Here is a 57,671-nt window from a genome sequence, read left to right on the forward strand (position 1 = left end):
AGTCCGTTCGGATCGTAGGTGGCGATCAGCTCCCCGTTCACCCACACATTCGTGTGCTCCCACACCACATTCCCGTTGCCGTCCACGCCCGCCTCCGTCAGCTCGCCTGATGCCGGTGACGACCGCCGGGGGATAACCCAGTGTGAAGGTCTCCTCGTTGTTGGTCCCGAAGCTGTTGGCCATGGTCAAGATCTGCGCTCCGGGCGAGGCAGTCGACGGAACGGAATAATTCACCGTCGCCTGGGTTCCCGAATCCGACGCGATCGACTAGGTCACATTGCCCGTGATCGAGACGGCAAGCTAAAAGCCAGACCGGCAGACCGCAGAATGTTTTTTGACGTATGCTCCGGCATCAAAATTCCGATCGCGGACAGGGCATTTTAATGACGACTTCCACGCCTGATTATGCGAATTCTTTCTGACCAGAAAAGAATCGAACCGTTCTCCATGTTCCTTCCCGGAATCCCATCCGCGGAGGGAGACGACACTAACCTTTTGGAAGAATGGTAATTGTTAATTTATTCGATTCGACCATCAATTTGCTTATGGGGTCGCGCTTCTGCACCTGAAGAGTGTATTCTCGCGGCTTGCTCAGATCGAACCATTTTGCGACATTTATAGATTCCGTGACGCTCTTGCTGGGTGGAATGGCTGAACCGATCCCGCTCCACCTTGACCCCGGCTTTACCCTTGCTGCTTCGATTGGCTCCAGTGCATTGCCGTCACTGTCCCATACACAAATTCCTGCTCCCCCTGGACCGGTACGCAGCCCTTCGACGAGTATCAGGGTGGGAGTCCGATTACTGAGGGTAATGTCAACCCGTATTAAAGATCCGCTGGACACGGTTGTTTTTGGCGCACTGATCGAGGCAGTAAAAGACGGCTTCGAGTCCTGAGCACCGAGTCCCGGCACGGCGAATGACAGAGCCAATAGGAGCACAACTGATCGACGAGCTAATATATGAACCATGCGTAACATAATGCTCCCTTTTCATTGCAGCGGAGGCGAACAGGCATATCCCTTTTGAATGGGTACAAAAGGGGGGAGGATAGTCTTCCACTGCGGGAAGGAACTGCCCGCTGTAAAACTCGCAGCATCTCCACTTTCAGAGCCGCAGGCTTCGGAATATGTTGTGCCGTTTTGCTGCGTGGAAAGGGTATTGATGGCATCTCCAGACCACGACCAGTTCACAATTCCAAGGGGAATCGGAATCGATGTACATGTTCCCGGGAAGTCTCCGGCCGTTGCACACCCACTGGGTAGAGCCGGATCCCACATCAGATATGTTTCAAATCGCCGACTGGTTCGAGAACACCCACGACTGGCTCTGAATGCTGTACCCGCTCGGCGTGGGCACGGACAGCGCAATCTTCTGCCCGGCCACAACCGTCTGCGTAGTTCCTGATATGTTCTGGCCGTTGAACATAATCTGCGGTGGCGGGGCTACCGGCTGGATAGTTGCTGTATCCGTGCCATCCGGGGACTGCCCCTGGCAGTTGCAGGTAAAGCTGCTTCCGGTGTAACCCGGCGCGACCTGCACCGTAACACTCTGCGCCGGGGCAGTCAGAGACACCGTGGTCGTAGCCTGGATCGTCGTGCCGTCCGCGCTGGCGCTGTTGAGCGTGAGGGGAACGTTCTATCTACGGTTTTATGGTGATAGTAAGGACATTCGACGTTACCCATGGATACTGAGGCGTCCATGCGTCCCTTTCCTTCGCCTGGATTGTGTACTTCCCGGGATGAGTCAGATCATATTCCTGACTGAGATGTATGACATAGTGATAGGACTTACCGGGTGGAATAACAGTTCGCGCACTGAACACGCTGCCACCATTGGGGTGGATATGTGGTTCCGTACCGTGCACCTTATGGCCCAATGGCGTTTCTGTTACAGGGCTTCCTTTGCTGTCGTGTACAATTGTAGATATTGACCTACGCGCATATATATTTCCTGCACCCATTGCAATCGCAACATGATATATGCCGTGGTCTGATATATTTTTTTGTGTTATGTCCACATCGATGTCAGTTCCAGTGGTGAAGGTGTTTTTAGCAGTGCTGATCGTGAGCGTAAAAGATGGCGTTGCGGGTGCAGGACTTTGAGCGAGTCCCAATCCGCAAAGCCCGGAAAGCAGCAGTAATAACGTACCTTGCAGAATTTTCTTCATCGATTTACCTTCATTGGGCGTTGCCATCTGTCGTGCTCCATTGCGGAAATTCAGTTGCCGGCTCGACGGTGGGAGTTGTAGGCTGAAGCACGCCGCAATTCAACAACCATGTTGTACTCGTGCTCGTTTGTGTAGTCAGAGTGTTGATGGCACAGCCGCTATATCCCCATGTCACCTTTGCCAATGGAACCGGAATGGATCCTGTGCACGTGCTGGCGCTCGATACGGGGTCGGGGTTGGTTCCTTGGATGGTCTGGGCCGGAGTACAATCGCTTGGCAAAGCCGGGTCCCACATCAGATACATCGTTGCGCTGAATTTATCTGCCCCCTCTCCTATCGGGATAGGGTTGTTGTGGGTATCATGAGCGGTCAGTTCAATGCCTGGATTGTCGTTTGTACTGTTCGGAATTCCCTGAGCGGCGACATAAGGGTACCAATTGTCAAGGCCGGGACTTAGTGAACGATTGAGCGTCGGAGGGGATGTTAGGTATTGATTTGTCCTAGTGTTAATCAACTGTATCCATTGGAAGCCAGCATGAGAACCACTGCCTGGAATGCTGTTAAGCGCCTCCGCAGTCACGGAGAATGTCATACCGTTAACAGTCAGGGCATTCCCTAACTCAAGCCATGGGTTTGTTGCGTGTCCGCCGTTTGCAGTACTTGCAGGCCATACGTTCACAGTTCCAGGGGTTGCAGTGAAGAAAGTGCTTGCTGTCGGCCCGCCGATATTGAAGGTGGCTGTAGCGCTGGCGGACGCTCCATTGGTGAGGTTGTAAGTATAGGTGACGGTTTCTCCGTTATCGCTCGGGTTAACCCAGTAGAAGGTCAGCGCGTTCTGGTTCAGGGGCGGATCGGCCGCTTCCGATCCACCGGCGGATGCCGATGGCTGAGTTCCGGGCGTTCCGGCGCCATTCACAAAGCTCCCCGTGATCGCCGACTGGTTCGAGAACACCCACGACCGGCTCTGAATGCTGTACCCGCTCGGCGTGGGCACGGACAGCGCAATCTTCTGCCCGGCCACAACCGTCTGCGTAGTTCCTGATATGTTCTGGCCGTTGAACATAATCTGCGGTGGCGGGGCTATGGGCTGGATGGTTGCCGTGTCCGTCCCATCGGGCGGCTGCCCCTGACAGTTGCAGGTAAAGCTGCTTCCGGTGTAACCCGGAGCGACCTGCACCGTAACGCTCTGCGCCGGGGCAGTCTGAGACACCGTGGCCGTAGCCTGGATCGTCGTGCCGTCAGCGTTATCTGCCCCAATCCACTACGGGAAATCGGTTGACGGCGAAGTCGGGGCAGTGACTGACTACCGCGTGACCGTCAGCGATACTGAGTTAGATCGTCTTGTGCTCTGACGGCCAGCGCGATGATCGACTACGGTCACCGAATAGACTCCAGGAGCCTTGATATCGTAAAGACGCCCCACTTCAATTCGGAAAATTCTGCTTTCGCCTGGTCTGAGAGGTACGCATCCACCGCTCCTGTTCAAAGGAGTCTCCTTCGTCAAATATTTCGGGTCATGGAGACCTTTCATCGCAAGGCTGAAGTGTCCTTCGGGGCGCAGGGTACCGCTTTGGTCACGCACCTCGATTGGAAAAGCGAGACCGCCCGGATCGGCGGTATTTTCGATCCAAACGTTGACTGTAACGTTCGAAATGTTCGTTTCCTTTAGTATCACGTAGGCCTTCTCGCCGCTCCGCACTTCACTGGCGGGAACTGACAATTGATAAGAAAGTTGACCCTTAAGATTTTCATCGCAGAGCGAGATTTGAGCGTTGGCAACTTTGCCAGTCATGATTACTGCGAGAATTAGTAAGGCCATTCTGGAATACATCGCATACCTCCCACAAGATTTGCCAGAATCAATGTTGGCGCCTAGGGATTATCCGTGGCACTCCATGTTGGGAACGACGAATTTACATTGAATTCATCCTGAACAAGTGCGCTGCAGCTTTCCGCCCAGAGCACGTAGTTGATTGACGATGGCGGTGGGGAGATCTCTGGAGCCAGCGTATTGATTGCACATCCGCTCCATCCCCAGGTCACCGAACCGAGCGGTATTGGGATCGACGAGCAGGTGCTCGGACCACCAGAACTGGCTGGCGTGCAGTCGCTCGGAAGCGCCGGATCCCACATCAGATACATCGTGGCATGGAAAGAATCGCTCAATTCGCAACCACGTCATTTACAAGTCAGAGCGACGATGCAGACATTCACATCGGATATCCAATCGACGCGGCTGAAAAAAACAGCCCAGCTTACTGAAGGGTGATGCTATTGGAGCGAATAGGAGCTAACTTTGTATAATTGTACTCTTGATAGTGAGTCAGGTACTGATCGCGAAATGGTGGCGGCGCGTCTATAACGCTCGTTGGGGCTTCTACCAGAACAAAATCTTTCGCGATCACGTCAATCAAGTAAGAGTGACTACTATCCAGCTTGAATTCCCTGCCGATGTCAAAGTCAAATGCATTAGTCGTGCCGGGCATTACGACTAATGCGGACATCGTGACAAAACCACTCCCGTGAACGTCGGGGCCGCACTTTCCAGACCGATGACGTCGGCAGCCAAAATCAGTCTCCAGTGGCACGGTTCTGTCCGCCTCGCGTATCTCGATCTGTACCGGATCGATCTGAATGGGACCACTATGAACCAAGATGCGCTGCGTACCGTTAGTAATAGAGATACGGATCTTAAAACTCGATGCCGCTTGGGGCAGACCTGCGACAGGTGCCACCGCAACGGCAACACCGAAGGCCGGGCTCGCTACAACACCGTCCTGTGCGGCTTGTGTCTTGGCATTGCCCCAGCCGCTCGTGATATAAAGCACACTTATTAGTAGGAATACACTCTTTTTATGTCGCATGACAGGCCTTCCTTAGCCTCTTTTAATTATCCACATGAACATAAGTCCACGCCGGACCTGTACTGATGGATTCTGCATCACTGTATACGGGCACGAGGGGATTATCCACATTGACATTGCATTGAAGTATCCATGTGGTTCCGTTGCTCTGTGTCATTAGTGTGTTGATCGCGCCGCCACAATAGCCCCACGTAATTGACGCAAGCGGGGTGGGAATGGAACCGGTGCAGGTGCTAAGCTTAGGTGTCCCCGGCAACCCTTGGTCATTGATGGTTTCCGTCGCTGCGCAGCCTGGCGTGCTCACGCCGCTTGCATTCAACGATGGGTCCCAAAGGAGGTACATCGTAGCCCCAAAGGCGTCGCTCACCTCGCCCTGGCTCGGATCGTCACCTCCCGCGCAGCTAGAAGCCAATGGGATACCTGGTTCGTCGGTGGCGAATCCATCGGTCGAAGGGAATGGATAGGTGTTGTCCAGTCCGGCACTTCCCGGACAAGTAGCCTGACCGTTAGAGTCGAGAAAGATATCTAGGCGCGGGCTTAAAATCTGGATGAATTGATAAGCGCCAGCATTCCCTGTCGGCGCGGTTGCGTTATTAGAAAATTGGCTCCCACCAAAGTCTAGATAGTCAGTACCTAGGCGGGGTTCGATGACTTCGGTCTCGGCAGTATTGGCACAAAGCAGGTAGGATCCTTCACACACAGTCTGCCATCCCTGGGGAGGAGTCGATATGGCATAGCCATTTGCAACCGGTCCGCCAACTACATAAGTCACTGATGCAGGTACGGAGGTAGCACCATTACTCAATGTATAGGTAAAAGTGAACGTATACGAACCCTGCGTGACAAAATAGAGACCTGCTGCATTTGGGCTAGTTCCGTAATCGCAGTAAGACAGGCCACTGTTGCAAGTGGTCGTTTCAACGACTGGCTGATAGGGGGCTGACGAATTAGTGGATGACAGCACCGGGTTGAAGCCGGCGGTCGCATGGTCCCCAAAGCTACCATCGTTTACGCTCCATGAGCTCGATTCCACGGCCGATGCAATCGAGGACGGTACACACGCTGTGAATTGAACGAGCTGCCCAACTACAATGTTTTGATTATTATCGCCACCAGTCGGATTTGCTATGGAAGTTCCCTGGCATTGGTTGCCCGCGTACAGGCCATCAAGGATAGCCGCCGCTGGTGGAGAGGCATTGATCGTGATTTCGGCCGTGTCCGTACCGAATCCGTTATTCACAGTGATCGTTTGCGTTCCAGCAGGAGCAGAACTCGCAACTGAGTAGCTGACAGTAATGGTACCGGTAGCATAGTCAAAAGCCTGCACAGAGAAGGTTCTAAATACCTGCGCCTGATCTGTTACCGTTACGATCGGGGTATTCAGAAATGGACTGATCAGTCCTTCTCCGTCGATTATTATCGTGCCACTCTCACCTCCCGATAGAGTGGAAGGAGTGACAGATGCGATATCCGGAAAAAATATCTGCACTTCCGCAGGATCTGATCGCATCGAGCCAACGGTTTCATAGCAGTCATCCGGATCGCTGCATGAAACATCATAAGCTCCCATGGTCGTGACGCCATACCATTGGTATAAAGCTCCATTTCCTGAATTCAATAGCACGCTTGGACTGTGTTCACAGGAGTTTCCAGTAGGATAATAACTATAACAACCGAGATTATTTTCAAAAACTCCGTTGACATAGAATTCTCCTTGTATTTCCAGGTAGTCAAAAGCGACATTTATCCATGTGGCATACATGGCAGCATAGGGTTCTACCTGTCCGGACCCTACATATGATAACTGAGAATCTGCACAGACAGTAAAGTACCCATCGTATTCGGCCGTATAGTATGTCTGGCATTCCTGGGAGCCTGTCACGGTTACAGCATCCGTGGTCGTATTATTTGTAACTGGAGCGCCAGAAGCCGCCATATTCCTGATTGCAGCCTTAGAGTTAAGCTGTGTGGAAGAAAGAGGAGTTGTAAAAGAGGAAGAAGAAGATGGAGATTGAGGCGACGATACTTGCATCTTCGCCGGTTGAGGGTATGCTCCCTGCTTAATATAGTCGTTGCGTAAATATGCTTCAAATGCTTCCGCCCTCTCGCTGCCCAATAGTTGACGCAGGTTAGTAATCTCCTCATGAAGGGCGGAGTCCCGCTGCTGAAAAAGGGCGTTTATCTGTTTTTCGTTTGCTGCTACTTCCCCAATCTCTTCCCCTATTTGCGCTTTTACATCTGCATCAACTGCGGCATAGTTGTGCGCTGCAGAAAGCACAATTGCGTATTCGTCGTCAGTCAGCCCCGAGGCCCTCTGCAAATGAAGTCGATAATCCGTTCGGTCAAGACCTGCCCTTTTATCGGCATTGGAACGGCTCTCTACGTGCGCAGCGTAGATGAAGAACATTGCGTAAAGTTCCTGAAGTGTTGCTTTTCTGGCCGTGACGGCCGACATGCCATTTCGTTGTTGCTGGCCATGGACCCGCGGAGAGACAACAAGTCCAAGCGAGGGGGTTAGCAGAAGGATGACGAACAGCCGACTGCTTAGGCCGGCTTTGCGATGATAATTTGCCGAGTCAGGAAAGTTCACGCGTGGCATGATGTGCCGTCTGGTGAAGAGCATGTACGTTCAGCCTTTCTAATTGCATCCAAATGGATCGTCGCCCACCATGTAGAGATTTCGAAAACGACATCATCGGGAATCGAACTCGCGGCTAAGCCGCTGATACCCCAGGAAATGCCAGTACAAATGAGACAGGGATACCGGCTGCGGCTGGATATATCCCTGCGACTGCAATAATTGCAGGGTCTGATTCTGCTCTGTCTGGGCATGCAGCATGCCAGGCAATGTAACCGGCAGTATCAGGCAGCCTGTGAATGCCGCTTTTAAGATGAACCGTAATGTCCTGACCATTTGCTCCTCTGTTGTTTGGTGGCGTGAAGTGCAGGCAGCACACTGAACAACATCAATTGCAGCCAAACGCGCCGGTCACCGTGAATGGAATTCCATTGCTGCCTGTTCCATTCACCGTTACGACAATATTGCCGCTGGTGGCTCCGGCGGGAACCTGCGCGGTAATAGAGTTCGCCCCCCACGAAACCAAAGGCATTTCCACTCCGTTCAGGGTGACGCTGCTCGCACTCGAGCCGAAGTTTGTGCCGGTGATCACAAGGCCCATCTGTACAGGCCCCTGAAACAATGACAGTCCGGTGATGAAGAGATTCGAAGAGCCGACGCCCGTCCAGCCAGATGCACCGAACAGCTCGAAAGAGCTTGTGGGCTGGCTGGTGGTTAACTGTCCGAAGGTGGCACTTCCCTGTAGCTGGAAAGTAATCGTGGAACCCACAGCATGGGCGCATAGTCCGGATGCCGCGTAATCATTCGAGAACTTTCCCGCAATGGCTGATGCGATGGAGGCAGGGCTGGAAAATTCTCCATAACCGATTGTTTCCACAAATCCATTGAAGGCAAGGTTGAGGCTGCCCTGATCCCATGCTCCGTTGATCTGCTGCTCGGAGCCACCCACCGTAATGGTTGCCGTCGTCGAAGCCCACGCAGGCACACTCAGCCCCGTCAGCAGGACCAATGAAAAAAACAGCCTATGTATTGAACGCCATCTCTGCAGCATCCCGTTCTCCTTACCCGCACTGCGGCTGCACCAAGCCGCCTATTGCAATGTGACGACGGTCTCGATCACACCCTTGCCCGAATCGAGATTGCCGAGAGCCTTGCCGATGACCGCGCCCAGCATCCGGCTGCGATCTGTGCCTTTCATGGCGTAGCCGATGGTCGAAGCGGTGACCAGCAGATCACCGGGATGGATCGCGCCGTTCTCCGCGCTCACCCGGGTGGGCACAATACCGATCATCGCCATGGGCACCTCGTCTGGATTTTTCGGTCCGGTTTGCCGGCGGCCGACGGTACCTGGCCTGGTCGAATAGACCCCCGTGACCGACGTTGAATAGGGCTCCGCGGATTTGAGGAATTTGCCGGGATGGCCGGGATCGATGACCAGCACGTCCCCCGGCCCATAGTGTTTGCGATCACCGGAGACATCCACAGACTCGGCGTAGTCTCCACCACAGGTCACGCCGGTATAGGCCGTGCTCTGCGTCGTACCATCTTGAAACGTGATCGACGCACCACTGTTGGCTGTGAGCTTTACGTTTCCGTCGACTTCGAGGGGCGCGCCTGGATTCGTCGTGCCGATGCCCACGTTACCGTTGCCCTCGATCCTCAATCCGGAAGTAGCACTATTCCACGGAGCGATCACAAACCCATCGCTCGTACTGTTAAAAGTGCCATTAGAAAAAATGATGGCCTGATCTCCGGCTTGAACGATACTGTTGAAATTTTCATTCACCAGACTTGGAAAAGTTAGGAAAAAATGACCATCGGTCCCGGATGCTCTGAGAGCCGCAGTTAGAGATTGAGACGTAATTCCTCCAATGTTGATCGATCCGTTTTCAACGTCCAGCGTTGCACCAGGGTTCGTCGTTCCGATCCCGACATTACTGCCCGATACTGAGATGGGCGAATTGCTCACCGTCGAGTTCCCGGTGAAGACCGGCACAGTTCCCGAGGTGCCGCTGCCTGTTATCGTTTGCGCCACGCCCGTTGTGCAGAGCATAAGGCTAACCCCAACTCCAGCAACTGTTCTCCACATCGCCATCGATTTCCTTCTCCTGAAGCCGTTGACAGTCTTTCGCTAACGATCAGTCATCGCGATTCGGCGCACGCCATTACTGCAGAGTAACGCCCACCTCAATCACACCAGTTCCTTTATCCAGGCGACCCAGAGCCTTGCCAATCACTGCACCCAGCATCCGTGATCGATCTGTGCCCTTCATCGCGTAACCAGGAAGAGCGGCAGTTACCAGAAGGTCGCCCGGGCGGATTGGGCCATTCTCTGCACTTACCTTTGCCGGAACAATACCCACCATCGCCATCGGCACAGCGTCTGTGTTCCTGGGAGCTCCCTGCCTTCTGCCGACAAGCCCTGGCTTCGTGGAGTAAATACCCAGCACTGAAGTGGAATAAGGCTGACCCGACTTAAGAAACTTGCCAGGATCGCCGGGATCGATGACGAGCACATCTCCAGGCTCATATTTTGTACGATTGCCTGCTACATCGACCAATTCGGCATAATCGCCACCACACACAGCTCCCGTCCAGGCCGTGCTCTGCGTCGTGCCGTCCGCAAAAGTGATCGAAGCGCCGCTGCCACTCGTCAATTTCACATTACCGTTGACTTCCAGCTTTGCGCCCGGAGAAACCGTGCCAATGCCAACGCTGCCACCATTAGCCAGAATCGTCATAGCAGTCGAATATGACAGGGCAACGTATGATGCAGCCGGTGATGCTACCTGGATTTGAAGCCCGTCAACGCTGGAGTCTGTATTAGCCTCAATTTTGACTCCATAAGAATTTGAAAGATTAACATGATTTATAAGCTCCAGAGCGTTATCGCCGTTGCCATATTGCCCTAAGTAAATGCCTTCAAAGTTGTAACCTCCGGGAATCGATATCTTCTGCATGCCACCGCCTCCATTACCTACCTGCAGGAGTGTCGCTGGCGCCGTTGTTCCGATCCCTACGCTCCCGCCCGAGACCGCGATCGGCGAATTGCCCACCGTCGAGCTGCCCGTGAAGACCGGCACAGTTCCCGAGGTGCCGCTGCCCGTTACCGTCTGGGCTGTCGCGCCCATGGCTATTAACAAGGCCCATCCCCCAAAAACAAACCCTCTGCGTTTATTCATCGAGCCCACATCTTTCCTTTCTGTCGCTGGTTGGCAATCATCGAAGACACGTGCACCCACTCGGGTTCCACACGACAATGTGGACGCGGTTCATCTCTGAACAGCCCGGTTAATAAGCAGCCTGGTTCATGGCTTTTAAAATCGCAAAGGAGAAGTCAGAGTAAGCTTAGAAGAGTTTTCAGGAATGGCAAAGTTACCTAAGTGATAAATTCTGCGCGCTGTAACTTAGGGTTAATAACAGGGCTCACTGCAGGGTGACGAGAACCTCAATGGTCCCTGTTCCCGAATCGAGACCGCCCAGCGCCTTTCCCACGACCGCACCCGTAAGTCGGCTGCGATCAGTGCCTTTCATGGCACGGCCAGGTATCGAGGACGCGACCAGCAGGTCGCCCGTCTGAATCGGACCATTTTCCGCGGTCACTTTGACAGGAACAATGCCCACCATGGCCAAAGGAACTTCGTCCGGGCTCTTTGCACCGCTCAGGCGCCTGCCGACGTATCCAGGCCTGGTGGAGTAGACTCCGGCAACGAGCGTGGAATACGGCTGCGCAGCCCGCAGGAACTTACCGGGGCTTTTCGGGTCGATCACCAGCAGATCGCCCGGTTCATAACTGTGGCGGTCGCCGGTCACATTCACCGACTCCGCGAAATCGCCGCCGCAGGCTACACCGGTATAAGCTGTGCTCTGCGTCGTGCCATCCTGAAAAGTGATGGACGCGCCACTGTTGGCGGTCAGCTTCACGTTGCCGTTGACTTCGAGAGCCGCGCCAGGGTTCGTCGTGCCGATGCCAACGCTGCCGTTGTAATGCAATGCCATCACTGGGGTAAACGCAGATGGGAATGATTGCCCCGTAGAATTTCCATTCCAGTTAATGCCATAAAAATCAATATTGCCGCTTCCGCCTCCCTCTTCGGACATAACCATTCCCTGGCCCCCCGAGTAAATCGGAGAAAAAGCATTCGTCCCATTCTGGGTATCCGAGGTCGTAAGGACCGCATTTATTCCGAAATATGCATCGGCATAATATGCAGTGCTTCCCAGTTCCCAGTAGCTACCCAGACGAATCCCTTTGCCGACCCCTTCATTCGCCCCGGCTCCGGTGAGATCGAGAAGCTCTTGAGGGTTTGCCGTTCGGATCCCGACATAGCCGCCGCTCGTTGCAGTAAGAGGAGAATTGCCCACCGACGAGCTTCCCGTAAAAACCGGCACTGTTCCCGAGGTCCCACTACCCGTTACGGTCTGGGCCGTTGCGCCTCCGGCCAGCAATGCCAGGACCAGCCAGGCCAAACTTCCATACTTATTCATCCTTCCAATCCTTTCGGGCTTCTCGTTAGGCGATATTTCATGCGCCAGTCCCCGCTTTAGCTTCATGCGCGCGTAGGCCATGGAGAAGACGGAGGATAATCGGCCCGCTCTGCCAGGTGAAAATCGTGGGGGCAGAACGCCGTATCATGCACGTGTGAAGTTACGAATGCTGATTTGCATGCAGTATAACTAACCCGTAATTTCAAGGTTACTTTTTGGTTGAGATCCGACACCCAGGATGATTTGAATCGCATCGCCGGCATATGCTTTATCCGCTCACTCGTCTCTACTCTCCACCCGAAACAGTGCGTCCCTATACTTCTGACGCCGCAGGCATCGTGATTGACGGCGCTGGTCGCAGACTCCTGTTTGGGATAGTTATTCTCTGACATCCTTTGGAAGAAGTGGTCACAGCAGCCAGCATGCCGCGCAGGCTCAAGGCGCCGAGCGTGAAATTCGTGTGGGTGCAAGGGCCTGCAACGTCTCGAATTTACTCGTAGCTCCCTTCGAGAACTCGCTTGCTTAACACGCGGCCTGAGGGCTAAACCGAACCAACCACCTTTTTCAACGCCACCATACACCACTCCTGGTTTCGTCAGAGCAAGTGGTTCGCCCGCTCTGCTCCTCCAGAGGGCATCGCGCTGCCCTGAATTAATCTGATTGTTTCCGTGCTGCGCTAAAATTCCACAGTGTGTAATCATGCTCAGCGACGATCAGCACATTGCGATACGCCGCCATCTCAGGAGAGTTCTTGCCAGTTCAGAATTCTCTCGATCTGGACGGGCGGCATCCTTCCTGGAATTTGTCGTCTTGAATGCCCTTGAGAACAATCGGGAGTCTCTCAAGGAGAGGGCTATCGGTATAGCCGTTTTTCAGCGGTCAGAGGATTGGGACCCGAAGCTCGATACAAGCGTCCGGACAGAAGCCCGCCGAGTCCGGAAGAAGCTCTCGGAATACTACTCCTCTCCAGCCGCAGACCCGGACGACGTGAATATTGATGTCCCGCTCGGATCATACTCACCCGTTTTTCGTTTCCCCGAACCGGAAGCCGAAATTCTTCCAGAGGGCGACACCAGTCCAGTTGCGGCTGTAGAGGAACCGTCTTCCGGGAGTCGCCAGGAAAGGTCGACAGGAACGTACCTGAGGCTCGGGCTGCTTGCGCTTTTTGTGGGCGCAATCGGTCTCGCTGCGCTACAGGCGTTCCGCATTCATCGGCACGGCTTGTTAAATGCGAATATCGGTTCCTCTTTCAAAACGTTGCCGATCACCGATGAATACGGTCATCAACTTAATCCGGCAATCTCTCCCGACGGCACCGAGATCGCCTATGCGTCCGACGCAGGCACAGGAACATTCCACATCATCCAACGCGCGATCGAAGGCGGAACGCCCCATCGGCTTACTTCAGGAATCGATCCAGAGTTGAGCCCAGCGTATTCTCCTGATGGGAAAGCGATCGCTTTCCTGCGGCTTCACGGCAGCACAACGGAAGTCGTGGTTCGGGAACTGTCATCCGGCAGCGAAACGCTCACCGGCTACATTGAGACTCAATTGGGCGACTGGACCGGAGATCCCGGCCCATTGATCGGCAACCTGGGCCCCGCGTGGACCCCCGATGGCACGAGGCTGGTAGTTTCGGACCATCCCCCTCATTCTTCTTCAGGCGGGCTTTTTATCCTCAATCTGGGGGATGGGTCGCGGCAGCAATTGACAACCGACGGCGGAAGTGAGCAAGACTTCCTGCCAAAAGTGGCCCCGGACGGGCAGCGGATCGCGTTCATCCGTGCATCGACACACGGCCATGCTGAGTTGTTCATACTTGATTTGAAGACGCGCGCTTTGAGACAAGTCACGAATGAAGACCATTCCATCAACGGCCTTGCATGGACGAAAGACCCGAACGAGCTGATCGTGTCTTCCAATCGGGAAGGCCCTTATCAGCTCTGGACTGTAAACGCGCTCAATGGGGCATTTCAAAAGGTCGATACCGATGCCGCCAATGCCATCGATCCACAGATGCCCGCAAATGCGTCGTGGCTTGCATACGTGACGCTGAATCAGGAATGGACTATTCAGAGGTTGACGATAGCCGGGCCTCCAGCGGCAAAGCCACTCGAACGATTCGTCGCTTCCGCGGGTCAGAACCATAGTGCCCATTTCTCTCCTGATGGCCGCTACGTCGCCTTTGTTTCTGATCGATCCGGCAGTTGGGAGATTTGGCTTTGTGGGGAGAGGTGTTCCGAACCTCAACGGTTGACCAATTTTCATGGTCCCTGGATCGGTGGACTGACCTGGTCGCCCGACTCGACCCGTCTCGCATTCGATGCAAGGCTTGGGCCGAAGTCTGCCATTTACATGATGTCAATCGTAGATCCCAGGCCGCAGCTCGTCGAAAGGAACAGCTTTGAAGAGAGGATGCCCTACTGGTCGCAGGATGGTGGTGCTCTCTACTTCAACTCCGACCGCGATGGGACGGTCGCAGTGTGGAAGAGAGACCTCCAATCGGGAGCCGTGAGCCGGATCGGAGTGGGATTTTCAATTCGGGAGTTTGGCCCGCGCCGAAACCTTCTCCTCGGACGGTCAGATGGCTTAATTTACGAACCGGAGAACATGCCAGGGGCATCCGGTAAGGCAATTCATCTGGCAACAGATCCGGTGCTGGCCTGGACGGTCCACGGGTCCTCTATTTATTACTGCGCGATTCAATCCGACGGCCATATTCATATATTGGTGTTTGAGGATGGGCGATCCAGGGAGATCGCAGACGAGGACATTCGCTTTCCTCGCACCGCTGCGTCCCTTGATGTGTCTCCAGACGGCCGGTATCTTCTCCTGACCGTGAGCGAACATTCGACGAGCAATATCTACCGTCGGATCACGCTCCATTAATCGTCCGTCTCCACTTTCCCAGACGACAACACGGCTGCGTCTTCCCCTTTGAATTTGAGGCGGGGTCAGTCGTTGCGCGGCCCGCGACGGCCCTGCCTGTCAATTCATGACATTTTCACGGTTCCTGGAGCGATGGGGATGCCCACCTGTAAGTCATTTTTAATGAGGGTCCTGCGAAAGAGGTGATACCTGGATTTCACCCCGCGAGCACGAAATTGCAGCAATGTGCCTTTTCCATCCAACTTTGGCGCGAGCGATGAGACGGGCAAAGTCTGTTTGAGCGACGACTAAAAAACAGATTTCCAACTCACAGGAGCGTCTCAACATGCAAGTCTTCCAGGTTTTCTTATACCTCCGATCTCGTCGGCCCGGCATATCCAGCCCGTCGAGCCCTCGGCGTTTGATGATGGTTACCTCTCTGATGCTCGCCCTGGGTATAACGGGCATCTGCCGAGCGCAAAACGCAACCCTCAATGGGGTCGTCGTCGATCCGTCCGGCGCCGCGATTCCAGGGGCAGCGCTGGCGGTCACCGAGACCGCGACGGGTCTTCAGCATCAGACAAAGACGTTGAAGGACGGCACCTACAGGGTTTCAGGTCTTCTCCCCGGTTACTATACGATCCGCGCGTCGCACTCAGGGTTCGAGAGCGGGGAGCGTCAGGGAGTCGAGCTATTCGTCGGCACACCGACGGAAATTGACCTGCAGTTGAAGGTAGGGCAATCGAGTGAAACGGTTGTGGTTCGCGCCGAGACTCCGTTGTTGCAATCCAATATTCCTGAGGCAGCGACCGAAGTGACACGTAAACAGTATGACGACCTGCCGCTGGTGCAGCAGGGCCGCATCCGCAGTCCGGCTGCGTTCATCTTTCTCGCTCCCTCCGTACAGGGCAACATCGCCGTCAGCGGTTTGGAAAATACTTCCGCTACCAATCAATTCGTAATCAACGGTAGCCAGATGCAGGTCAGCGAGTTTTACCTCGACGGCGTCGAGTTCGGTCAAATGCGCACCGTAGGCAGCCTGAACGAAAGCGCGCCTCCGGTGGACGCCGTCCGCGAGTTCAAGGTGACGACCACTCTTCTGCCTGCCGAATTCGGCCACTCTGGTCCTGCCGCCGGCCTTTTCAGCGTGCGCAGCGGCGAGAACCTTTATCACGGCTCCATCTATGAATACTTCCGCAATAATTATCTCGATGGCGAACCGTGGGGCACGGTGCAGCCTGTCTACACACGCCAGAACGAATTCGGCGCGACCATCGGCGGAGCGATCTTCGTGCCGAAACTGTACGACGGGCACAACCGATCCTTCTTCTTCTTCTCTTACGGCGGCTCACGCAAGTCCGGCGCGGACAGCATTCAAAACCTTCGCGTACCCAGTTTGGCAGAGCAGCAGGGTAACTTCAGCTCGTCGGCACTGTTTTCAGTCTATGACCCTTCAACCACCGCTCTCAACGCAGCGGGTACCGGCTATACGCGGGCGCAGTTCGATTACAACGGTCAGAAGAACGTCATTGATCCTGCCCGAATTGATCCGATTGCGGCGAACGTGGTGAAGCTCTTGCCAGCTCCCAATCTTCCGACCTCAGCGGGCACGAACGATTACCAGGCTTTAAAGGGAGAGCGCTTGCTGGACCCGGATGCCTTCACCTTTCGCATTGACCATCAGCTCTTTCCCAATCAACATCTCAGCGGGACCTTTGTTCACACCCACATCCCACGCGATAAGGTCGGTACCGGTCTACCCGGCGAACTGCAATCGGACAGTTATCAGCTCACGGCGGGAACCACCATCCGCGTGGGACATGAATGGACCCTGGGCGCCAATCGCCTCAACTCACTTTTCTTTGGCTTCAACCGCTTCGCCAACACTGAAACACCTCCAGACGGAAACTTCGGGTTGAGCGGGCTACCCAACAACGCACTTCCTTACTTCGCATTCACTCAAAGCTATCCCGACATCGCCAACAACGGACACTTCGCTGATTTCGAAAATAACTATCAGATCAAAGACGTATTTTCCTGGGCAATCGATCGTCACTATCTCCGCTTCGGCGGGGAGTTGCGCAAAATCCAGTTCAACGACACGAATCCTGATCCTGCCTTCACCACTATGAGCATCTCCGACCTGGAGACCCAGAATCCGGCCAGCCCCTCGAAGACCGGCGACGCGTTTGCGAGCTTCCTGCTGGGCCAGGTCAACAGCGCGACGACGGGAACACCCTACGAGATCGGAACGCGTTATAAGTACACCGGCTTCTTCGTGCAGGACGACTGGAAAGCCACCAAACGCCTCACATTGAATCTCGGCCTGCGGTGGGAGTTTCAAACCTTCCCCACCGAAGTTCAGAACCACACCAGCATTATCAGCCTGACCACGCCGAATCCCGGCGCCGGTAACCTGCCCGGAGCCCTGATTTTCGCCGGCACCGGAACAGGTCTTTCCGGCATGACGCAGTTCGAACCGAACAACTTCTCGGCGGCAGGCCCGCGCTTCGGCTTCTCGTTTGCAGCTACCCCCGGCACTATAGTCCGTGGCGGCTATGGAATCTACTATTCAGATACAGGAGTAGGCACCGCAGTCGCGCTCAACAGCGTCGGGTTTTCAGCGCAGGCCAACATTCTCAGTCCGGACAATGGCCTCCACCCAGCCTTTGTTCTAAATAACGGCTTCCCACAGGTCGCCAGCCTTCAGCCCGTGCTCTCACCGACGTTGCTCAACCCCAACGGCAGTACCGTGCAAAATGGTTATTACTTCGACGGCAACGCCGATGTCATGCCACGCATTCAGGAGTGGCAATTGGGAATTCAGCAGCAGCTGGGCAAACAGTGGCTGGTAGAACTCGACTATGTCGGCAACCACGGCACGCGCCTGTACGACCCAAATTTCGAGAACATCAATCAGGTGGCGCCGCAATATCTCTCGCTCGGTTCGTTGCTGACAGTGTCGGCATCCTCACCCCAGGCAGCCGCCGCCGGAATTAAGGTGCCGTATACCGGCTTCTCCGGGACCGTCGCGCAAGCTCTTCGTCCCTATCCGCAATACGGCACACTGACCTCGCTGGCGGGCAAGCCGGCATACAACTCCTACGACTCCTTCCAGGCTGTCGTCCGCAAGCAGTACAGCTATGGGTTGACCTTCAATGCAAACTTCACCTGGTCGAAGAATCTAGGCATCAGCAGTCCCGCCGCCTATGCTGCTGCACCTGACAACGTACTGGAGAATTCAGCCAACCCCGCCGCTGAGTACTCCTACTTGCCGATCGATATTCCATACGCCCTGGTGATGCACTACGTCTATGAACTGCCCTTCGGTGCAGGCAAGCCCTGGCTGGGCGGAGCGGGACGGCTCTCGCCGTTCGTAAGCGGATGGAAGTTTACCGCCGTCCAGCGTTATCAGTCCGGCTACCCAATTCAGATCCTGGCCAAGAACACGCTGAAGATCTTCAATCGTGTCTTGCGGCCCAATAAGGTCCCAGGAGTCGACGCATCCACCCACACATCCTCGAATGCTTTCACACCCTATAACGGTAAGAGGTTTCTGAACCTGGCAGCGTTCACCGATCCGGCTCCATTTACATTCGGAAACGCCGCACCCGCGTATGGGGACGCTCGTAATCCTCCCGTCTACGATGAGGACTTGTCTCTCGTCAAGAGCACGCATCTGTTCGAACGGCTCAACTGGACGCTATACCTTCAGGCATTCAATGCTCTGAATCGGCATCGCTGGACTTCGATTGACGGCAACATCGACGACGCGGGTTTTGGGCAGGGTACCGTCCCCAGTGAGCCGCGATACGTGCAGATTGGCACACGTTTCGAGTTCTAGAAGCTGCAGGCAGGCCGTCGTCCCGGACGACGCCTGCCATTGCACAGGATGGCCCGAAATTCCTTTAACCCGGAAATGGCAGGGAGAAGATCGTTGCGGAAATCAATACGAACTATCGTCGCGTGCATGTTCATCATCACTACCTTCAGGATGGCCCACGCCTCAACGCTGCTGCTCTGTGGCGGAGCGCAGGTTGTGGAGGATGAGGTTGTAACTCAGGACGGAAGGCCGCAGTTGAAAGAGGTTTGGCGCTGGCGGCCGGAGCAGAGCAAAGAGATGCCCGTTCCGATGATGCGCAAGTTCATTACGACGGACGACTGCAAGGCGGTCTCCGGGGGAAAAGAGGTCCTGATTACCTCGTCGGGAGATGCCGTCGCGCTGGTGTCTCATGTGACCGGCAAGACATTGTTCTATGCGACCGTGAAGAACGCACACTCGGCGGAGATTCTTCCCTCCGGGCTGATCGCAGTGGCATCGTCGAGCGCTGAATCGAACGATGGGGACAGGATCGTGCTCTTCGATCGCAATCGGCCCGACGCGCCGGTTGCCACCTTGCCGCTGTCCGCCGCGCACGGTGTGGTGTGGGACCGGAAACGTGAGGTGTTGTGGGCGCTGGGCGGCAAGGAGCTATTGCAGGTTCACGTGAGCGGAAACGCGACCCATCCGAGCCTGGTTGTGGAGCGCAGGGTCCCGATCCCACCCGGCGAAGGGCACGACCTGCAGATCGCTGGAGACGCAGCGTTGCTGTATGTAACCAACAGCAAGGCGGTCTTTGAGGTCGATCCGGAGACGCTGACCTTCCGGCGGTTTCAGACTTTCGCAGGGATGAAAAACATCAAGAGCCTGTCGATCAACCCAGGCTCCGGACAGTTAGTTTACACGCAGGCCGATCCCGGCGTGTGGTGGACATACACACTCCATTTTATGAATCCGGCCCAGGAAATTGTGCTGCCTTCGATGATTTACAAAGCGCGCTGGTTCCTGCCGTAGGAACAACGTTGTGCCTCCTCAGGTTTCAAATGGAAATGCGAATTGCCAGCCGATCGTCGAAAGAGGAGACTTATGAAGCCCCAAATCTCTCAAACTTGCTGTCGCGTGGTTCTTATTCGCTTGTTCCATACCTCTTGCGGCGCAGGCCTGATGTCCGGAGAAGAATCCCAACAAGCGTCCTGCTGGTGCTGAAGCGATGCAATCGTTCCTGCAGGGCTACGGAGCTATCTCGGTATTGATCGACCGAGTAAGATCATGGATCTTCTGGTGAACCGCACGGGCTGCCCTCCGAGCCCGACGGCAATTCTCGAAGGTATTTGTAGGCCGTTCGTTCTTCTGCACTCGAAACTGTCCAATGAACCGCTTTTCGAGTAACCGACACCGTGGTACAGGAGATACTGAGGCTGATGGCTCGGGGCGATGGATGCAGCTCGTCGTTATTGGCTGTTCATCGGCTGACCCGACGTTTCCCCCGATTCATGCTGCCGGCGGGCGGACAGGTAAGCCGGGAAACCCGAAGAAGCAAGCCTCTTACGGCACAGCTCAAGCCGTGTCCTTCCTAAAGCTATTCAACCGGCCCCACAACCGAAGTCCTCGCGGTGTATCAAGTTTTTACTGCCATCGTTATAATGCGCTGGTAGAACCCTGAGACTGGCTTCCAGCTCGGGCTTAAAAGGCAACACGTACGTGTTAAAAAAGCAGCAAAGCAACACAGACCTGTTTCAGGATGCTTCTATGTCTTCCGGCACACATACAAAGCTGTCTTCCGCGGCTTTGCGGTCGCAGCTGGTGGAAAAAATTCGAGAGGGCATTGTCACGCAGAAATACCGGTCCGGTGACAGACTGAATGAAACCAGTCTCGCGCGTGATTTCAACGTGAGCCGGATTCCTGTGCGTGAAGCGCTCATGCAGCTGCAGGAGCAGGGACTGGTGATGAATCATCCCCGCAGAGGTATGTTCGTCAACAGCATGAGTGAATCAGACACGCAGCAGATCAATGGAGTTCGTCTTGTTCTGGAGGCGGAGGCTCTGAAGCTGTGTCAGGCCCAGGCCACAGTGGAGATGATTCGGCAACTGGACGGCCTGGTGACAAAAATGGAGGACTGGCAGACCGGTTCTCAACTGGAAGCAGCAGCACTGGACCTGCAATTCCACAGAGCGGTCTGGAATTACAGCGGCAACAGTTATCTCGAAAAAACGCTGAATTCCCTGTCGCCTATTCTGTTTGCCCATCGCGCTCTGGACGGCATCAGCGATGAGCGGCTGCGCTGGATTCTCAACCACCATCGCTCGCTCCTTGATGTGATCGAAGGCAATTCCCAGACATCGCCGGAAGAAGCGATATTGACTCATCTGCGCGTGGGTTATACCGACCCGGAACGGTTTTCAAGCTTCAGCCATTCTTCCAGCCACGGGGAAGGTCCGGTTCAGTAAAACCCCGGCAGGTCTGGAACATGAACGCCCGCGGCTCTTCCTGCGCAGATGTTTTTCCTCTCCCGGAACCGAGTTGAGTTTTACCGAGCGGTCCAGCCTCCGTCGATCAGAATATCCGTCCCGGTGATGAAGCCCGCGGACTCGGAGCAAAGATAGCAGGCAAGGTCGCCGATCTCTTCCACTTTGCCCCAGCGGCCGACCGGCAGACTGGCAAGAAACTGAGCGTTCGCTTCGGGGTTGTTCATGACGGACGCATTCATCTCCGTTCCGAACGGGCCGGGGCTGATGCCGTTTACGGTAATTCCCTCGCCGGCGAGCTCCAGCGCCAGAGCGCGCGTCAGACCAAGAAGCGCCGTTTTGCCTGAAGAATAAGCGGTTCGGCCAGCCAGAGAAACATGGCTCATGATCGAGGTCATGTTGAGAATGCGGCCGTACCCGGAGCCTGTCATGCCGGGAATGAAGGCGCGGCACATCAGGAACGTCGAGATCAGACTCGAATCCAGGACGCTGCGAAACTCTTCCAGAGAAAATTCGACGAGCGGCTTGCGGATATTGATTCCGGCATTATTGATCAGTATCTGAGGAGGCCCGAACCGCTCTGTGACCGATCGGGCCAGAACAGCGACTTCGTCTTCCCTCGTCACATCGCAGACAAAAACGGCAGCCGTACCGCCCTGCTCAGCGATCGCCTCGCGCACAGCCTCCAGACGGCTCCGATCGCGCGCCACCAGGGCAATGCCTGCCCCTGCACTGGCGAGGGCCTTCGCCATCGCCTCGCCGAGACCACGGCTTCCGCCGGTGATGACGGCTGTTCTGCCATTCAGATCTATTTTCATATCCTCATTCCGTATTTATCCAAGTTCATATCTACAGCTATCATCATTTATTATCCGCGCCACTCATTCAGAGCGACGCGCCTTCCGCATCGATGCGAGCCTTCTCCCCGTCAGGATCGGCTCTGCGTCTGCGTCCGGCACTTTCCGGATCGAGATACAGCCAGGAAAGGGCCGAAATTATGGCGGCGCCCACCATCAGGTAGATCAGAGGGTTCCAGTCGCCGCCGGTTCGCTCCAGGATGAATCCGCCGAGAACGGGAGCGACAAAGCCCGCCAGGTTTCCCAGCATATTCATGGCGGCGGCGACCGTAGCCGTATACGGGCCGCCGATTTCCACACAGGCATCCCAGGAGATCGGCATGGTCAGATCGCTGCAGAAACTTGCCGCCCCCATGCACAGCATGGCGGGCATTACCCCGTGAATGCGGGTGAAGGCGAACAACAAAATCGCCGATCCCAGAAAACCGAAAAAAGCAATGACTCGCCGCGGAATTCTGGCAGCAACCAGGCCCGTGAGCAGCGATCCAAAACCGCCGAAGAGAAGCGGCAGAACGGCAAAGGCGGCTGCCCTTCCGGCCGACTGGCCGCGCGCCTCCCGCAGATAGGTGGGCAGCCAGGTAATGTAGAAGTACCACACGAAGGAGAAGCAGAAGTACTGCAGGACAAGAACAAAAATCTGAGGAGTCAGCAGCAGAGACAGCCAGCGATGCTGTGTCGTATCACCGTGAATGAAAGCGCGCGAGGTCTCCAGCATCTTCCGTTCGAGGTCGTTCACGGACCGGTGCTGCAGCGGGTCATCGCGGAACCAGAAGAGGAAAATGGCGCACCAGATCAGGCCCAGCGCTGCAAAGGAGACGAAAGCCCATCTCCAGCCCAGCAGCGTGATTGCGACCAGCGCGAGCGGCGGAGTCGCAGCGCCGCCCCAGCGTGTCGCAGCCCACATCAGCGACTGGGCCGTGACACGCTCTCGCTCGGGAAGCCAGACGCTCAGCATGCGCGTAAGGTTTGGAAAACATCCCGCCTCGCCGGCTCCAAACAGGAAGCGAATCACCCACAGAGAGAGGACATTCCATGCGGCTCCGGTGAGGGCGGTAAAAGCAGACCAGGCCAGCACGATCTGCGCCAGGACCCGCCGCACTCCCAGACGGTCTCCTAGCAGCCCCATGGGGAGCTCGAACAATGCATACGAAAGCCCGAACGCCCCGAAGACCAACCCCATCTGTTCTCGGCTGAGGTGCAGGTCCCGGGAGATCGGTCCTGCTGCCTCAGAGATCGCGACCCGCTGAACATAGGAAAGGACGGCGAGTCCAACCGCGAGTGCCACCACACCGTATCGGGCTCGGCTTGCCTTCATCCACGCACCCTGTACCAAAGGCTGGACCCCATCCCTGTGCCGAGGAAAGTTCGTCGCTCAGGAAGCGGCAGGAAGACGGCACCCGCTTTTCTGACAGAGAGCACAAACTGAACTGTATACTAAGTTCACTTGGGGACTCTGTCAATGCTTCACCACAGCGGAATTGCAGTATCATCACCAGACAAATGAGATTTTTTCATAAATAAATATGGAGCCCGCAACGACTGTGCATTTCCAGCCAAAACCCACCCATTCCGTACGGAGACCGCATGGCTGAACCGGCAACGCCTTCCACACTCAAGATCTATCTGCTCCAGAAGCTGCGCGAGACGATTCTCTCCGGCCGATACAAACCCGGCGACCGCCTGAATGAAAGTCTTATCGCGCGTGAATTCAAAATCAGCCGTATTCCGGTCAGAGAGGCCCTTCTTCAGCTTCAGGAAAGCGGGCTGGTGACCAACCGGAAGCGGAAGGGCATGTTTGTAACCCTGCTGTCGGAAGAGGACACACAGAAGATCAACAGCGTGCGCCTGGTTCTGGAAACGGAAGCGCTGAAGCTGGCGCGGCGACGCATGACGCCGGAGACCGCGGCGGCGCTTACAGCTCTGGTCGACAAAATGGAGGGATGGGACGGCACATTATCCGAGGCCGCCGCTCTGGATCTGGAATTTCACCGGACGATCTGGGAAGCCTCCGGAAACGCTTATCTGGCAAAGGTCCTGGATTCGCTGGTGGCTTCCTTATTTACCTACAAGACCCTGGAGCATATCAGCTATGATCTGCGCCGCTGGCGTCTGAACCATCACCGCGCGCTGCTCGATGTCGTGCTCGGTTCGGAGGAGCAGGATATTCAGGGTGCGCTGCTGATGCATCTGCGGATGGCCTACAAAGATCCGGAACGATATTCCAGCCTTGCCCGGTCGCAGTCCTGGCCCGCCCGCACCGGGAAAGACCCCGAAATCACCAGGCGATAGAGCGCCGGATCTTTCCTCGCGCCGCCTGCCGGGAGGAAACAGGAGAAATGTGACTCTGTTCACCGAGGAACATTCTGTGTTCTTCCTCCTCTCTGATAGTATTCAGTATACAGATATGACTTCAGGCAAGGCATTCCGTCATCGGGAAAACGTGTACAAAACTCTTTCCATCCGCGGATCGTTCCGGACAGACGGGACCCCGGCTTTGCGGAGCGGCGCATGAAAACCGGAAAAAGCCTTCGCTCGGCAGCATGGTTCGGTTCGGCTGACAAAGACGGCTTCATCCATCGGAGCTGGATGCGCGGCTATCCGGAAGACGTTTTCGACGGACGGCCGGTTATCGGAATCTGCAATACATGGTCGGAGCTGACTCCCTGCAACGCGCACTTCCGCGAGCTTGCGGAGCGGGTAAAGCGCGGCGTGTGGGAGGCGGGAGGGTTTCCCCTCGAGTTTCCCGTTATGTCTCTGGGAGAGACGAACATCAGGCCGACCGCCATGCTCTTTCGCAATCTGGTGAGCATGGATGTGGAGGAATCCATCCGCGCCAATCCGATCGATGGGGTGGTTCTGCTGTGCGGATGCGACAAGACCGTTCCCTCTCTCATCATGGGAGCCGCGAGCTGCGATCTGCCCACTCTGGTTGTCTCGGGCGGTCCCATGCTGAACGGCAAATTCCGGAATACCATGATCGGCTCGGGCACAGATGTGTGGCGCTTCAGCGAGGACGCGAGAGCAGGTATTCTCAGCCTGCCTGAGTTCCGGGAGGCCGAGGTGTGCATGTCCCGCTCCGCAGGCCACTGCATGTCGATGGGCACGGCGTCCTCGATGGCCTGCATGGTCGAGGCTCTGGGCCTGGGGCTTCCGCAGAATGCGGCTATCCCCGCCCCCGATTCGAGACGGCTTACGCTGGCTCATCTGGCCGGCCGCCGCATCGTGGAAATGGTTCACGAAGACCTTCGCATGTCCCGAATCCTGACGCGGCAGGCATTTGAGAATGCCATTCGTGTGAATGGCGCCATTGGCGGCTCGACGAATGTCGTTCTCCACTCTCTGGCTATTGCGGGAAGAATCGAGGTCGACCTGTCGCTGCATGACTGGGATGTTCTGGGCCGCGATGTCGCGACCGTCGTCGACCTGATGCCGTCCGGACGCTTCCTGATGGAAGACTTTTATTATGCGGGGGGACTTCCGGCCATTCTTCGTCTGCTCGGCGAGAACGGCCTGCTGCATCGCGACGCTCTCACCGTAAACGGGAAGACGATCTGGGAAAATGTGCAGCATGCAGCGAACTGGAACAGCGAAGTCATCCGCCCCGTCGACAATCCGGTGGCCGCTCACGGAGGCATTACCGTGCTGCGCGGCAACCTCGCGCCCGATGGAGCCGTGATCAAGCCCTCCGCCGCGTCGCCTCATCTGCTCCGCCACCGCGGCCGCGCCGTAGCATTCGACAGCATCGAGCATTATCGCCAGCGCATTGCCGATCCGGAGCTCGACGTGGACGAGAATTCCATTCTTGTGCTGAAGAACTGCGGTCCCTGCGGTTATCCCGGTATGCCCGAGGTCGGCAATATGGGCCTGCCTCCTGGCATACTGCGGCGGGGCATCAGGGATATGGTGCGCATCTCGGACGCGCGCATGAGCGGAACCGCGTATGGCACGGTGATCCTGCATGTGACGCCGGAAGCCGCTGTGGGCGGCCCTCTCGCGCTGGTTCGCGATGGCGACTGGATCGAGGTGGATGTGGAAGCGAGGAAGCTCCATCTCGACGTATCGGACGAAGAGCTGGCGGCGAGGCGCTCGGCGTGGAAAAAGCCGGAACAACGGATGAAGGGCGGCTATCAGGGGCTGTACGTCGACCGCGTGATGCAGGCAGACCGGGGAGCGGATTTCGATTTTCTGGTTGGCTGCCGCGGCGCAGATATTCCACGGGAATCTCATTAAGACGAGGACAAAAGTGAACACTATCGATCTGGAAGGCCGCCATGCGGTCATTACCGGCGGAGCGGAAGGAATCGGAAGAGCGATAGCCGAGAGACTGCTGGCATCCGGCGCCTCCGTCTCCCTGTGGGATATGGACCAGGACCGGCTCGGGACAACGGCCGCACAGCTGAACGCAGAAGGCCGTATCCAAACCCGAACCGTCAATGTAACGGAGCCGGACAGTGTACTGCTGGCGGCCGAGGAAACAGCCCGTAGCTTCGGAAAGATCGATATTCTCGTGGCCAATGCCGGCATCGCCGGCCCGAACTTTCCCTGCTGGGAGTATCCCGTCGATGCGTGGCAGCAGGTGATCCAGGTTGATCTGAACGGAGTCTTCCACTGCTGCCGGGCTGTTGTGCCTTTTATGCTGAAGCAGGGTTATGGACGCATCGTGAACGTGGCCTCGATCGCCGGCAAGGAAGGAAATCCCCAGGCATCGGCCTACAGCGCAGCCAAGGCTGGCGTCATCGCTCTGACGAAATCACTGGGAAAAGAGCTGGCGGAGCACAACATCGCGGTAAACTGCATTACGCCCGCCGCAGCGCGCACACGGATCTTCGATCAGATAACCCAGCAGCATATCGATTACATGCTGGCGAAGATTCCGCGGAGACGCTTCGCGGAGGTCAGTGAAATTGCGGGGATGGTCGCCTGGCTGGTCTCTGAAGAAAACTCCTTCACGACCGCCGCCGTCTTCGATCTGAGCGGCGGCCGGGCGACGTATTAGAGCCGTTCTCCTGATGCCATAGAGTGGCAGGAACCATGCCGTGTGGCCGTTCTTTGGCGGAACGGCCGCTCCGGAGTCTTCATTTCCCCCTCCACACCTTCAAAAGAGCGGCTCCGGAACGCCCCGGCGGCCAGGCACAGAGGAAGAACATCTTTACCGGAGCGTCAGTCGGGAAGCGCAAAGCTGTAAAGCGTATTTCCCGCGGAAATGGCTACGTACTGCCTTCCATCCACGGCGTAGCTGACCGGTGCGGAGGCGATTGTGCCTCCTGTCTGGAAGTGCCAGAGCGCTCTGCCCGATGCGGCATCGAGCGCAATCAGGTTTCCATCGGCCGTGGCCAGAAAGACCAGCCCACCGCCTGTGGCCAGGACGCCCGCCGTCATCGAGCCGCGAAAGGTCGAATACACCCATTTCGCCGCTCCGGTCCGGGTGTCGATCTCTTTCATTCCGCTTCGATGCTCTTCACCAGAAAGAAAAAAGGGACGTCCCCCCATATACTGGCGCCCCGCCTCATATTTCTGGGATACGCTTCGGTAGCCCAGAGCGCTGTCCGTCACCACCACATACAGCTTCGAATGAATGCGGTCGTAGGAGGGGTTTGCCCAGTCCGCGCCGCCGATGACGGTGGGCGAGACAATATTGCCGGTCGGCGTCGCCTTCCAGTTCGGCAGCAGAATCGGAGTGCCGTCCGGGTGAAAGCCGCCGTTCCAGGTCTGCCTGACATAGGGTTTGGCAAAGACAAACCTTCCGTTATCCCGGTCGAGCACATAAAACAGCCCGTTGCGGTCTGCCTGCAGCAGACGCCGGCGCGTCGTGCCTGCCACGGTCTGGTCCGCGAGCACCACATCTTCGTTCGCGTCCCAGTCATGCGTATCGCCGGGAGTGAACTGGTAATACCACCTGAGCTTTCCCGTATCCGGATCGAGCGCCAGAACGGAGCAGGTAAACAGGTTGGCGCCTTCGCGGACGTCCGCGTTCATATCCGGTCCGGGATTGCCCACCGTCCAGTAGAGCACGTCCCGCTCCGGATCATAGCTGCCGGTCATCCAGGTGGGCCCTCCGCCCTGCTTCCAGCTATCCCCGGTCCAGGTCTCGCTTCCGGGCTCGCCCGGCCTGGGCACGGTGTAAAACCGCCACAGCCGCCTTCCGGTTACGGCATCGTAAGCGTCAAGAAAGCCGCGAATCCCGAATTCTCCCCCCGCGACTCCGACGATGACTTCCTTTTTGATCGCCAGCGGGGCCTCGGTGATCGAATAACCCTGCAGGGTATCGGCCACCTGCGTCTCCCAGAGCAGGCGGCCCGTTCGCGCATCGAGGGCGACCATGGCGGCATCCAGCGTGCCGAAAAATACACGGCCGCCCAGCACCGCAACGCCGCGATTGAAGGGGTTGGACTGGTAGGGATTGATCGCCTTCTGCCGGCGCTCATATTTCCAGATCACGAGCCCGCTGCGAGCATCGATGGCATACACGCCGGCCGCATCGCTGGTCGTATAGGTGGTGTACATCACGCCGTCCACCACCAGCGGAGTCGCTTCGAGAAGCGGACCGGGCGGCATCTGCACCGCCCAGTGCGCCTGCAGCCGCCCAACATTGGCGGGATTGATCCGGGCCAGAGAGGAAAAGTGATCTCCCTGATAATTGCCCCAGTAGGTCAGCCAGTTCTGCGGCTCCTTCCGGGCGTTGCGCAGCCTTTCGAAGGTAAGGCCGGGCGGCAGAGTCGCCTGCACCGTTTTGCTGAGGTCGCGCGCTTTCAGCGTCTTCAGATAAGCCACCAGGTTCTGAATTTCGGCGGAGGAGAGCACCTGTCCGTAGTTGTCCGGCATCAGCGATTTCGTTTCCGAGTGCTCCTCGACAATCTCGCTTCGGTCGAGCCTGCGAAGCTTTCCGTTCAGGTCCATCAGAATCAGCGTGAAGTTGTCTTCCGCCCGCTTGATCCCCGTCATGACCTCGCCGTTTCGGGTGGTGACGCGAACGGCTTCCGGCCGAAGCTGGCGCCGCCCAGGCGAAGCAGGGGCGTTCGGATTCAGAATCACAGATCGCAGAGACTGCGCCGGGTTCTTCCCGACGGCGGAGAGATCCGGTCCCAAAACGGAGCCGCGCTCGTTGACCTCGTGACACCGCCCGCAGCCGCCCTTGCCCCAGAACGTCGCTTCTCCGGCCACAGGGTCGCCCGGCACCGTCTCTCCGGCACTGGCGCTGCCTGCGCTCAGGCTCCGCAGCCAGGTGATGATCTTCCATATATTGTCCGCAGGCAGAGCGGAAAAGGAGGGCATCTGCGTGCCCGGAATGCCGGTGCGGATGGTCCGGAAGAGATCGCTGTCTTCGCTTCCATGAGAGAAGCTGCCGGTTGCCAGCGACGGGCCGCGGCCTCCCTGGGCATCCCCGCCATGACACTCCTCGCACGTCTGCTGATACAGCGCTCTGCCGGCTGCCACGGCCGCGGCAGAGTCCGCAAACGGATTCGTTTGCGCATCCGGCCTGTCCGCCTGCTGCGCCGTCAGCGGCAGAGCGCCGGACAAAATCATCAGCAAAACAATCCGAACCGGGTATTTCAAACGTTTTTCTCCTCTGCTCGCATGGCTTCAGACCTGCGGGCCCTGTAATTTTCTTCGCCGGGGCAGACCGTTCACCGGGGCAGACTGTAGGCGTAGAGGCTGTCCCCGGCGCTGAAGAGAATCCACTGCCTGCCGTCCAGCATGTAGGTGATGATTCCGCCTGACTCGTTCGCCGCGACCTCCTGGTGCCAGAGGATTCGGCCTTTGTCGGCGCTGAAGATAATCAAATTCTTCTGGTCGTCGCCAGTGATGACCAGATTGCTCGCAGTGGTCAGAAGAGCGGGCCCTGTCGTGGGCGGCGCATTGTTCAGGTTCGGATACTCATGCGTCCAGACCGCGCGCCCGGTGAGTGGGTCGATCGCCTGCAGAATGCGCCGGGTGTGACCGATGCCCGCCCCGGTGCCGCCATATCCGGAGGGATGGTCGCTGTCGTCCACCAGGTAATAAATAGCCTTCCCTTCCACCGAGTTCACATAAAACAAGCCGGTTTTGGGACTGTAGGCGGGGGCAAACCAGTTGGTGGCGTTCACGATGTTGATCGAGCCGCCGACGGTGGGGTCTTTATCCGGAATCGGGATAGGTTCGCCCTGCGGCGACAGGCCCGAGGAATAATCGAGCGGAACAAAAGGCCGAACGACCAGGTACTTTCCGGTGACGCGATCCAGCGTCACAAAGAAGCCGTTGCGCGCCGCCTGCGACACCAGTCTGCGCGGCTTTCCGTCAACGACTTTGTCGATCAGAATGGGCGCGGTGGTGTTGTCGAAGTCATGCGTGTCGTGCGGTGAGACCTGGAAGTACCATTTCAGCCTGCCGGTATCGAGATCGAGCGCGACGATGGATTCGGTCCACAGATTAGCTCCGGGACGCCCCTGTCCGGCAAAGACCGGATTGGTATTGCCCGTCGGCCAGAACAGCAGATTGAGTTTGGGATCATACGTGCCCGGCATCCAGGTCATGCCTCCGCCATGTTCGGAGGCTGCTTCATTGGGCCACGTTTTGAGCGCCGGATCGTCTTTGCGCGGCGTGGACCACCAGGTCCACTGCAGCCGGCCCGTCGCCGGATCGAACGAATCGAGAAAGCCGGGCATGTCCATCGCATCGCCGCCGACCCCGACAATCACATGGTTCTTCACCACCAGGGGCGCCGACGTTGAGAAATACTGCTTCCGCGCATCGGCATAATTCTTCCGCCAGAGCTCTTTGCCGGTCGTGGCATTGAGGGCAATCAGCCAGTTGTCAGGAGTGAGGAAATAGACCGTCGTTCTCCAGATGGCGACGCCGCGCTGTCCAATCAGGTGACCGCCATGGTCCACCCATTCGTAATGCCACAGTTCCCTGCCGGTGTGCGCATCGAGCGCCCACACATGATCCGGAATGGTGATGTAGAGAACGCCGCCCACCAGAAGCGGCGTGCATTTGATCACCGGCACCGGCGCGCCGCGCTGCGCGCCGACACTGGTGATCTGATAAACCCACTGCTGTGCGATCCGGCTCACATTAGCGGGTGTGATCCGGGTCAGCGTGCTGTAGCGCTGGCCGGTGTAATCGCCGTTGTACGTGGGCCAGCTCGTGACCGGCGGTCTGCCGATGGTATTCGGATCAGGTGAAGCGACAGGCGCGGCCGCAGCCAGACTCACGAGCGCGGCAGCCGCAATGGCCATGCAGACGGCAGGGACAGATCTCATTTCAGCGTCTCCAGCCAGGCCGTGACGTTGTGCATATCGTCATTCCTGAGAGTCATTACGATGTCCTGATGCGGAGCGAGCGGGTCCTTCATGCTGACCGTTGTCCCAGGAACCCGCTCGATGATGCGGGACTGACCGATGCTGTCCACCAGCTCGACGCGGAAATCGCTGACCTGCGTGACCCGCCCGGAGACCGTGCCGCCATCCGGCGTCGTCACCGTCGCCGTGACGGCCAGTGATCCGTCTGCCGGCCGCTCCGGCCAGATCCATCCGCGCTGAAGCTGATCGGGGGAACGGAACCTGGCCGCGATGTGCGCAAAGGTCGCAGCGGTATGGCAGGACATGCAGTGCGCCGCGGCATATGCCTGTCCCTTCGCGGCGTCGCCCACCAGAATGTTCAGCACATGATAAGTGCCGCGGTTCGCGACGTCCTCGACCTGCAGATGAAGAAACTCGGCAATGTCCCTGAGCTGGTCATCCGGCACGGCGGCAAACGAAGGCATGCCCTTTTCCGGGCGGCCCTTCTTCAGAAACGGCACCAGATGCTCGCCATGGTCGTCATCGAGAACCACATCCGAGGTGATCAGGCTGGGGCCTTCCGCGCCGCGCGCCTGAGGCCCATGACAAAAGGAACAGCTTTGCTGAAACAGAGGCGCTCCACGGGCCGCGGCTGCCTTGTCCGGCGCTGTGCCAAGACCAAGAAAGGCACGGGTGGCCTCAGCGCGCTGCTGCGGGGTGAAATTCCGGCGAGCATTCGGGTTCTGCGGGTACGCATGAGCTGCCGCAAAAAAAATCACCCCTCCGGCAAGAACTGCACTCAGGAGTCGTTGACACATCCGGATATTCCTTTCGGAATCGGAGAGTTTGAATCCACTGCGTGGCCCGAAAACCTGGGAGAGCCGAAAAGCCGGTTTTTGAGATTCCCACTTTCTGCTGAAAGGAGCTCCCGGCACATTGAGGTATGCGCGGCACTTCGTTCTTCTCGAAAACGAGTGAAGTATATAATATACAATTACACTTCGGAAACAGAATCTGAAGCAAACCGGGAGAAAAATGTCCCAGCGGAGAATCATCGGCACTCTGATCCTGCTCACCCTCACTCTGGCAGCCGCCGGAGCAGCCGCAAAGTCCGGAAAAATCAAACGATCCAGGGATCTCAGAATTGCCGCCGTCGACGTCGAAGGCGGCGCCGCCATATTATTTGTTACGCCGGAGGGCAAATCGCTGCTGATTGACACGGGCTGGCCGCCCGGCATCGGCGGTCCCCGCAGAAAACCTGATGCCCCGCCGCCGCCTCCCATGCCGTCGAGCGCCGACCGTATTGCCGCTGCCGCCGCTTCGCTCGGCATAAAGAAGATCGATTACCTTCTTATGACCCACTACCATGTGGATCACCTCGGCGGCCTTCAGGCGCTGCTCGCGAAGCTGCCGGTCGAAGCCTTCATCGATCATGGCCCCAACCGCGAAGAGCCTCCGCCGAATGCAACGCCGCGACAGCTTGCCTTCGCCACAGCCACGCTGTATCCCGCCTGGGTCGCGGCATATCAGGGCCATGAGCACATCACTGCTCAGGTGGGTCAGAAGCTCGATATCGGCTCGATGCATCTTCAGTTCGTCACCAGTGACGGCAATGTGCTGCATGAGCCTCTGCCGGGCGCTGGCCAGCCCAACCCGCTCTGCGCAAATGTACTCCCGATGGACCGCAACGGCGGCGAAGAGAATGTCCGCTCGGTCGGCACCCTCATCACCTTTGGCAAAACGCGCATTCTTGACCTGGGAGACCTTACCTGGAATAAGGAAATGGAGCTGCTGTGCCCCGTCAACCGGGTCGGCAAAGTCGATGTTTATTTCGTCACCGGTCACGGCATGAATCTTTCGAGCAGTCCTCCCACAGGCGCGCTTGATCCGCTGGTCGCCGTGATGCAGAACGGCCCGATGAAGGGGGGCGATGAGGCAGTTATCAGGACGGTGGATAGTTATCCCGACCTGAAGGGTTTCTGGCGCGTTCATGATTCGGTGCGTTATCCCGATCTGAACGGCGACCCCGATTACATTGCCAATCTTGATCAGTTATCGGATCAGGGTTATCCGGTCGACATCGACATTACTCCGCGAGGCCGCATCACCGTCACCAATGGTCGCAACCATTTCAGCAGAACTTATACAGCGCGCGGGAAGTAATGCCATCGCCGGTCATGGCGCCGGCTTCCGCAGGCCGGCCGTCGCTTTGCAGCAGCTTGCCCTCGCGGCTAACGTAGTTATATCCCTGATGCTGGTGTGCAGCGCCTGCCCCGCTCCTGCTCTGAGCATGCCGGAACAGGAGTTATCGGCGACGCCACGGCAGACGCAGGCGGCCGGTGAGTCCAGTCCCGATCGCGCCAGGTATGTGGGCGATGCAGCCTGTTCCGGATGCCATAAAGATATAAGTCTCTCTTATCTGCATACCGCTCACCACCTGACCTCGCAGTTAGCCAGCCGGATCTCGGTTTTGGGGCCGTTTGAGGAGCCGCGGAATGAAGTGAAGGTCATCAGCTCCACAGATGAATTCCTGGGGCTGCCGCTTCTCTTCCGGATGGAAGCAAAGAGCGATGGCTTTTACGAAACCGCGTATGAAACCATTGAGGCTGGCGACCCTTCGCAGATACAGACTTTCAGTAAACGGATCGATATCGTTACAGGGTCCGGAGTGCGCGGGCAAACCTATCTGTACTGGCAGGGCAGCCAGTTATTCGAGCTGCCGATAAGCTACTGGACCGGTATTCACAAGTGGATCAACAGCCCGGGATACGAAAACGGAACGGCTGACTTCTCCCGCCCCGTTTATCCGCGCTGTCTGGAATGCCATGCGACGTATATCCGTCCGCTTTCCTCCGATCCACTGACAAATCGCTACGACGTACAAAGCCTGATCCCTGGAATATCCTGTGAAACCTGCCACGGTCCGGGCGCCGACCACGTCGAGATGCAGAAGGCCGCTTCCGCGCGGTCCGCGGACCAGCATATTCTGAATCCGGCGAAGTTTTCGAGAGACAGGCAGATCGATCTGTGCGCGCTCTGCCATAACGGAGCCCAGCGTGAAGAGCGCGCGCCGGCATTTACCTATTTACCCGGCCGTCCGCTGGACAGATATCTCAGACCGGAAGCGGTGGATATGCCGACACATCCCAATGTGCACGGCAATCAGGTGGGGTTGCTGGAAAAAAGCCTCTGCTATCGCTCATCGCCCACGATGAGCTGCTCGACATGCCACGATGTGCACGCGACCGAACGATCGGCTGCATTCTATTCGCAGCGGTGCCTGACCTGTCATCGCGTGGAAAGCTGCGGGATGTCGAAAAAGATGGGGCGCTCTATCGCAAATAACTGCATTGACTGCCACATGCCTGTACAGCCAACGAGCGCCATCGTCTCGGTCACGGGAAACGAGACGGTGCGGGCTTCCATGCGGACACACTGGATCAGAGTGTATCGAGACAATATCCCGGCATCGGAGCAGAAAAACAGAGCTCGCCCCTGAGCGCGGGCATTCGTCAGGGACGCATCATCTGGACTGCGTTTCGGACTCTTCCTTCGCGTCCACCATCTCGTTGAGGCTCTGTGTTGTATGAACGCGCATCTCTATAAATACCTTGCCTAACTGCTCCCGAATGGCCTGGTACTGCTTAAACTTCGCGATCTCCTGATTTGCCTCCGCGGTTTTTCCTGTCTGGCGGTACAGCAGGCCCAGCCGATAATGAGCAAGAGCATTGGTCGGATCCTCCTGCACGGCATGCTCCAGCGCGGCGATGGCCTTCTGCTTCTCATTCATAAAGGTCAGTGCTCTGGCCAGGCCAACATTCGCTTCCGCGTCGTCAGGCTGCAGCGCAAGCGCTCCGGAGTAGTCCTCGTAAGCCTGCTTTATCTCGTTATGCTTCATGGCAATATCTCCAAGCCTGCACTTCGCCTTTTCATCGAAATGATTTGCGGCCAGAGCTGCCTTGTATTCCGCTTCGGCTTCGGACTGAAGCGCGGGATCGGCGGACGTATTCAGCGCTTCCGCCAGCTCATAGTGCAGTCCAGGAAGCTGCGCATTCAGCCGCATGGCTTCGCGATATTGCTCAATGGCGCCGGATGTGTCGTTCTGTCTCTCCATCTCATGCGCCATAATCATGTGCATCTGTGCGGATTTCGGCGCGACCAGCCCCAGACTCAGCATGGCTTCGTTCGTCAGCTCGGAGTAGATCCGGTAGGCCGTGTATAAAATGACCGGATTTTCAGGCTCCCGCGCCCGCAGAACGCCCACAACCGAAGCTGCTCTGCTCAGATCGTTCGCCGAATAATCCAGCTCGATCAGCTCCATGCCGCTCTCCACGCAGATCTTCTCGTCCTTTAAATTAGGAAACGCGCTTTCCAGATCGGCTCTGGCCTCAGCCACCTGTCCGCTCCGTTTCTCCGACATGCCCAGCAGCGCCTGCGTCTTCCACAGGTCGGGTTTCAGCTTCAGAGCGGTACGAAGCTGTGGACTGGCATCCGTATAGTCACCCTGGAAAAAGAAAAGCACACCCAGGTTGGCATGCGCGTCCAGGTTCTCCGGGTCCAGGGCAACGGCAGCGCGATATTCCGGAATCGCCAGAGCAGGCTTGTTTTCCGCAATGTATTTCTGTGCGAGGCGCATATGCGCCTGAACCTCCTGCTGAGGATCAGAAGGTTTTTGCGCCGGTACAGGAAGAACTCCCGAAAGAAAGATGCCACTAAAAACCAGGGGAACGGCTGCTCGAAGATCCATACATCATCCAGTTTCTTTGCCGGAAATAGCTGCTGTAGTCTACACCACGATTCCGCCCTCCGACACGACTGCGGTTTATAGAAAAAGGGCGACAGCGAGTGCCGTCGCCCTGCAGGTTCAGATGGTGCATTCCACGGTGGCTAAAAGGAGAATCGTGCGCTTAACTGAAGGATGCGTGCCTTGCTTGTCGTCGAAGTGATCACACCGGCACCAGGATCGTTGACGTTCGTATCCGGCGCGCTGAAGCTGGCATGGTTCAGGACGTTGTTCGCGTCTCCGCGAATTTCAAGGTGAACACTCTCAAACGGAATGGCGAATGTCTTGCCAAGAGAGCCGTTCAGCTCGCTTAAGCCAGGGGCCCTGAGGCTGTTTCTGCCGGCATCTCCATAGGTGGCTGCTGCCGGAAGCGAAAATGCCGCCGGATCGTACCATTGCTTAATCGAGCGGTTCTTCGGCGTGGGGCTGCTAACAACATTCGGCAGCCAGTATGAGTTCAGTCCCTGCGAGTATGAATTATTCGGTCCTGAAATTGTGGGGGTAAAAGGATTGCCGGTCTGCGCCACAAATGTTGCGGTCGCCTGCCAGCCTCCTAAGGCTTCGTCAAGGAACATATTATCGTTCAGGAATCGTCGACCTCTGCCGAAAGGAAGCTGGTAAACACCATAACCTTTGAACATGTTTCTCACATCGAAGTTCGAGGAGGCATAATTCGCTGCCGGATCAAAGGCATTCTGGTAAATCTGCAGGCCGCCACGCGATGCGCCACCTCCCGATCCCGTGGTGCCAAACCCGGATGAATCCTGCGTGTCCAGCATGTGTGACCAGGTGTAATTTACCGAGAAGCTGAAGCCTGCGCTCAGACGCTTCTCAGCGACAAGCTGCAGCGAGTTATAACTCGAATTCGCATTGGAAGGATCGGCCAGGATGCTTTGAAACTGCGGGTATGGCCTGCTGCCCTGATCGTTGACGCTCAACTTACTTTCAGGTACCTGGTTGACATCGACCGGAAACGAGAGATGCCGGCCTGCACTCGCAACATAGGACCCCTGCACCATCATGGTTGGACCGATCTGCCGCTGCACGCTTAACGACCACTGATACATTGTGGGCACGGGCAGATCGTAGACGTTGTAGTTTACTGTTTGACCGTTATAAGCCGTCGACGAATGGGAAACTGCCAGATAGGGGAGACCGGGATCTGCTTCATCCCAGGTCGCTACCGGAGTCAGCCCATTTGTACTGGAGATCGAACCGTAAGAGTTCGAGCCGAAACCCAGTCCGGCACAATATACATCGCAGCCCCATGGATAGGCATAGATACCGAATCCGCCACGGACGGTCAGATTTGCCTGCGGGGCCCAGGCAAAGCCGATACGCGGCAGAAGCAGGTCATATTTCGATTTTTGCAGGGTGGTTCTTCCGTTGGCCGGCGCGAACCACATGGCCCCCGGCGTACTGGTCGCTGCATTCATCAGGCTCGGATCAAAGGAGCCCAGGCGATTGTGAGCTTCGCCCCATCCTTCCTGAATCTGATAGCGCAGACCGAGGTTCAGCGTCAGATCAGGACGCACCTTATAGTCGTCCTGAATGAAAAGAGCAGGCTTTTTGGCCCGGGGACCATCTTCAGGAAAGTTATTGGCGCTCCAGGTCTGTTCCTGGCCCAGCAGGAAATCTGCGTAGGCTGCTCCAGTGCCGCTTGACTTGGGCGACTGCTGGGTAAAGACGCCCGTAAAGGTAAATTCACCCGCCTGCACGTTTCCCCAGGTCGTATCCGCTTCCTGATACGCCAGCAGCTCGCCTCCAAAATGCAGAACGTGCTTCCCCTTCACCAGCGTAACGACATCCGATAGATCGTCCGCGTTTTCGACAAGAGTTGCAGCCGTTCCGGCCGTCAGGTTGCCGCAACAGGACCCGCTGATGAATGTATCGGGAAACAGATCCGCCTTCGCATACTGCAAACCCACCTTGCCTGGGTATCCTCCATTAAGAGTTTGCGGAACAAACCAGTTTCCCTGACGGGTATAGCCGAAGCGGAATTCATTCACCAGGGACGGAGAGATAGTCCAGACATCGGAAATCTGGGTAAGGTAATTCACCACATCGGAGTTCGTGCAGCCTACCGGGCAGTTACTGATCGCGCTTTTGCCGCTTGTAACGGCGTTTATCTCGGTGATGGAGAAGGTCAGTCTGTTTTTTGAAGTCAGATCGTAGTCCAGGCGCCCGAAGAGGTGAGATACGGGGGCCGGCGCCGTATAGCTGTAATAATGATTGTTGGAAACCTCCCCGGGATATCCCGATGCGGGTGTTCCTGGCACGTTGGCCGGCTGAAAGTACTGCTGGATCGCCAGAGCAACCTTCTGAATATCACCCTGAGGAATCTGATTATCCTGAAACTGACTGCGGCTGTAGCTTCCATCCGGATTCTGAGTCAGCGTGGACGGATCGTAGATGGGAGGCATGCCGGTAAAGTTGCCCTGCATCATGGCCGCCGTCGGGACGGTGTTGTATCCAAAGGTAGCCGATTCATTCAGCACCTTATCGTAGTTGAAATAGAAGAAGGTTCTGTTCCTGAGAATCGGGCCGCCCACGGAGCCACCAAATTCGTTGTAGCGAAGGAACGGCACAGTGGGCGAGAAGTAATTCCTGGCGTTCATCGCGTCGTTCTGAAAGTACTCATACGCCGAGCCATGCCATGTATTGGTTCCGCCTTTGCTGATCTGGTTGAAGGCCGCGCCGCCTACTCCATATTCCGCTGAAAAGGTGGATGTATTGACCTGGAGCTCCGCGACTGTCTCGAAGGTGGCGTTTTGAAAATTCGAGCTTTGGGGAAGAGTTGTGGAGGCGCCATCAGCAAGAAAGTTCGAGTAATACGGCATTCCGCCATTAATGGAAACCCCGGTTCCGGGATTCGAAGTCCCGCCGGCGTTCGATCCATTCGCGCCTGACGCGCCGGGCAGCAGCACCATAAAGTTGGTCCAGTTTGCGCTGACGTTCGGCAGCTTCTGCATAGTCTCAGAGCTGAGCGTCGTCGACTGTTCGGAGGATTCGGTCTGCAGAAGCGGCAAATCGGCACTGACCGTCACCTTTTGCGTCGCGGCACCTACCTTTAACTGCGCGTCTACCGTAACAGCGCCGACCTGAAGAGTGATGGGGCCACGCACATAGGTCGTAAAGCCCTGCTTTGTGAAGGTCAGCTGATAACGGTCCGGAACGATCGAGTTCGTATCGTAGAGGCCGGCACCGTCCGTTACAAAAATGTGGGTGTCGCCCTTATCGACATCCAGGACAGTAACCGTCACACCAGGAATAACTGCCCCCGAGGGATCGGTTACCGTGCCACGGATGTCTCCGGAATTTGTATTTTGCGCCAGACCGGCCACGCCGATGCCGACTAACAAGCCTGTCAGACAAATGCGTATTGTTCTCCCCATTACGGCCTCCAGAACTTTCGTTCAATCGCACTGCGATATATTCAGTTTTTTCGCCGATACTGCATTGGCTCCTGCCACATCGGCATTTCGTATTCATGCTTCGTAACTATGGCGTCTCACTGAAAGCGGCGTAGCTGTGTGGCTGTATCGTGATCTGAAAATTCACGCGATCCGGCCCCGTATTGATGATTCGGCCGCCGAACCCGCGACGCGGCGTGCTGGCCGATCCGGTAGTGACATCTCCGGTCTGCATATTGGTAATTTTGGTTGTGCCCCCCGTGAGGGCGACAGTGACCGCAACCGGTTGATCCAGGTAAGACTCCACCACGAAAGTGTGGTTGTCATACGCAAAGAGGCTGACCTTGTCGGGTCCATCGAGGCGAACCGGGAAATCTCTCAGAAGGTTTTCTCTGAGGACGGAAACTATGCCGGAGGGATAAGAGTAAAGATCGTTAAAGTTATCCGGAATCGTGAGGACGTAAATAACTCCCTTCGAATAGTGGTCCGACAGCAGTATCGGGAAGCTGTTGCCGTTGGCACCTGCCCGGATCAGAGGAACGGCGTCGTTCGTGAAAAAATCGATTTCAGGAATAAGTATCCCGCCGTTCTTATTTCCTGCCTCGACCGGCGCGCCATACCCCGCGGCAAACTGATCCACGATCGCCTTTCGGGACGTGTAGCGCAAGCTGAGCAGGTCACCCAGACCCTTATCCTGAAGCGCCTGGACCAGCCCTGAAGTGATAAATACGTCTTTTCCCGCCTCAAGCCGGGCCTTGATTTTGCTCACGATCTGCGGATCGTCTGCCGCCTCCTGAGTAAGCAGCACGACTTTGGCATCCGCCGGAAAGGATGGATACATCTCGATCGGAATGCCCATCATTCCGAAGTAATTCTGCAGGAAGTCTTCGCCGGACGAATTGTATGGCTTATAACTTGCGATACCGATGGGGTTACCGAGTCTGCCGATAACGGGATCAATGCCGCCCAGCGCATATCCGGCGACGCCGGCCATGGTGGAATGCAGCCCCGGATGGGACTTCTCGTACTCATTGACGAGCTGCTGATAGTCAAAGCTGGTGTGGATATCGCTCCATGCCTGCCGCTGCCCGGCCACAGCCGGATTGAGAAGCTCGGTCCACTTGAAAAGCATGATGGAAGGAGCTTTGGCGAGCATCGTGTCCCAAAGCTGTTCGGCGTAGCGGTCTACGTAGCGGATGCCGCCGGTATCGACCCATCCTCCGCCATTTCTTCCGGGAGAGATATTTTCGAAGTAACGGAATATCTCATAGCTCTGATACTGCTGTAAGTGCTGCGGGGTCATATCGGCCTCGCGAGTCTCGTTTCCCGTCCAGATTTCGTCGAAGATGCCCGGTTCATTCTTCAGGTCATATCCGTTGCCCTGGAAGTGTTCATACCAGTTGGGAAACTTGATGATGACCTTCACCTTCGAATTCACCGCTTTTGCAGGGTCCACAATCAGCTCGCGGGAGACCTGATCCATCAGACCCAGACGGAATTCGGCCCAGCTTTTGCTGCCTTTGGCCGCTATGTCGGAATCGTATTTTGTGTTGTTGAAATAAAAATCGTCGAGAATGATCTCGTCGAAGTGCCGCGCCGTCTTCTGCGCGAGCATTTTTACAAAGTCCCGGTCTTTGGGGTCCGTGTAGCAAAAGGACTGAAAGTTATTCGACTCCATCACCGTCAGGCCAATGCCTCCGGCAACTTCCACTCCGCGATCGACGAAAAACTTCTTCACCTGATCGAGCAGCTGGTCGTCGGCAACTCGCCCGCTCCGGTACGTTTCGAGATAGACTTTGTCAACTTTGACCTGGTCGTTGATGATCTTCCATGTGCTCTGCAGATAATTCGAATCTTTCATCTGCTCGACCACATACTCCGGAACGTAGACCGCGACCTCAAAGCTTTTGTACCCGCGCTCTGCCGACGCAGACGGCGAGAAGTACTGGCAGAGCGAGCAACAGCAGAGGACCAGCAGAAACCATCTCCCAAAACGCGTCATCCGTGAATTTTCTTTTCTGAATCGCATAAAGTTCTGAACGTCTGCTCCTGAGATCGCCTGCTTCTGATTCTTCATTTCTGTCTGTCGCTCGCCCAATCTGTATACTGTATTTTTTGACGCGGCCATAGTACATACCACCTGAGGATTGTGCAAGCATATTTGTTTTCGTCGTGTGATTATGGGTGAGGTATGCATATGTTCTCGTTTATTTTCTTATGCTTACCCTGTATCTTTCTCCTTCAGCTGAGCATAGCCATAGATCCTCTCTGCAGAAGACGCGCCTGCTCCGAGCGGGTTGGGGAGCCGCTATACTTCCTGCTATGCAAAGATCAAGTGCATTCAGTATGCTTACTGCTTCCGGGCCAGGATCACAACAAATCCGAAGAAGAGGAAAGGGAGAAACGACAATGAAACAGGTGGCCTGGCTACTGGTTGCATGTACGTTGTTGATCGGCGGGTGCAGGCATCCGTCCCAGGAAAATGCAGGCAAGCCGTTGCCGGCTGCGGCCCAGGGGCCCATACAAATCGGCGGCGAAAATGTGGTCACTCTTACTCGTAAAGCGACCGGCAACGGCGCCAGGCCAGAGTTTCTCTCGCTCACCTTCCTGCCCGGGCGGGGGATGAATGTCTTTCAGATCAAAGCCAGCATCCCCGGCAGGGGTGATATCTCCGTTTTGAATTCTCCCTCTGTCGAGACCGTCGCAGCCCGCCTCAACGGCACAGGCATGGACAGGACCGGCGGAGCGAGCGTCGGCTTCGGAGAAGCCTTTCTGATTCCCTATCCCAACCGCATCTTCGGACAGGCCTCGCCGGACGGGACGACGCTCACCACGCAATGGCATGGCCGCACGATTGTGCTGCCGGCATTTCCCCGGCGCAGAGAGACTGCAGCGACGCCGGCGCCGGCCGGGCCTCCGGACAATATGGGGATGGTCATGCATGGGCTGATCCTGAAGTCCCAGGCGCAGGATGTGCAAACGCAGACGACTGCGGATGGTCAGACAGCAACGGCCGTCATCCATGCCGGCGATTTCGGCGGCCACTGGCTCTCAAAGACCGATCTTCATTTCACTTTCGCGCTTACCGGCGAAGCCGTGGACGAGACAATCACGGCAACCAACGTGGGCAGCGAGGACGAGCCGATTGCCATCGGCGCGCATCCTTATTTCGCCCTGCCGAGCGGAGACCGCGGCCAGGCGCGAATCCACGTCCCGGCCAGCATGATGGCGGTGGTCAACAATTATCATCAGGAGTTCCCGACCGGGCAGCTCAAACCCGTCAAAGGAACGATCTATGATTATCGATCGCCGGAAGGCGCAGCTCTCGACGATCATGCGCTTGACGATAACTTCTCTCACCTTCAGCGAACCCATGGCGCGGTCGAGGTGAAGGTCATCGATCCGGCGGCAAACTACGGCGTCGATGTGGACGGGCTGTCGCCGGAGATCAAAACCGTGCAGATCTATTCTCCGCAGGGCAGAAAATTTGTCGCCGTGGAAGAGCAGTTCAACTTCGTGGACCCCTTCGGAAAGGAATGGAAGGGGATGGATACGGGAATGGTGACCCTGCATCCCGGGCAGTCGACCACCTGGAGGCTGCGCCTGCGCCTGTTTACTCCGAATGCGCCCTCCAGGTGACATATTGCAGTTCAAAACTCCATGGCAGCTCAAAATTCAGGAGAAGCCGGCTTCCTGTCGCCGCTTTATGAGGCGCAACGGAGGCCTGCCGAAAATCCACTCATGAGAAAAATTCTGCTGTTTGCCACGCTCCTCGCCTGTGCTTCTTCCGCACTGGCCGCATCCGTCATCACCGCGCGGCTCGACGATCCCGAAGCGGTTTATCTCACCGCGCAGGAGTTCGGCACGCACGCCGATGGAAAGGCCGACGACAGCGCCGCCATCCAGGCCGCCATCGACAAGGCCGAGAGCCGTACGCGCGCGGGGATCGTGTTCATCCCCTCAGGCCGCTATCGGCTGACGCGCACCCTTTATATCTGGCCGGGCGTGCGTGTCTTCGGCTATGGCGCGACCCGTCCCGTATTCCTGCTGGCGGACAACACGCCGGGCTTTCAGAACGATCCCGGCGTGATGGTCCTGTTCGCCGGCGCGGGCCCTCACAGCCCATTTGGCATGGGCCGGCATATTCCCTTTCCTCCGCCCGGCAGCGTGCCGCCGAACCCTGCCATTGCCGACGCCAATCCCGGCACCTTCTATTCGGCGCTGAGCAATGTCGATTTCGAGATCGGTGACGGCAATCCGGCGGCGGTGGCGATCCGTTTTCACGTTGCGCAGCATTCTCTGCTCAGCCATATCGATTTCCATACCGGTTCCGGTCTGGCAGCCATCATGGAAGTCGGCAACGAGGCCGAAGACCTGCACTTCTTCGGCGGGCGCTACGGCATCCTCACGGACAAGCCCTCCGATGCCTGGCAGTTTACGCTTCTCGATTCCACCTTTAACGGTCAGCGCGAGGCGGCCATTCGCGAGCATGAGGCGGGGCTCACGCTCATCCGGGACACCTTCCATCATGTGCCGGTGGCCATCGATATCGATCCGCATTACTCCGATGAGCTGTGGGTGAAGGACTGCCGCTTCGAAGACATTTCCAGCTCCGTGGTCATCATCAGCAACGAGAAGAGTCCTCTCACCGAGATCGGCTTCGAAAACGCCGTCCTGCGCGATGCTCCGACCTTCGCTCAGTTTCGCGAGAGCGGGAAAAAAGTAACCGCGAAAGGCACAATTTATCGTGTCAGAAACTTCAATTACGGGCTCATCGTTCCCGGAGAGCATGCAACCGGCGCAATCGGCATGCTCGATGATTCCGTGCCGCTGCATGCCCTGCCCGCGCCGCTGCCGCCGGCGATTCGGAATCTGCCTCCGAGCGAAGAGTGGGTAAATGTCCATACTCTCGGCGTCGCCGGAGACGACAAAACCGACGACACCGCTGCGATCCGGAAGGCTATCGATACACATCGTGTCCTTTACTTCCCTGCCGGCCATTACATCGTGCACGATACGCTCATGCTGAAGCCGGATACGGTGCTTATCGGGCTGCATCCTTCTCTGACCCAGTTCGACCTTCCCGATTCCACTCCCGGGTATCAGGGTGTGGGCGCGCCGAAGGCGGTCATCTCCTCGCCTGCGAACGGCTCCAGCATCCTTTTCGGCCTTGGGGTCAATACCGGAGGGATCAATCCCCGCGCGGTGGGCGTGCTGTGGCAGGCCGGCGCAGACTCGCTGGTGGATGACGTGCGGCTGCTGGGCGGGCATGGCAGCGGATTCAATCCTTATAACAACGATCACACCGCCGACCCCGATCTGCACAAGCGCTGGGACGGCCAGTACCCCAGCCTCTGGGTGACGCACGGCGGCGGCGGCAGCTTCGCCAATATCTGGACTCCGGATACCTTTGCTCAGGCCGGATTCTATGTCTCCGACACCACCACCCCCGGCCATGTGTATGAGCTTTCCAACGAGCACCATGTCCGCAACGAGATCAAGTTCGATCACGTGCAGAACTGGGATATCAACGCGCCGCAGACCGAGGAAGAGGCCGGCGAAAGCCCCGAATCGCTGTCGATGGAATTCGACTGGTCGAAGAACATCACCGTCGCCAACTATCACGCCTACCGCGTCACACGCACCCGCGCGCCTTTTCCTGCAGCGGTCCGCCTTTATCAGTCCTCGAACATTCATTTCCGCAACGTGCTCGTCAATGCCGAGAGCGGATTCGCCACCTGCGACCAGAACGGCTGCGGTACGTTTCTGCGCGTGAGCAAATTTCCCTATGAAAACGCTATCCAGGATATGACCCGTCATCTGGAGGTGCGCGAGCGGCAGTTTGCCGTGCTCGACATTCCCGCCGGTCCGGCCACGCCGGCCGTATCTGACACTTCTGCGGTGTCTGCGCCGGGCGCGCAGGTTCGAAAGCTCGAAGACGGCTTCTTCTCCATCTCCGGCGCGGCCGTGGATGCCGCGGGCAAGCTCTATTTCGTCGACCACCATCAGCAGCGCATCTACGGCTGGTCGGCATCCGAAGGGCTTACCGTCGAGCGCGACAATCCGCTGGACCCGGTAAATCTGGCCTTCGACCGGTCGGGCGATCTGCTGGTGCTCTCTTCCGACGGTCCGGAGGGAACTGTCTATTCCTTCCATCCCGGCTCGCCGAAGGATCAGATCACGGTGCTCACGCCGCAGGCGACAATACCGCACTCCGAAACCATGACACTTCTTCCGGGCAATTACTGGAACAACGGCGAATTCAGGAATCAGCTCGACTTCGGCACGTTTACCTACACGACGCTGGCGGAGATGTTCGCCCGCGATGTATCGGCTCCCACAGCCAGGGAATATGTCTCGCCGGATGGCAGCCTCTTTCTGCCTGCACGACGTGTCTTTCAGCAGGGGCCGCCCGACTCGGTCGGCTGGCGCTTCTCCGACAACCTGGACACCTACGGCTTCCTCCGCGCCCAACCGGGACAGCACATCTATGTCAGCAGCGAGTCGGAAGACATCACCTACAGCGCGCGGGTCGACGCCGACGGCACGCTCAGCGATCTTCATCCCTTTGCCTGGCGCGGCGGTGAGAGCGTCGCCGTCGATGGACAGGGCAATGTATATATCGCGAATGGTCAGGTCTTCGTCTACAGCCCGTCAGGCAGCCAGATCGCTCGCATCGATGTGCCGGAGCGCCCGATCGACATTCTTTTTGGCGGCTCCGATCATCGCACTCTCTTTCTGCTGGCCCACCACGCGCTTTATGCCGTCAGGATACGCAGCACGCGATGAGGACGCTATTGCATTTAGTATACATATTGACTTGTCTTGACAGAGGATAATGCTGTTCCTTCTCATGGATTCCTTGAATCGTTTGACAAAGAATAAAAGTATTTAGTATACAGAATTCGTTTTTCTAAAAGGCTTCATCCCTTTCGGAGATTCTTCAGGGAATTGCCGCGCAGAAAGACGCCGGAGACAGATCCGGCTTCTCTGCACTTTGCTCCCCTGGCAGACGACACCATATGGGCTCGAAGCCGCCATAGGTCCCTGACAAATTGACAAAGATGAGGCGGTGCTTTGTGACAATCGGACGGATATGCAGCAGAAGATATGCCAGGCTCGGAGCTGCATCTGCAGCAGACAGGACAGAAGGCAATCTCTTCCGAAAGAAGTTCCTGCCATTTGTGGAAGGCGCTCTGTGCCTGCTGTTCCTGGCAGGAATGATGCAGCAGGCGGCCTGTTCCCAGGCAGTGAACGCCGAAGGCGCGCCCCGCCCCTGGGGACAGAATCCCAACGGCATGCATGTGTATCTGTGGGCGGGACTGAAGTCTCACTTCGAGGGCCAGCACGATTATCCTCAATTTCTTGCCGACTGGAGCAAGATCCTCACAGAACACGGCGCCATTGTGGATGGATCTCTGCATGCTCCCGACAGCAATGACTTGGAGCACACCGACGTTATCGTGATCTATAAGGGCGACGCAGCATATCTGAGTGACGCCGAAAAGACCGCACTCGAGGCGTTTGTCCGGCGCGGGGGCGGACTGGTCAGCATTCACGATTCCTTATGCGGCCCCGATCCGGCTTACTTTGCGACGCTGGTCGGCGGCGCAAAAAAGCATGGCGAAGTGAACTTTACTCTGGGCACGCCTCTCCACTACGACATCGTGGACAAAACCAGCCCCATCATGGAGGAGATGACTGACATCACAATCGTCGACGAGGCCTTTTATAAGATGACCTGGGCAAAGAATCCCGAAGTCCACGTACTGGCAACCGTGACTATCCCGAATACACCCGTGGTTGCCAAAGCTGCCCCTACCTATGCGGGCAAGGTCGTGCCCCAGATCTGGACCTGGGAGCACACGCTTCCCGGTGGTCAGCCCGCGCGGGCATTCGTATGGATGCAGGGGCACACCTATGCCAATTTCGCAAATTATCAGATTCAGCAGATGCTGCTCCGCGGCATTGCCTGGGCCGGGAAAAGGCCGGTGGATGAGCTCGTAAGCTATGTGGCTCCTCCCCGCCCGCAACATTTCATCGCCCCTCCATCTGAAGCCGCTCGTCCATAGATATCCAGCGGCGGATGGAGAGAGTATCGGCAATGACGGGAGGGTGCGGAAGCAACCCTCCCATAGTTGCAGAAGTATGGCTCGCTCTCTGCCTTCCATACGAGACATAGCATCCAGCGAATCCCGGCTGCTGCATTCGCTTTTGTGGATGAGGTCAGGCCTGCACCGAAGACTATACGATGTCTCTGGTCGTCGTCCGACCGGCTGCGATCGACGCGGAAGTTGAAGTTATTGATCGGAAGCTGAAGAAGAACTCGCTTACGTCGTCGATTGCCTGGGACCACGTATACGAGATGCGCACCAAGCCCCAGGATACAGGCCGCTCCACGAAGCTGACCTCGAGCCCGTCAAACCAGGAGTCGAAGACAGAACTGTACGGCTTCACATTGCCGCGCGTTGGATCGGGCCGGTTTCCATTGACGTTGATGTTGGCGTTGCAGCAGTTGCGCGATATCGCCGATCAGCTTCTGGCCCAGGGAGACAATTCCGTGGAGGCTCATCTGGCGGACATCCGCAACTTCATCACGGAGAGTATAGGGAACCTCAATGCACTGTTGGCGAGGGAACCGAGGCCTGCCCGGAAGGAACTGCTTAAGCATGTTTCGGAGAAACGCATAATGCTGCATGCAAGTGTGCGATGGCAAAGGACACTATATTGCGAAGGGAGAGTGGAGATTGCCTGGGAATCAGGTCGTGACGGGCAGATGGCGCGAAGGATAGGGGTGGCAGATATGGGCCGGAGGAAGCCAGCGATGAGCCGTTGCATACGCTCCCACTGCACGCGCCCCTTCTGACCAGATTATTGCGTCACTACCGCGTCACCGCAGAGAATCACCTGATCTTTATCATTCTGCTAAATCATTTATTTTATTTGGCGTCCCCGACGGGATTTGAACCCGTGTTATCGCCGTGAAAGCTTCACCCCAAACCGCAACCCTAACGCACCGCTGAGAAGCAGAATGCATCGGTACAAATCTCAGCAATCGTAACGAACAAAAAAACTGCTCCTCAAATGTTCACCGCAAATTTGTGTGATTGCGAGGTCTGCAATGCCTCGAATTTGCTGCTGACAGGGTTTCGTCTGGAGATTGTTCAGCCTGCCGCATAGTAGCTGAATCATTGACCCAATCCGCGTTTTGGACTTATAGACAGGGTATCCCTGTCGGGACAGGTGCCCATTTCCATGGCTTCGCATGCTGTGACTAAACCCCTGCTGTATTTGATATAAGCATAGGATTTGTCACATGGCCTCTACGCAGGGAACTCGCGCTCTCGACCTCCTAAAAACCCGGGGAATGCTGCGCCTCAAAGATTTCATCGCGGAAAATATCGAGCCGGAGACCCTGGCCCGTCTTGTCAGGAATAACCAGATCGTCCGACCCGCACGCGGCCTCTACCAACTTCCTGACGTTTCCATTGACACGGCTCATACGCTTACCGAAGCTGCTGTACTCGTGCCGAAAGGAATCATCTGCCTCATCTCCGCTCTCCAGTTCCATGAACTCACGCTTCAGATGCCTTCTATAGTATGGATGGCCATCGAACGTACCGCATGGAAATCAACAATCAACTATCCTCCAATTCGATTCGTTCGGTTTAGCGGATGGGCAATGACGGAGGGGGTGGAACGGTACCCTATCCGATCTCACGAAGTCCTCATTACAAACCCCACGCGCACCATCGTCGATTGCTTCCGGTACCGCAATAAGATCGGTGTCGATATTGCAATGGAAGGGCTGCGTGAAGGCATCCGGCATCGCAAATGTACACCGGATCAACTTTGGCAGTATGCAAAGAAGGCCCGTGTCTGGACAATCATGCGGCCCTATGTGGAGGCAGTCGTAGCAGATGCCGCGTGACATCCGCAATATCGGCGCATCAGTGCGTGCTCGGCTTCTGACACGCTCCCGAGCAGAGAAAACCGACTACCAGCTTCTTCTCACCCGCTACGCCCTGGAGAGATTGCTCTGCACGTCGATGAGTTTGACGCGCAGGCCGTGGCACTGCGTGCTGCTTCGATCTGGAGCCGGATTGTGGGGGCAGACGACATAGCGGTATATTTGCCTTATTTTCGCCCCATTCTGCACTGTCGTGTCAACTTCCTAGTCCTGGAACGGGCGGAAACCAGTCTCTAAGTCACAGATTTTCAGAGTGCAGAAAAATGTTGTGCCGATCCCTGTTCCATCGGGGCAACATAGCATAGCTTCATGTGCGGTAGGTACGGACGACGGACAGACAATCGGCTAACTTTAGGCAATATAAATATTTACAAGACCCTGGCGGCGCCTGCGTTTAACAATTGCATAGCGTGCAAGCCGACTTATAGAGACCAACGTCAATCATCAGGATGAAGCCATGATTTTTTACGCGCACTCCCGGCAGAACGATCCGGGCAAAGAAACCTGGCAGGAGCTCCGGCTTCATCTGGAAACCGTCGCAGCCAAAGCCGCAGAGTTCGCGCCCGAAGCCTGGAAGCCGCATGCGCGGCTCGCCGGACTCTGGCATGACGCCGGCAAATACCAGCTGCGCTTTCAGAGATACATCGCTCAAAACTCCGAGGCATCCAACGAGCCGGAAGCTCCCTCATCTGCCGGACGGGTTCAGCATGCCATCGTGGGAGCAGCCCACGCCAGGCGGGCCGGTCTCCATGCCGCGCCCATCGCGCTCGCCGTCCAGGCGCACCACGGCAGGCTGAAAACAATCGGCGATCTTGAAAGCGCTATTGAAAATACCGGCGCGGCTCTGCTCCGCGACGCGCTTCAGGACGGTCTGCCTGCCGACCTCATGCAGACCCCTGTTCCGCCGGTTCCGAACCAGGCAGAAGACAAACTATACCTCGCGCTCGCCACGCGATTCCTCTTCTCCGCGCTCGTCGATGCCGACTCTCTCGATACGGAGGAATGGGACAAAGGCGCGAAGCGGGACACTGCATATGCCGCCATCCCCGATCTGGCCTCTGCGGTGGAAGCAGCATGCCTCGACAGATCCCGGCAGGCCCTCGCGCATACCGGCTCCGCTCTGAACCGGATGCGCGCAGAAGTTCTGCGGCAATGCCTCGATGCAGCGAATCTGCCACCGGGTCCCTTCACGCTGACCGTGCCCACCGGTGGCGGCAAGACTCTCAGTGGTCTCGCCTTTGCGCTGCGTCACGCCGCTGCGCATGGCCTTGATCGAGTCATCTTCGTCGCCCCTTACACGTCCATTCTGGAGCAGACAGTCAAAGTATTTCGCGAGACTCTCGGCGAGCAGAACGTCGTCGAGCATCACTCCAGTATCGATCCCGACGGCGAGACCGACCGCAACCGCCAGGCCTGCGAAAACTGGGACGCGCCGGTCATCGTGACCACCAGCGTTCAGCTCTTCGAGACGCTCTACGCGAACGACAAAAGGCGCTGCCGCAAGCTGCACCGCATCGGCCGCAGCGTCATCTTCCTCGATGAGGTGCAGACCTTCCCCGAGCATCTGCTGCGCCCCATCCACTCGGCGCTCGATCTGTTGACGGAGCACTTCAACACCAGCGTCGTTCACTCGACAGCCACGCAGCCCAGGCTCATCATGCGCGCCAAAAGCGCTCCAGCTCCAAAGCAGGCCATCCGCGAGATTGTGCCCGATTACGCGCAGCATTTCCCCGTCATCGCCAACCGTTTTCGCATGGAAGTGCTCGGCGATGTCAAAACGCCTGTGTCTCTCAACCAGCTCGCGGAATCCGTGGGAGAGCACAGCCGCGTCCTCGCCATCCTCCATCGCAGAAAAGAGGCCGAGGAGCTTGCCCGCCTTCTCGGACCTGAGTGCCTGCATCTCTCCGCCCGCATGTGCGCCGAGCACCGCACCGAAGTCCTGGAAAACGTGCGGGATCGACTGAAGAACGGAGAGCCCTGCCGCCTCGTCGCAACACAGCTGGTCGAGGCCGGCGTCGATCTCGATTTCCCTGTCGTCTTCCGCGCTCTCGCTGGCCTCGAAACGCTGGCCCAGGCTGCCGGCCGCTGCAACCGCGAAATGCGCCTGCCCCAGCCGGGCCGCTTCATCGTCTTTCGCGCGCCTTCGAAGCCGCCCGCTAAGTCGTTACAGCGCGGTCTCGAAGAAGCTCTCGACTTCTTCCGCAAGGATCTGCCCGATCTCTGCGATCCTGATCTCTTCCCTAAGTATGCGAAAGCACTGATGAGTGGTCTCGGTCAGGATGGGAACGACTCCCAAAAGATACTGCCGTATGAAAGCGAGATCAATTTCCCCGAAGTCGCCTCCCGCTTCCGCATGATCGAAGACTCCGGCACGCCGGTCGTCGCCGACTATGGAGATGCTTGGTCCCGCGTGCGGGAGCTGCGTCAGGCCCGCCATGGCGGAGAGATGCGCGAAGCCTTCCGGCGTCTCCAGCGCTATACCGTCTCGCTCCAGCCGCAGGAGATCGCCCGCCTGCAGCGCCTCGGCGTGCTGGAAGCGCTGCTGTCCGGCCGCGACGCCATCGGGACAGAAAAAGAAGGCTCGTCAAATGAAGGCACATCGTGGGTGCTCAAACAAAGCGTTGTCGGCGTCTACGATCTCCGCTTCGGCTTCGGCTGGCAGGGCGGAGAGCGGGTTGAGCCGGAGGCATATATCGTTGGCTGAAAGCTATCCAGGACTTAGTAAATGATGTTATCACATAAGTAATCGGTATATAACTTGCCACTAGCCACGGCATGCTGTTTCTCCGACACTGCTCCTGAGACCTATGCCAACTCAGGAATTTTCTCTCCGTATCCGCGGCGGTATGGCCTGCTTCACACGCCCTGAATTTTCAACAGAACGTCTGTCTTACGAGCTGATGACTCCCTCGGCAGCGCGCGGCGTGCTGGAGGCCGTGTTGTGGAAGCCCGCCATCCGCTGGGAGATTACCTCCATCGCGTTGCTCCGGCCTGTGCGCTGGATCGAGTTCCGCCGCAACGAGGTGAACTCGCGCGTCTCGACGCAAAACGCTCTCCGCGCCTCGCGCGGCGGCGAGCCGCTGCCCGAGTTCTTCTCCGATGAGGACCGCGCCCAGCGCAACACGCTCGCCCTGCGCGAGGTCGACTACGGCGTCACCGCATGCATGCACCTGACCCCGCGCGCCGGAGATGAGGATTCGCTCGAAAAATTCCGCGCCATGTTCGTGCGCCGCATGAACATCGGGCAGCAGCACTATCAGCCGTATCTCGGCTGCCGCGAGTTCCCCGCCACCGTGGAGTTCTGGGACGGCACGCCCGCGCCGCTCGCGCATGAAACCCGCGAGCTCGGCTGGATGCTGCACGACATCGACTTCGGCCCACAGAACCAGGCGCGCTTCTTCCCTGCCCGCCTGGAGCGGGGTGTCATGCGCATCCCCGCATGGCAGATCTCAGCGGCAGGAGCGGCGCTGTGATTCTCCACGAACTGCGCGAGCTCGCCCGCCGCGAAGGCCTGGTCGACGACCCTGCCTTTGAAAGCAAACCGGTGCGCTGGATCATCGTTCTGGACGAGGACGGCAGCTATCTGTCGCTGCGCGATACCGAACAGGAAGTGCCTCTGCCCGAAGGCAAAAAAGGAAAGCCGAAGCGCCAGGCGTCGATGTATGGGATTCCACGTCGTATGGGCCGTACTTCAAAAGCCGTCCCCGACTTTCTGGTCGACAAATCCGAGTACGTGCTTGGCGCCGAACCGGACGATAAGCGATCGATGGAGGATTTGAAAGCACGCCGCAAACTGTTTGCCGACCTTCTGAATGAAGCCGCAGAGTCCGCGCAGAGCGAGGCCGGTAAAGCGGTATCGAAGTTTCTCGCCAATGATGCGGAGCGCGAACGATGTGCTTCTGAAATTGCGGAGCGAGGTTATGCGGGCAACGATCTGCTGACCTTTCGCGTGGACGGCGCGATGCTGCACGATGACGAGACGCTTCGTACATGGTGGCGGCAGCGCGGCGCTTCCGGCACAACGGAAAATGCAGCCATAACGCGCCAGTGCCTCCTTTGCGGAGAGAGCCGCCCGTCTGTCGACAAGCACGACGCATTGCAGATAGCGGGCGCCGTAACATCGGGCGTCTCACTTGTCACCTTCAACAGCGCAGCCTTCGAGAAGTACGGCCTCGAACGAAACGACAACGCCCCCATCTGCCGCGAGTGCATGACCGCATATGTCGAGGGCCTGCGCCGCCTCATCAACTCACGGTATATCAGCGCGCGCACCGGTGACCCCGTCACGCCGCAGAACGTGCGGCTCACCGGCGACACCACCGCCGTCTACTGGGCCAATGTGCAGGATGAGCTTACAAGCCTCCTGAGCGAGCTGATGTACTCGCCGCAAAAGGTGCGCGATCTGTTGAACAGTCCTCATCGCGGGCAGCATTCGAGCAGTGCAAACGAGCGCTTCTTCTGCCTCATCATCAGCGGAGCGCAGGGGCGCGCCATGCTGCGCAGCATGCACACGGGAACGCTCAGCGATCTGGAGAAAAACCTTAATCGCTACTTCGACGCCATTCGCCTGGAAGGCGATCGCGGAGAACCCAAACCACTCGGCTTCCTGCTGCGCTCGCTGGTTCTGCAGGGCAAGCTCGACCGCTTGCCGCCTCGGCTCGCTGGCGAAGTCTTCTTCGGCATTCTCTTTGGAGAAAAGCTGCCGCAGCTTGTGCTGTCCGCGGCAGTGCAGCGCAATCGCGCCGAACAAAAAGTCACCCCGGAGCGCGCCGCACTGCTCCAGCTCTTCTTCGCCAGCCATCAACAAAAGGAGGTTCCACTCATGAGCCTTGACGCTCAATCCACTGACGCCCCTTACCGGCTCGGACGGCTGCTCTCCACATATGAGCAGCTGCAGCGCCGCGCCCAGGGCGGCAATCTCAACCGCACGCTTGTGGACCGCTACTTCGGAGCCGCCTCCACGCGGCCCGGCACCGTGTTTCCGCAGCTTGTCCGGCTGTCGCAGAACCACCTCGGCAAACTCGGCCCGGCAGGCGGCTTCTATCAAAGCCTGATCACCGGCATCGTCGATGGCATCGACAACTTCCCCGCCATGCTCACGCTCGAAGAGCAGGGCCGCTTCGCTCTCGGCTACTACCATCAGCGCCAGTCCTTCTTCCGCAGCAACAAAAAGGAAGAAAATGACGCGACCGAACCGACCACAGACACTTCCGAAGGAGAGAACATCCAGTGAGCCGTCCCGATTTTTCTGCCAGCGAGCCTCTCGACAAGCGTTATGAAATCGTTCTGCTCTTCGACGTGCAGAACGGCAACCCCAATGGCGACCCCGACGCGGACAACGCCCCGCGTGTCGATCCCGAAACCGGCATCGGCCTCGTCACCGACGTGTGCATCAAGCGCAAGATCCGGAACTACGTCGGCCTCACGCGCGAGTTTGCTCCGCCGCACAACATCTTCGTGAAAGAGCGCGGCATTCTGGCCAACGTACAGCGCGACGCGCATAAAGCACTCGGCATCGAGCCCGACGGCAAGTCCATCGACAAGGCCCGCACCTATATGTGCCAGAACTATTACGACGTCCGCACCTTCGGCGCAGTCATGACCACCGGCAAAGCCGAGAGCGAAGCGGATGCCGCAGCTAACGCCGGCAAAAAAGCAAAGGGCGCAACCAAACTGTGGAACTGCGGCCAGGTGCGCGGCCCGGTGCAGTTCGGTTTCGCCAGCTCCATCGATCCGGTCATGAGCATCGCCCACACCATCACCCGCGTCGCGCTCACCAACGCCACCGATGCCGGACAGCAGGCTGTGACCGGCGAAGATGGTGAAGACAAAGCAGGCAGCGGACAGATCGGTCGCAAGCACGGCATCCCCTATGGGCTATATCGCATGCACGGCTTCGTCTCACCCTTCCTCGCCACCGACACCGGCTTCACAAAACACGACCTCGGCGTCCTCCTCGAAGCGCTGGAGCATCTCTTCGATCACGACCGCTCCGCCTCGCGCGGTGAGATGTCCGTGCGCGGACTCTTCCTCTTCGAGCACGACAGCAAACTCGGCAACGCGCCCGCCCACAAAGTTCTGGAGACCGTCAAAATCGGAAGCGTCAGAGCCCCGCGCCATTTTTCCGAATACGAATCGCATCTCCATGCGCCCGACGACGGAACGCAGCCCATCCCCGGCGTCACTGCCTGGCGATATCTGTGACCGCTGCCCCTGCCGTAGCGGAGTCCGAGGAGGACGCGCTGCCGCTCAGCGGATTGCAGCATCTTGCCTTCTGTCCCCGGCAGTGGGCGCTCATCCATCTGGAGCAGGCATGGGAGGAGAATCGCCTGACCGCGGAAGGCCGCCTGCTCCACGAGCGTGTCGACCTTCCCGGCCAGACCCGGCGCGAGAGCGTGCGCACCGTACGCGGCATGTGGCTTGAATGCCGGCGACTGCGACTCACCGGCCGCGCCGATGTGGTCGAGTTCCGCCCCGAGCCGTATCCCGTCGAGTACAAGCGCGGCAAGCGCAAGCCCGACGACTGCGACGCCGTTCAGCTCTGCGCCCAGGCGCTCTGCCTCGAAGAGATGCTCGGCGCCTCCATCCCCGCGGGCGCCATCTTCTACGGCGATCCGCGCCGCCGGCTGGAAATCCCCTTTACGCCACAGCTGCGTGAGCGCACCGAGCAGCTCGCCGCAACCATGCACCGGCTCTACCGCGAGCGCATTACGCCGCCCGCGCAGCCCGGACCATACTGCCGCAGCTGTTCGCTGATCAACATATGCCTTCCGGAAGCGACCGCAACGCAAACCGGCGCAGCGCACTGGCTGTCGCAGCAGCTGCGCTCGCTGAAGCAGGATTTGTAACTGCAACAGGCATATTATGCGGAAACTGCTCAACACGCTGCACGTTCTGACTCAGGGATCGTATCTGCACCGCGACGGCGAGACGGTCGCCATCAAAGTGGGTACGGATCTGAAACTGCGTGTGCCCGTGCACACGCTCGAGGGTCTGGTTTGTTGGGGACAGGTCTCCTGCAGCCCACCGGTGCTGGGCCTGTGCTGCGAGCACGGCGTCGGCATCTCGTTCCTCACCGAATACGGCCGCTTTCTCGCGCGCGTTACCGGACCGGTCTCCGGCAATGTGCTGCTGCGCCGCCAGCAGTACAGAATGGCCGATGGCGTCGATGGCGCTTTGGCCGTCGTACGCGCCATCGTCGCCGCGAAGATCGCCAACAGTCGCGTCGTACTGCTGCGCGCCGCCCGTGAAACGGATGACGAATCGCGGCAGCTCTCTCTGCGCGAAGCCGCAACCCGCCTCACCTGGGCTGGACTGGAAGGCTCGCGTGCTCTCTCCGTCGACCTAGCGCGCGGCCACGAGGGCCTCGCCGGGCAAATCTACTTTTCCGTCTTCGATCATGTCATCGGCGGCGACCGCGAAGCATTTCATTTCGGCGGCCGTTCGCGACGCCCGCCTCTCGACCGCGTTAATGCGCTTCTGTCGTTTGTGTATGCTCTGCTCCGCCACGACATCGAATCGGCGCTGGAGACGGTCGGCCTCGATCCCGCTGTGGGATTCCTCCACACCGACCGCCCCGGACGCCCCAGCCTGGCGCTCGATCTGATGGAAGAGCTGCGCGCCGCCGTTGCCGACCGTCTGGTGCTGACGCTGATCAACCGCCGTCAGATCCAGGCCTCAGGCTTTCAGGAGCAGGACGGCGGCGGCATCGTGATGGACGAGACGACCCGCAAACAGGTCATCGCTGCATGGCAAACGCGCAAACAGGAAGAGATCGAACATCCCTTCCTCAAAGAGCGCATTCCCATCGGCCTGATCCCTTACGTCCAGGCTTTGCTTCTTGCGCGTTACATCCGGGGAGGACTGGATGCCTATCCCGCATTCTTCTGGAGATAGCCGCCGATGATGGTGCTGGTCAGTTACGACGTGTCGACGCGCGACGATGCAGGAAAGCGCAGACTGCGGCGCGTGGCGCGGCTGTGCGAAAATTACGGACAGCGCGTACAGAATTCGGTCTTTGAATGCCTGGTCGATCCGTCGCAATGGGTAGTGCTCCGGGCTGGACTGCTCTCTGAAGCCAACTCTGAGGAAGACAGCCTGCGCTTCTATTTTCTGGGAGCCGAATGGAAACGCCGCGT

Annotated in this window: 42 protein-coding genes (1 of these 42 running past the window's edge); 23 read left to right on the top strand and 19 right to left on the bottom strand. The window is 57.5% G+C overall.

Annotated features, from left to right (window positions below; genetic code table 11):
• Positions 1 to 1,289 precede the first annotated feature (1,289 nt).
• From D0Y96_RS18015 to D0Y96_RS18030, 4 genes are all read right to left on the bottom strand, one after another.
• Positions 1,290 to 1,574: a hypothetical protein gene (locus D0Y96_RS18015; RefSeq protein ID WP_147325121.1), complete on the bottom strand. Its 285-nt coding sequence runs from the start codon at positions 1,572 to 1,574 to the stop codon at positions 1,290 to 1,292.
• 67 nt (positions 1,575 to 1,641) lie between these two features.
• Positions 1,642 to 2,196, bottom strand: coding sequence for a hypothetical protein (locus tag D0Y96_RS18020; RefSeq protein ID WP_147325122.1), 555 nt, complete (start codon positions 2,194 to 2,196; stop codon positions 1,642 to 1,644).
• Positions 2,180 to 3,232, bottom strand: a complete 1,053-nt coding sequence (locus D0Y96_RS18025; protein ID WP_147325123.1) for a hypothetical protein — start codon at positions 3,230 to 3,232, stop codon at positions 2,180 to 2,182. The genes D0Y96_RS18020 and D0Y96_RS18025 overlap by 17 nt, the downstream gene beginning before the upstream one ends.
• 240 nt (positions 3,233 to 3,472) lie before the next feature.
• Positions 3,473 to 4,000, bottom strand: a complete 528-nt coding sequence (locus tag D0Y96_RS18030; protein ID WP_117302775.1) for a hypothetical protein — start codon at positions 3,998 to 4,000, stop codon at positions 3,473 to 3,475.
• A gap of 138 nt (positions 4,001 to 4,138) precedes the next feature.
• Between D0Y96_RS18030 and D0Y96_RS18035 the strand changes: the two genes are divergently transcribed.
• The gene (locus tag D0Y96_RS18035; protein WP_147325124.1) at positions 4,139 to 4,438 is read left to right on the top strand and encodes a hypothetical protein; all 300 of its coding nucleotides are present in this window, start codon (positions 4,139 to 4,141) and stop codon (positions 4,436 to 4,438) included.
• Here the strand turns inward: D0Y96_RS18035 and D0Y96_RS18040 are convergent.
• The 5 genes from D0Y96_RS18040 to D0Y96_RS18060 all read right to left on the bottom strand — a co-directional run bounded on the left by D0Y96_RS18040 (position 4,425) and on the right by D0Y96_RS18060 (position 9,274).
• Complete coding sequence (locus tag D0Y96_RS18040; RefSeq protein WP_117302778.1) at positions 4,425 to 5,033, bottom strand: hypothetical protein; 609 nt, start codon at positions 5,031 to 5,033, stop codon at positions 4,425 to 4,427. The two genes, D0Y96_RS18035 and D0Y96_RS18040, sit on opposite strands and share 14 nt — an antisense overlap.
• A gap of 22 nt (positions 5,034 to 5,055) precedes the next feature.
• Positions 5,056 to 7,656, bottom strand: a complete 2,601-nt coding sequence (locus D0Y96_RS18045) for a hypothetical protein (protein WP_147325125.1) — start codon at positions 7,654 to 7,656, stop codon at positions 5,056 to 5,058.
• Positions 7,657 to 7,725: 69 nt separating this feature from the next.
• Positions 7,726 to 7,947: a hypothetical protein gene (locus tag D0Y96_RS18050; RefSeq protein WP_117302783.1), complete on the bottom strand. Its 222-nt coding sequence runs from the start codon at positions 7,945 to 7,947 to the stop codon at positions 7,726 to 7,728.
• A 52-nt stretch (positions 7,948 to 7,999) separates the two neighbouring features.
• Complete coding sequence (locus tag D0Y96_RS18055; protein WP_117302786.1) at positions 8,000 to 8,662, bottom strand: IPT/TIG domain-containing protein; 663 nt, start codon at positions 8,660 to 8,662, stop codon at positions 8,000 to 8,002.
• Positions 8,663 to 8,701: 39 nt separating this feature from the next.
• Positions 8,702 to 9,274 carry a hypothetical protein gene (locus D0Y96_RS18060; protein WP_147325126.1) on the bottom strand — a complete coding sequence of 191 codons (573 nt, stop codon included), beginning with the start codon at positions 9,272 to 9,274 and terminating at the stop codon, positions 8,702 to 8,704.
• Between the two features lie 208 nt (positions 9,275 to 9,482).
• Here D0Y96_RS18060 and D0Y96_RS18065 point away from each other — a divergent pair, with 208 nt between their 5' ends.
• Complete coding sequence (locus tag D0Y96_RS18065; protein WP_117302790.1) at positions 9,483 to 9,746, top strand: hypothetical protein; 264 nt, start codon at positions 9,483 to 9,485, stop codon at positions 9,744 to 9,746.
• A 30-nt stretch (positions 9,747 to 9,776) separates the two neighbouring features.
• Here D0Y96_RS18065 and D0Y96_RS18070 read toward each other — a convergent pair whose 3' ends face one another.
• Complete coding sequence (locus tag D0Y96_RS18070) at positions 9,777 to 10,571, bottom strand: hypothetical protein (protein ID WP_147325127.1); 795 nt, start codon at positions 10,569 to 10,571, stop codon at positions 9,777 to 9,779.
• Between the two features lie 466 nt (positions 10,572 to 11,037).
• A complete protein-coding gene (locus D0Y96_RS18075) occupies positions 11,038 to 12,081 on the bottom strand; it encodes a hypothetical protein (protein ID WP_147325128.1) in 1,044 nt (347 codons plus the stop codon).
• Between the two features lie 717 nt (positions 12,082 to 12,798).
• Here D0Y96_RS18075 and D0Y96_RS18080 point away from each other — a divergent pair.
• The 4 genes from D0Y96_RS18080 (at position 12,799) to D0Y96_RS18095 (ending at position 21,235) form a co-directional block, all read left to right on the top strand.
• Positions 12,799 to 14,988 (top strand): PD40 domain-containing protein, encoded by a 2,190-nt coding sequence (locus D0Y96_RS18080; protein WP_117302798.1) that lies wholly within the window; start codon positions 12,799 to 12,801, stop codon positions 14,986 to 14,988.
• 325 nt (positions 14,989 to 15,313) lie between these two features.
• Positions 15,314 to 18,811: a TonB-dependent receptor gene (locus D0Y96_RS18085; RefSeq protein ID WP_117302800.1), complete on the top strand. Its 3,498-nt coding sequence runs from the start codon at positions 15,314 to 15,316 to the stop codon at positions 18,809 to 18,811.
• A 93-nt stretch (positions 18,812 to 18,904) separates the two neighbouring features.
• Complete coding sequence (locus D0Y96_RS18090; RefSeq protein WP_147325129.1) at positions 18,905 to 19,801, top strand: DUF6528 family protein; 897 nt, start codon at positions 18,905 to 18,907, stop codon at positions 19,799 to 19,801.
• 735 nt (positions 19,802 to 20,536) lie between these two features.
• On the top strand, positions 20,537 to 21,235 hold the full coding sequence (locus D0Y96_RS18095) for a GntR family transcriptional regulator (RefSeq protein ID WP_117302804.1): 699 nt from the start codon (positions 20,537 to 20,539) through the stop codon (positions 21,233 to 21,235).
• Between the two features lie 80 nt (positions 21,236 to 21,315).
• On the opposite strand, the gene D0Y96_RS18100 is transcribed toward D0Y96_RS18095, so the two are convergent.
• On the bottom strand, positions 21,316 to 22,071 hold the full coding sequence (locus D0Y96_RS18100) for an SDR family NAD(P)-dependent oxidoreductase (RefSeq protein WP_117302807.1): 756 nt from the start codon (positions 22,069 to 22,071) through the stop codon (positions 21,316 to 21,318).
• A 67-nt stretch (positions 22,072 to 22,138) separates the two neighbouring features.
• Entirely contained in the window at positions 22,139 to 23,425 is a 1,287-nt protein-coding gene (locus D0Y96_RS18105) for an MFS transporter (RefSeq protein WP_117302809.1), read from the bottom strand.
• 269 nt (positions 23,426 to 23,694) lie between these two features.
• Here D0Y96_RS18105 and D0Y96_RS18110 point away from each other — a divergent pair, with 269 nt between their 5' ends.
• From D0Y96_RS18110 to D0Y96_RS18120, 3 genes are all read left to right on the top strand, one after another.
• Positions 23,695 to 24,399: a GntR family transcriptional regulator gene (locus D0Y96_RS18110; protein ID WP_117302812.1), complete on the top strand. Its 705-nt coding sequence runs from the start codon at positions 23,695 to 23,697 to the stop codon at positions 24,397 to 24,399.
• A 219-nt stretch (positions 24,400 to 24,618) separates the two neighbouring features.
• A complete protein-coding gene (locus D0Y96_RS18115) occupies positions 24,619 to 26,340 on the top strand; it encodes an IlvD/Edd family dehydratase (RefSeq protein ID WP_117302814.1) in 1,722 nt (573 codons plus the stop codon).
• A 13-nt stretch (positions 26,341 to 26,353) separates the two neighbouring features.
• Positions 26,354 to 27,106, top strand: coding sequence for an SDR family NAD(P)-dependent oxidoreductase (locus D0Y96_RS18120; protein ID WP_117302817.1), 753 nt, complete (start codon positions 26,354 to 26,356; stop codon positions 27,104 to 27,106).
• A gap of 164 nt (positions 27,107 to 27,270) precedes the next feature.
• On the opposite strand, the gene D0Y96_RS18125 is transcribed toward D0Y96_RS18120, so the two are convergent.
• From D0Y96_RS18125 to D0Y96_RS18135, 3 genes are all read right to left on the bottom strand, one after another.
• Positions 27,271 to 29,664: a PQQ-dependent dehydrogenase, methanol/ethanol family gene (locus tag D0Y96_RS18125; RefSeq protein WP_147325130.1), complete on the bottom strand. Its 2,394-nt coding sequence runs from the start codon at positions 29,662 to 29,664 to the stop codon at positions 27,271 to 27,273.
• 71 nt (positions 29,665 to 29,735) lie between these two features.
• Positions 29,736 to 31,349 carry an acido-empty-quinoprotein group A gene (locus D0Y96_RS18130; protein ID WP_117302821.1) on the bottom strand — a complete coding sequence of 538 codons (1,614 nt, stop codon included), beginning with the start codon at positions 31,347 to 31,349 and terminating at the stop codon, positions 29,736 to 29,738.
• Entirely contained in the window at positions 31,346 to 32,146 is an 801-nt protein-coding gene (locus D0Y96_RS18135; RefSeq protein WP_158562471.1) for a c-type cytochrome, read from the bottom strand. The genes D0Y96_RS18130 and D0Y96_RS18135 overlap by 4 nt, the downstream gene beginning before the upstream one ends.
• 256 nt (positions 32,147 to 32,402) lie before the next feature.
• Here D0Y96_RS18135 and D0Y96_RS18140 point away from each other — a divergent pair, with 256 nt between their 5' ends.
• Together D0Y96_RS18140 and D0Y96_RS18145 are read left to right on the top strand one after the other, a co-directional pair.
• The gene (locus D0Y96_RS18140; protein WP_117302824.1) at positions 32,403 to 33,530 is read left to right on the top strand and encodes a ComEC/Rec2 family competence protein; all 1,128 of its coding nucleotides are present in this window, start codon (positions 32,403 to 32,405) and stop codon (positions 33,528 to 33,530) included.
• Positions 33,484 to 34,866, top strand: a complete 1,383-nt coding sequence (locus D0Y96_RS18145) for a multiheme c-type cytochrome (RefSeq protein WP_117302826.1) — start codon at positions 33,484 to 33,486, stop codon at positions 34,864 to 34,866. Before D0Y96_RS18140 ends, D0Y96_RS18145 begins: the two co-directional genes overlap by 47 nt.
• A 24-nt stretch (positions 34,867 to 34,890) precedes the next feature.
• Here the strand turns inward: D0Y96_RS18145 and D0Y96_RS18150 are convergent, their stop codons facing one another.
• The 3 genes from D0Y96_RS18150 to D0Y96_RS18160 all read right to left on the bottom strand — a co-directional run bounded on the left by D0Y96_RS18150 (position 34,891) and on the right by D0Y96_RS18160 (position 41,565).
• Positions 34,891 to 36,003: a tetratricopeptide repeat protein gene (locus D0Y96_RS18150; RefSeq protein WP_158562472.1), complete on the bottom strand. Its 1,113-nt coding sequence runs from the start codon at positions 36,001 to 36,003 to the stop codon at positions 34,891 to 34,893.
• A gap of 251 nt (positions 36,004 to 36,254) precedes the next feature.
• Complete coding sequence (locus D0Y96_RS18155; protein ID WP_117302831.1) at positions 36,255 to 39,545, bottom strand: TonB-dependent receptor; 3,291 nt, start codon at positions 39,543 to 39,545, stop codon at positions 36,255 to 36,257.
• A 106-nt stretch (positions 39,546 to 39,651) separates the two neighbouring features.
• Entirely contained in the window at positions 39,652 to 41,565 is a 1,914-nt protein-coding gene (locus D0Y96_RS18160) for a hypothetical protein (RefSeq protein ID WP_147325131.1), read from the bottom strand.
• 539 nt (positions 41,566 to 42,104) lie between these two features.
• Here D0Y96_RS18160 and D0Y96_RS18165 point away from each other — a divergent pair.
• The 12 genes from D0Y96_RS18165 to cas2 form a co-directional block, all read left to right on the top strand.
• On the top strand, positions 42,105 to 43,202 hold the full coding sequence (locus D0Y96_RS18165; RefSeq protein WP_158562473.1) for an aldose 1-epimerase: 1,098 nt from the start codon (positions 42,105 to 42,107) through the stop codon (positions 43,200 to 43,202).
• Between the two features lie 102 nt (positions 43,203 to 43,304).
• Entirely contained in the window at positions 43,305 to 46,352 is a 3,048-nt protein-coding gene (locus tag D0Y96_RS18170; RefSeq protein WP_117303145.1) for a glycosyl hydrolase family 28-related protein, read from the top strand.
• A 431-nt stretch (positions 46,353 to 46,783) separates the two neighbouring features.
• Positions 46,784 to 47,635: a ThuA domain-containing protein gene (locus tag D0Y96_RS18175; RefSeq protein ID WP_117303147.1), complete on the top strand. Its 852-nt coding sequence runs from the start codon at positions 46,784 to 46,786 to the stop codon at positions 47,633 to 47,635.
• Positions 47,636 to 47,814: 179 nt separating this feature from the next.
• The gene (locus D0Y96_RS18180; protein ID WP_158562474.1) at positions 47,815 to 48,429 is read left to right on the top strand and encodes a hypothetical protein; all 615 of its coding nucleotides are present in this window, start codon (positions 47,815 to 47,817) and stop codon (positions 48,427 to 48,429) included.
• Positions 48,430 to 48,879: 450 nt separating this feature from the next.
• Positions 48,880 to 49,494, top strand: coding sequence for a type IV toxin-antitoxin system AbiEi family antitoxin domain-containing protein (locus D0Y96_RS18185; RefSeq protein ID WP_117302845.1), 615 nt, complete (start codon positions 48,880 to 48,882; stop codon positions 49,492 to 49,494).
• Positions 49,495 to 49,990: 496 nt separating this feature from the next.
• The gene (locus tag D0Y96_RS18190; RefSeq protein WP_117302847.1) at positions 49,991 to 52,237 is read left to right on the top strand and encodes a CRISPR-associated endonuclease Cas3''; all 2,247 of its coding nucleotides are present in this window, start codon (positions 49,991 to 49,993) and stop codon (positions 52,235 to 52,237) included.
• A 103-nt stretch (positions 52,238 to 52,340) separates the two neighbouring features.
• Positions 52,341 to 53,006 (top strand): type I-C CRISPR-associated protein Cas5c, encoded by a 666-nt coding sequence (gene cas5c, locus D0Y96_RS18195; protein WP_117302850.1) that lies wholly within the window; start codon positions 52,341 to 52,343, stop codon positions 53,004 to 53,006.
• Positions 53,003 to 54,766 (top strand): type I-C CRISPR-associated protein Cas8c/Csd1, encoded by a 1,764-nt coding sequence (gene cas8c, locus D0Y96_RS18200; RefSeq protein ID WP_158562475.1) that lies wholly within the window; start codon positions 53,003 to 53,005, stop codon positions 54,764 to 54,766. The genes cas5c and cas8c overlap by 4 nt, the downstream gene beginning before the upstream one ends.
• Positions 54,763 to 55,737, top strand: coding sequence for a type I-C CRISPR-associated protein Cas7/Csd2 (gene cas7c / locus D0Y96_RS18205; RefSeq protein ID WP_117302854.1), 975 nt, complete (start codon positions 54,763 to 54,765; stop codon positions 55,735 to 55,737). The genes cas8c and cas7c overlap by 4 nt, the downstream gene beginning before the upstream one ends.
• Entirely contained in the window at positions 55,734 to 56,381 is a 648-nt protein-coding gene (gene cas4, locus D0Y96_RS18210; RefSeq protein ID WP_117302856.1) for a CRISPR-associated protein Cas4, read from the top strand. Before cas7c ends, cas4 begins: the two co-directional genes overlap by 4 nt.
• 16 nt (positions 56,382 to 56,397) lie before the next feature.
• Entirely contained in the window at positions 56,398 to 57,429 is a 1,032-nt protein-coding gene (cas1c, locus tag D0Y96_RS18215; RefSeq protein ID WP_117302859.1) for a type I-C CRISPR-associated endonuclease Cas1c, read from the top strand.
• Between the two features lie 6 nt (positions 57,430 to 57,435).
• Positions 57,436 to 57,671, top strand: partial view of a CRISPR-associated endonuclease Cas2 gene (cas2, locus tag D0Y96_RS18220; RefSeq protein ID WP_117302861.1) — the 5' portion only. Its footprint extends 55 nt past the window's final position; the window shows 236 of its 291 coding nt (coding positions 1–236); the start codon lies at positions 57,436 to 57,438; its stop codon lies off the right edge, out of view.

Origin of the sequence: Paracidobacterium acidisoli (genome assembly GCF_003428625.2) — a bacterium.
Lineage (GTDB): Bacteria > Acidobacteriota > Terriglobia > Terriglobales > Acidobacteriaceae > Paracidobacterium > Paracidobacterium acidisoli.

What these genes read in the sequence shown, in the direction of transcription:
- D0Y96_RS18020 (WP_147325122.1), bottom strand. Translation starts at nt 2,196, where the DNA reads ATGGCAACGCCCAATGAAGGTAAATCGATGAAGAAAATTCTGCAAGGT.
- D0Y96_RS18025 (WP_147325123.1), bottom strand. Translation starts at nt 3,232, where the DNA reads ATGTTCAACGGCCAGAACATATCAGGAACTACGCAGACGGTTGTGGCC.
- D0Y96_RS18030 (WP_117302775.1), bottom strand. Translation starts at nt 4,000, where the DNA reads ATGTATTCCAGAATGGCCTTACTAATTCTCGCAGTAATCATGACTGGC.
- D0Y96_RS18040 (WP_117302778.1), bottom strand. Translation starts at nt 5,033, where the DNA reads ATGCGACATAAAAAGAGTGTATTCCTACTAATAAGTGTGCTTTATATC.
- D0Y96_RS18045 (WP_147325125.1), bottom strand. Translation starts at nt 7,656, where the DNA reads ATGCTCTTCACCAGACGGCACATCATGCCACGCGTGAACTTTCCTGAC.
- D0Y96_RS18050 (WP_117302783.1), bottom strand. Translation starts at nt 7,947, where the DNA reads ATGGTCAGGACATTACGGTTCATCTTAAAAGCGGCATTCACAGGCTGC.
- D0Y96_RS18055 (WP_117302786.1), bottom strand. Translation starts at nt 8,662, where the DNA reads ATGCTGCAGAGATGGCGTTCAATACATAGGCTGTTTTTTTCATTGGTC.
- D0Y96_RS18065 (WP_117302790.1), top strand. Translation starts at nt 9,483, where the DNA reads ATGTTGATCGATCCGTTTTCAACGTCCAGCGTTGCACCAGGGTTCGTC.
- D0Y96_RS18070 (WP_147325127.1), bottom strand. Translation starts at nt 10,571, where the DNA reads ATGCAGAAGATATCGATTCCCGGAGGTTACAACTTTGAAGGCATTTAC.
- D0Y96_RS18080 (WP_117302798.1), top strand. Translation starts at nt 12,799, where the DNA reads ATGCTCAGCGACGATCAGCACATTGCGATACGCCGCCATCTCAGGAGA.
- D0Y96_RS18085 (WP_117302800.1), top strand. Translation starts at nt 15,314, where the DNA reads ATGCAAGTCTTCCAGGTTTTCTTATACCTCCGATCTCGTCGGCCCGGC.
- D0Y96_RS18095 (WP_117302804.1), top strand. Translation starts at nt 20,537, where the DNA reads ATGTCTTCCGGCACACATACAAAGCTGTCTTCCGCGGCTTTGCGGTCG.
- D0Y96_RS18100 (WP_117302807.1), bottom strand. Translation starts at nt 22,071, where the DNA reads ATGAAAATAGATCTGAATGGCAGAACAGCCGTCATCACCGGCGGAAGC.
- D0Y96_RS18105 (WP_117302809.1), bottom strand. Translation starts at nt 23,425, where the DNA reads ATGAAGGCAAGCCGAGCCCGATACGGTGTGGTGGCACTCGCGGTTGGA.
- D0Y96_RS18110 (WP_117302812.1), top strand. Translation starts at nt 23,695, where the DNA reads ATGGCTGAACCGGCAACGCCTTCCACACTCAAGATCTATCTGCTCCAG.
- D0Y96_RS18115 (WP_117302814.1), top strand. Translation starts at nt 24,619, where the DNA reads ATGAAAACCGGAAAAAGCCTTCGCTCGGCAGCATGGTTCGGTTCGGCT.
- D0Y96_RS18130 (WP_117302821.1), bottom strand. Translation starts at nt 31,349, where the DNA reads ATGAGATCTGTCCCTGCCGTCTGCATGGCCATTGCGGCTGCCGCGCTC.
- D0Y96_RS18140 (WP_117302824.1), top strand. Translation starts at nt 32,403, where the DNA reads ATGTCCCAGCGGAGAATCATCGGCACTCTGATCCTGCTCACCCTCACT.
- D0Y96_RS18145 (WP_117302826.1), top strand. Translation starts at nt 33,484, where the DNA reads ATGGTCGCAACCATTTCAGCAGAACTTATACAGCGCGCGGGAAGTAAT.
- D0Y96_RS18150 (WP_158562472.1), bottom strand. Translation starts at nt 36,003, where the DNA reads ATGCGCCTCGCACAGAAATACATTGCGGAAAACAAGCCTGCTCTGGCG.
- D0Y96_RS18155 (WP_117302831.1), bottom strand. Translation starts at nt 39,545, where the DNA reads ATGGGGAGAACAATACGCATTTGTCTGACAGGCTTGTTAGTCGGCATC.
- D0Y96_RS18160 (WP_147325131.1), bottom strand. Translation starts at nt 41,565, where the DNA reads ATGACGCGTTTTGGGAGATGGTTTCTGCTGGTCCTCTGCTGTTGCTCG.
- D0Y96_RS18170 (WP_117303145.1), top strand. Translation starts at nt 43,305, where the DNA reads ATGAGAAAAATTCTGCTGTTTGCCACGCTCCTCGCCTGTGCTTCTTCC.
- D0Y96_RS18175 (WP_117303147.1), top strand. Translation starts at nt 46,784, where the DNA reads ATGATGCAGCAGGCGGCCTGTTCCCAGGCAGTGAACGCCGAAGGCGCG.
- D0Y96_RS18180 (WP_158562474.1), top strand. Translation starts at nt 47,815, where the DNA reads ATGTCTCTGGTCGTCGTCCGACCGGCTGCGATCGACGCGGAAGTTGAA.
- D0Y96_RS18185 (WP_117302845.1), top strand. Translation starts at nt 48,880, where the DNA reads ATGGCCTCTACGCAGGGAACTCGCGCTCTCGACCTCCTAAAAACCCGG.
- D0Y96_RS18190 (WP_117302847.1), top strand. Translation starts at nt 49,991, where the DNA reads ATGATTTTTTACGCGCACTCCCGGCAGAACGATCCGGGCAAAGAAACC.
- cas5c (WP_117302850.1), top strand. Translation starts at nt 52,341, where the DNA reads ATGCCAACTCAGGAATTTTCTCTCCGTATCCGCGGCGGTATGGCCTGC.
- cas1c (WP_117302859.1), top strand. Translation starts at nt 56,398, where the DNA reads ATGCGGAAACTGCTCAACACGCTGCACGTTCTGACTCAGGGATCGTAT.